Raw genomic sequence first — 57,671 nt, 5'->3', positions numbered from 1 at the left:
GGTTGATAGCCTGATAAACCGCGTCGACCGGGCCGTTGCCGTTAGCGGCTTCGGCTTTGATCTCCTCGCCGCAGGCCAGTTTCACAGACGCGGTCGCCATGGCGCTGGAGCCGGACTGCACGCTGAAGTATTCCAGACGGAAATGCTCCGGCTCTTCCTGCTGTTTATTGATAAAGGCCAGCGCTTCCAGATCGTAATCAAATACCTGGCCTTTTTTGTCCGCCAGCTTCAGGAAGGCGTCGTACAGGTCGTCCAGGTTGTAGTCGTTTTCGTGGTAGCCCATCTCTTCCATACGGTGCTTAACGGCAGCACGGCCGGAGCGGGAGGTCAGGTTCAGCTGCACCTGATTCAGGCCGATGGATTCCGGCGTCATGATCTCGTAGTTTTCACGGTTTTTCAGGACGCCGTCCTGATGGATGCCGGAAGAGTGCGCAAAGGCGCCGGAGCCGACCACCGCTTTGTTCGCCGGGATCGGCATGTTGCAGATCTGGCTGACGGTCTGGCTGGTGCGCCAGATCTCCTGGTGGTTAATGCGGGTGTGGACGTTCATCAGGTTCTGGCGCAGCTTGATGGCCATGATGACCTCTTCCAGAGCACAATTGCCCGCGCGTTCGCCGATGCCGTTTAACGTGCCTTCCACCTGACGCGCGCCCGCCTGCACGGCGGCCAGGGCATTGCCGACGGCCATGCCCAGATCGTCATGGGTATGAACGGAGATAATCGCTTTGTCGATGTTTGGTACGCGCTCATACAGGCCGCTGATGATGTTGCTGAATTCGAAGGGCAGGGTGTAGCCGACGGTATCCGGAATATTAATAGTAGTGGCGCCTGCGTTGATGGCGGCTTCCACGACGCGCGCCAGGTCCGCAATCGGGGTGCGGCCCGCGTCTTCGCAGGAGAATTCAACGTCGTCGGTATAGTTGCGGGCGCGTTTTACCATATAGACGGCGCGCTCAATCACTTCATCCAGCGTACTGCGCAGTTTGGTGGCGATGTGCATCGGTGAAGTGGCGATAAAGGTGTGAATACGAAACGCCTCGGCGATTTTCAGGGATTCGGCGGCCACGTCGATATCTTTTTCCACGCACCGGGCCAGCGCGCAGACGCGGCTGTTTTTGACCTGGCGGGCGATAGTTTGCACCGATTCGAAATCGCCCGGCGAAGAGACCGGAAAACCGACTTCCATGACATCGACACCCATGCGCTCAAGCGCCAGCGCGATTTGCAGTTTTTCCTTTACGCTCAGGCTCGCCTGGAGCGCCTGCTCACCGTCACGCAATGTGGTATCAAAAATAATGACTTGCTGGCTCATGGTTGGTGTCCTTATTTGTCCTGGGGCGCCTTGCGTGAGCATAAAAAAACCCGCGCAGCGGCGCGGGTTTTCGTATTTCTGATGACCTGACTCAAGCGTTATCGCCGTACGTCGCGCACCAGTCTACCGCGCACTGAAGATGCGTTTAGTAGTAGTAGACCAGTAAAACGAACGATGCGAATCATGACTCACGTCCCGAATAAATGCGTTAAGAGACTTTTAGTGGTACTTGATAGCACAGGCCATGTCAACCCCCTGTCCGGAATTCTACAGTTATCTCGCTGGCGCCCCGCCAGATGCGGATTTAGTGGATTATGCTAAGTAAACGGTATTATATAAAACATCTGTATAAGTTAAGCGCAGCGTAAGTATTGATATCGTAAAGGGGCGCATTTTTGGTGCCTTTTTAGCAATTTTATTGCGTTAAATTATTCGTCATATCAATTAATTGAGATCCCGTTGGGTTCCGTGAGCGTTTTTGAGACGTCATATTTCAAAATATACGGTCTCAATTGTGAAAAAAGTGAAGCGTTTACGAAAACTTAATTGATAATTCATAAAGTGAATTATTGTTTATTCGTCTTTTTTATGATTTGATCACGCTGTAAGAAAAGTGGCGTGATAATAAAAGTCCAAAAGTATCAGGAGATTTATTTTATTGTCCATTAATGATCTTTTATTTCTTAATAGTTACGTTTTATGAATTTTTAAACCTCCTCTTTTGCCTGAGATTGCTACAAGATAAACGGAATGTTCTGGGTAATGCATGCAAAGGGAATAATGTATCAGTGGAGTAAATTATGTCTGGTGATCATATTGAACACTCACCCGCACCTGAAGGGCTGAAACCTCAATTACGCACGGTCGATCTGAATTTATTGACGGTTTTTGATGCGGTAATGCAGGAACAAAATATTACCCGCGCCGCGCATATGCTGGGGATGTCTCAGCCCGCCGTCAGTAACGCAGTGGCGCGCCTTAAAGTGATGTTTAATGACGAATTATTTGTACGCTACGGGCGCGGCATTCAGCCCACGGTCCGGGCCTGTCAGCTGTTCGGGTCGATTCGTCAGGCGCTTCAGTTGGTGCAAAATGAATTGCCGGGCTCAGGATTCGAGCCGCTCAGTAGCGAAAGGCTGTTTAATCTCTGCGTGTGCAGTCCGCTGGATAATCTGCTGACGTCGATTATTTACAACAGCGTAATGAATATCGCACCCAATATACATTTAGTATTTAAATCATCGCTAAATCAGAATATCGAACATCAGCTGCGCTACCAGGAGACGGAATTCGTCATTGGTTATGACGAATTCCGCCGCCCCGAGTTTACCTGCGTTCCCCTATTTAAAGATGAAATGGTGCTGGTGAGCAGCAAGAGCCATCCGCGTAAAGATAACCTGTTACGCGAAAGTGAAGTTTTTAAAGAACAACATGCCGTGGTGGCGTTAGATCGTTTTAGTTCTTTCAGCCTGCCGTGGTATGACACCGCGGAAAAACAATCCGCCATCGCTTATCAGGGAATGGCGATGACCAGCGTATTAAATGTCGTGTCTCGCACGAATCTGATTACTATTGCTCCGCGCTGGCTCGCGCAGGATTATGAGCAAGCGCTGCAACTGCAAATCATGCCGTTGCCGTTTAAATTAAACAGCCGCACCTGTTATCTCTCCTGGCATGAAGCAGCCGGGCGCGATAAGGGCCATCAGTGGATGGAGGAGCTGTTATCGAACGTCTGTCGGCGTTAATGGCGAGAAAAAAACAGCGGGTGGCGTTAGCCGCCCGTTTTTCTGTTTATTCACCCTTTTCTGATATTTTATTCTGTTGTCATCCCCAGCCTTCCGGCACATCGCGTTACCTTCCGATTTTTTGATTTATCACTGTCAGAAATGGGCGATGCGAAATTAACGGTCATAAGCGCCGCTTATATTCAGCATATCTCTCCGTTTAATCGCTTTTCTACAGCGCCGCGCGACAATTTAGCGCGCCCGACGGCTGCCGATTGCTAATTGCCTGCCTCATTTTCAGCGGTTATGTTAGGGAGAACCTATAACGATAATTAACGACAGGACATCACACCTGTACCAGTGACCGTGCGGAAAATGACTTCTGCCGTCAGTCCGTAAACAAAAGCCTGGAGGCAAACCATGGAGATGTTGTCTGGAGCCGAGATGGTCGTCCGATCGCTTATCGATCAGGGCGTAAAGCAAGTATTCGGTTACCCCGGTGGCGCGGTGCTCGATATTTATGACGCGCTACATACCGTTGGCGGGATTGATCATGTGCTGGTGCGCCATGAACAAGCCGCAGTGCATATGGCAGATGGTCTGGCGCGCGCGACCGGCGAGGTGGGCGTGGTGCTGGTGACCTCAGGCCCTGGCGCGACCAACGCGATTACCGGTATTGCTACTGCCTACATGGACTCCATTCCGCTTGTGGTGCTGTCAGGCCAGGTGGCGACCTCGCTGATTGGTTATGACGCTTTCCAGGAGTGCGACATGGTGGGGATCTCCCGCCCGGTGGTGAAGCACAGTTTCCTGGTGAAGCAAACCGAAGATATCCCGACGGTACTGAAGAAGGCGTTCTGGCTTGCCGCCAGCGGTAGACCGGGCCCGGTAGTAGTCGATTTGCCGAAAGATATTCTCAACCCGGCGAAAAAACTGCCGTATGTCTGGCCGGAAACCGTCAGCATGCGCTCCTATAACCCGACGACGCAGGGGCATAAAGGGCAGATCAAACGCGCCCTGCAAACCCTGATTGCCGCGAAAAAGCCGGTTATGTATGTCGGCGGCGGCGCGATTACCGCGGCCTGTGAGAACGAACTGCGCGCGGTGGCGGAAAAGCTCAACGTGCCGGTGGTCTCTTCATTAATGGGACTGGGCGCGTTTCCGGGTACGCACCGACAGGCGCTGGGGATGCTCGGGATGCACGGCACCTTCGAAGCGAACATGACGATGCACAATGCGGATGTCATTTTCGCGGTTGGCGTGCGCTTTGACGATCGCACCACCAACAATCTTGCGAAGTACTGCCCGAACGCCACCGTGCTGCATATCGATATCGATCCGACGTCGATTTCCAAAACCGTGGCGGCGGATGTGCCGATTGTGGGAGACGCGCGGCAGGTGCTGAACCAGATGCTGGAGTTGCTGGGCCAGGAAGAGAGCCAGCAGCCGCTGGACGATATTCGCGACTGGTGGCAGCACATTGAGCAGTGGCGCGCCCGTCAGTGCCTCAATTATGACCGCGAAAGCGGCAGCATTAAACCGCAGGCGGCCATCGAAACGATCTATCGCCTGACCAACGGCGATGCCTATGTCACCTCCGACGTGGGCCAGCATCAGATGTTCGCGGCGCTGCATTATACCTTTGATAAACCGCGCCGCTGGATAAACTCCGGCGGGCTCGGCACGATGGGCTTCGGCCTGCCAGCGGCGCTGGGCGTGAAGCTCGCGCTACCGGAAGAAACCGTCGTGTGCGTGACCGGCGACGGCAGTATCCAGATGAATATTCAGGAGCTTTCCACCGCGCTGCAATATGAATTGCCGGTGCTGGTGCTTAACCTCAACAACCGATACCTGGGCATGGTGAAGCAGTGGCAGGATATGATCTATTCCGGCCGCCACTCGCAGTCCTATATGGAATCGCTGCCGGATTTTGTCAAACTGGCGGAGGCTTACGGGCACATCGGGATTTCCATCACTCGCCCGGAAGAGCTGGAAAGCAAACTCAGCGAGGCGCTGGAGCATGTGCGCAATAACCGGCTGGTGTTTGTCGATGTCACCGTGGACGGGACCGAGCACGTTTATCCGATGCAGGTTCGCGGCGGTGGAATGGATGAAATGTGGTTAAGCAAAACGGAGAGAACCTGATTATGCGCCGGATATTATCAGTATTGCTGGAAAACGAATCGGGCTCGTTGTCTCGTGTGATTGGGCTCTTCGCGCAGCGCGGCTATAACATTGAAAGCCTGACCGTGGCGCCGACCGACGATCCGACGCTCTCCAGGATGACCATCCAGACGGTCGGCGACGAAAAAGTCCTTGAGCAGATCGAAAAGCAACTGCATAAGCTGGTGGACGTACTGCGCGTCAGCGAGCTGGGGCAGGGCGCGCATGTCGAACGTGAAATCATGCTGGTGAAAATCCAGGCAAGCGGCTACGGACGTGAAGAGGTCAAACGCAGCGCGGAGATTTTCCGCGGTCAGATTATCGACGTCACGCCCTCGCTCTATACCGTGCAACTGGCGGGCACCAGCGAAAAGCTCGACGCGTTTCTCGCGAGCATCCGCGACGTGGCGAAAATCGTTGAAGTGGCGCGCTCCGGCGTGGTGGGCCTCTCGCGCGGCGAAAAGATCATGCGTTAACGGTATCACCTTCTTGTTATGCATCCGCCCGGCGCCTGCCGGGCTTTTTTTTGCAGCGGGCGCGACAGGCGCGCGCAAAAGCAGTTGCTCAGGGTACTATTCTGCGCTTAGATGTTAAGGATTTTAACTTATAACCCTTGAAAGGTTATGGAGTAACACTCTTGTTAAGGGGCAAACGTGAAACTGGATGAAATCGCGCGGCTGGCTGGCGTGTCGCGCACCACGGCGAGCTATGTCATTAATGGAAAAGCCCGGCAGTACCGTGTGAGTGATAAAACCGTTGAGAAAGTGATGGCGGTGGTGCGTGAACATAACTACCACCCGAACGCCGTCGCCGCTGGCCTGCGCGCGGGAAGAACGCGCTCCATTGGCCTTGTGATCCCCGATCTTGAAAACACCAGCTATACCCGCATCGCTAATTATCTTGAGCGCCAGGCGCGTCAGCGCGGATACCAGCTCCTCATCGCGTGTTCCGAAGATCAGCCGGATAACGAAATGCGCTGCATTGAGCATCTGCTTCAGCGCCAGGTCGATGCCATCATTGTTTCCACCTCTTTACCGCCTGAACACCCGTTTTATCAGCGCTGGGCGAATGACGCGTTTCCGATTGTCGCACTGGACCGCGCATTAGATCGCGAACATTTCACCAGCGTCGTCGGCGCCGATCAGGATGACGCAGAGATGCTGGCAAGCGAGCTGCGCACGTTCCCGGCCGAAACCGTACTTTATCTTGGCGCGCTGCCGGAGCTTTCAGTCAGTTTCTTGCGCGAGCAGGGCTTTCGCACCGCGTGGAAAGACGACCCGCGTGAAGTGCACTTCCTTTATGCCAACAGCTACGAGCGTGAAGCCGCCGCCGCGCTGTTCGAAAAATGGCTGGAAACGCACCCGATGCCGCAGGCGTTGTTCACCACGTCTTTCGCCTTGTTACAGGGCGTGATGGACGTGACGCTTAAGCGCGAAGGCCGTCTGCCGTCGGAACTCGCTATCGCCACGTTCGGCGACAACGAACTGCTCGATTTCCTGCAATGTCCGGTACTGGCTGTGGCGCAGCGTCATCGCGATGTCGCGGAGCGCGTGCTCGAACTGGTGCTGGCAAGCCTTGATGAGCCGCGCAAACCGCGGCCTGGCCTTACCCGCATCCGCCGTAATCTCTACCGTCGCGGCAGCTTAAGCCGCCGCTAACGCTCAGAGAAAAATGAGAAAAAGGCAGCTTTGGCTGCCTTTTTTGTGGATTCGGATAATTCCGGCGCATTTTTACACATTCTGACACTCGTTCTTCTCACTGCGGAGAAACGATGCGGCGTACCGTATTAGTGGTAACCAATCATTTCTTGTGTGTTAATTTGTAACCATCACAATCTCTGAATTGGCTGGCAGAAGGGTTTTATTTTCAGTCGGTTCCCGAACGGCGGAGAAAAGCGCGCTAAACCATAGCTGACGCTGTTAACTCCAGGGCTTTTACCTTAAAATGCCGCTCGCGTCGCAAACTCAACACTTAGTCCTCTTCACCGATCGTATTAAGTGGTTTTTAACGGTCCTGTGTGTATTCGTCATTTTTCTTACAAATATTCATAGCGTTAATTTTGCCTCGTCAGGATGGCAGGGATTTTATTTGCCGCTTTCTCTTTGTCAGCGCCGAATCTTTTGTTGAAGGCTGCCCCGGTGCTGGCTTGACAAGCTTTTCCTCCGCTCCGTAAACTCCGGTGGGTGGGAATTTGTGGGATAAAGTGGTGAAAAAGGGCAGAGCTCAGTGAGGCTTTAATGTTTCGTGGCGCAACGTTGGTGAATCTCGACAGCAAAGGGCGGTTATCCGTTCCGACGCGCTATCGCGATTTACTGAACGACGCCTCGTCCGGCCAGATGGTTTGCACCATCGATATTCACCATCCCTGCCTGTTGCTTTATACCCTGCCCGAATGGGTAATTATCGAACAAAAATTGTCGCGTCTGTCGAGCATGAACCCCGCAGAACGGCGAGTGCAGCGCCTGCTGCTGGGCCATGCCAGCGAATGCCAGATGGACAGCGCGGGCCGTCTTTTATTAGCACCCGTTTTACGGCAACACGCCGGATTGACCAAACAAGTGATGCTGGTCGGGCAGTTCAATAAGTTTGAGCTGTGGGACGAAGTGACCTGGCATCAACAGGTCAGGGAAGACATCGACGCTGAGCAGTCATCTTCTGAAGTGTTGTCGGAGCGGCTGCAGGATTTGTCTTTATAAAATATGATGGAAAATTATAAACATACGACGGTGCTCCTGGACGAGGCCGTCAACGGCCTGAATATACGTCCGGACGGCATTTACATTGACGGCACCTTTGGCCGCGGCGGACACTCGCGCCTTATCCTTTCACAGCTGGGCGAACAAGGCCGATTACTGGCGATCGATCGCGATCCGCAGGCGATTGCGGCGGCCGCTGCCATTGACGATCCGCGATTCTCCATCATCCATGGTCCTTTCTCGGCGCTGGGCGATTATGTCCGCGAACGCGAGCTACAGGGCAAGATCGACGGCATTCTTCTCGATCTCGGCGTTTCCTCGCCGCAGCTTGACGATCCCGAGCGCGGCTTTTCCTTTATGCGCGACGGCCCGCTGGATATGCGCATGGATCCCACCCGTGGACAATCTGCCGCCGAATGGCTGCGCAACGCGGAAGAAGCAGATATCGCCTGGGTGCTGAAAACCTTCGGCGAAGAGCGCTTCGCTAAGCGTATCGCGCGCGCCATTGTCGAGCGCAACCGCGAACTGCCCATGACCCGCACCAAAGAACTGGCGGAGGTCGTGGCCGCCGCGACGCCCATCAAAGATAAGTTCAAACACCCGGCTACCCGTACCTTCCAGGCGGTACGCATCTGGGTGAACAGCGAACTCGAAGAGATTGAGCAGGCGCTGAAAGGCGCGGTAGACGTGCTGGCGCCGGGCGGGCGCCTTTCGGTTATCAGCTTCCACTCGCTGGAAGACCGTCTGGTGAAACGCTTTATGCGTGAGCAAAGCCGCGGTCCGCAGGTGCCGGCAGGGTTGCCGATGACTGAAGCGCAGCTCCAGAAACTCGGCGGTCGCGACCTTCGCGCGCTGGGCAAACTGATGCCGGGTGAGGCCGAAGTGGCGGAGAACCCGCGCGCGCGCAGCTCTGTGTTACGTATCGCCGAGAGGACGGGCGCATGATAAGCCGGGTGACAGAGACCCTCAGCAAAGTAACCGGATCGCTTAGCAGCACGGAACGCCATGCGCTGCCTGCTGTGATCGGCGGCGATCTTCTGCGCTACGGGAAACTGCCGCTCTGTTTGTTTATCGCCATTATCGTGACCGCGATCTTTGTGGTCACCACCGCGCACCACACTCGCCTGCTCACCGCGCAGCGCGAGCAGCTGGTGCTGGAACGCGATGCGCTGGATATCGAATGGCGCAACCTGATCCTGGAAGAAAACGCGCTCGGCGATCACAGCCGGGTTGAACGGGTCGCAACGGAAAAGCTGCAAATGCAGCATGTCGATCCCTCGCAGGAAAATATTGTGGTGCAGAAATAAGGACTGACCAGGCGAATGAAAGCAGCAGCAAAGACGCTTAAACCAAAACGTCAGGAAGAACAGGCCAACTTTATCAGTTGGCGTTTTGCGTTGCTCTGCGGCTGCATTTTGCTGGCTCTGGCGTTTCTGCTGGCGCGCGTCGCCTGGTTGCAGATTATCGACCCGGACATGCTGGTGCGTCAGGGCGATATGCGCTCGCTGCGCGTGCAGGAAGTCTCCACCGCGCGCGGCATGATAACCGACCGTTCCGGCCGACCGCTCGCGGTCAGCGTGCCGGTAAAAGCGATCTGGGCCGATCCGAAAGAGCTGCACGACGCGGGCGGCATCACGCTCGATAACCGCTGGAAAGCGCTCTCCGACGCGCTGAAAATCCCGCTCGATCAGCTCGCCGCGCGCGTCAACGCCAACCCGAAAGGCCGCTTTATCTATCTCGCGCGTCAGGTCAACCCTGATATCGGCGATTACATCAAAAAGCTCAAGCTCCCTGGCATCCATCTGCGTGAAGAGTCGCGCCGTTACTATCCTTCCGGCGCAGTGACCGCTCACCTCATCGGCTTTACCAACGTCGACAGCCAGGGGATCGAGGGCGTCGAAAAAAGCTTTGATAAATGGCTCACCGGCCAGCCTGGCGAGCGTATCGTGCGTAAAGACCGCTATGGGCGCGTCATTGAGGATATCTCCTCGACCGACAGCCAGGCGGCGCACAACCTGGCGCTCAGCATTGACGAACGTCTCCAGGCGCTGGTCTACCGCGAACTTAATAACGCCGTGGCGTTTAACAAAGCGGAATCCGGCAGCGCCGTGCTGGTAGATGTGAACACCGGCGAAGTGCTGGCGATGGCCAACAGCCCCTCTTATAACCCGAACAACATCACCGGTACGCCGAAAGATGTGATGCGTAACCGCACCATTACCGACGTCTTCGAACCTGGCTCTACCGTTAAGCCGATGGTGGTGATGACGGCGCTGCAGCGTGGCGTGGTGCAGGAAAATACGGTGCTTAACACCGTGCCATACCGGATTAACGGTCACGAAATTAAAGACGTCGCTCGCTACAGCGAGCTGACGCTCACCGGGGTATTACAGAAGTCGAGTAACGTCGGGGTTTCTAAACTGGCGTTAGCGATGCCCTCCTCAGCGTTAGTAGATACTTACTCACGTTTTGGACTCGGGAAGTCGACCAATCTGGGGCTGGTCGGAGAACGCAGTGGCTTATATCCGCAAAAACAACGGTGGTCTGACATAGAGAGGGCCACCTTCTCATTCGGCTACGGGCTAATGGTAACCCCGTTACAGTTAGCGCGAGTCTACGCGACCATCGGCAGCTACGGCGTCTACCGCCCGCTGTCGATAACCAAGGTCGATCCGCCCGTGCCGGGCGAGCGCATTTTCCCGGAATCTATCGTGCGCACCGTGGTGCATATGATGGAAAGCGTGGCGCTGCCTGGCGGCGGCGGCGTGAAGGCGGCCATCAAGGGCTATCGCATTGCGATTAAAACCGGTACGGCGAAAAAGGTCGGGCCGGACGGGCGATACATTAACAAATACATTGCTTACACCGCAGGCGTTGCACCTGCCAGCAATCCGCGTTTCGCGCTGGTGGTGGTGATTAACGATCCGCAGGCGGGCAAATACTACGGCGGCGCCGTTTCCGCGCCGGTCTTCGGTGCCATTATGGGCGGCGTGCTGCGCACCATGAACATCGAGCCGGATGCGCTGACAACGGGCGAAAAAAGTGAATTCGTAATTAATCGAGAAGAGGGAACAGGTGGCAGATCGTAATTTGCGCGACCTTCTCGCTCCGTGGGTAGCTGGTCTGCCTGCGCGAGCTCTGCGGGAGATGACCCTGGACAGCCGCGTTGCGGCGGCGGGGGATCTCTTTGTGGCGGTGGTCGGTCATCAGGCGGACGGGCGTCGGTATATCCCGCAGGCGATAGCGCAAGGTGTAGCTGCCATCGTCGCCGAAGCCAAAGGCGAGGCGACGGACGGCGAAGTCCGTGAAATCCACGGCGTGCCGGTTATCTATTTAAGCCAGCTCAACGAGCGTCTCTCGGCGCTGGCGGGGCGTTTTTATGATGAGCCATCCGATCGTCTGCGCCTGATTGGCGTGACGGGCACCAACGGTAAAACCACCACCACGCAGCTTATCGCGCAGTGGTGTCAGCGGCTTGGCGAAACCAGCGCCGTGATGGGCACCGTGGGCAACGGGCTGCTGGGTAAAGTGAGTCCGACGGAAAACACCACCGGCTCTGCGGTGGACGTTCAGCATGTGCTGTCAGGGCTCGCCGCACAGGGCGCGACCGTGGCCGCGATGGAAGTCTCTTCCCACGGTCTGGTGCAGCATCGCGTGGCGGCGTTGAAATTCGCCGCCACGGTATTTACCAATTTAAGCCGCGATCATCTCGACTATCACGGCGACATGGAACATTACGAAGCGGCGAAATGGCTGCTGTTTTCCGCGCACCATTACGGGCAGGCGGTGATCAACGCCGATGATGAAGTCGGCCGCCGGTGGCTGGCGAAGCTGCCGGATGCCGTCGCGGTGTCCATGGAAAACAATATCAATCCAGATTGTCACGGCCGCTGGTTACGCGCGGATGCGGTGGAATATCACGACCGCGGCGCCACGCTGCGCTTCAGCTCCTCCTGGGGCGATGGCGAAATTGAAAGCCGCCTGATGGGCGCGTTTAACGTCAGCAACCTGTTGCTGGCGCTCGGCACGCTGCTGGCGCTCGATTACCCGCTCGCCGCGCTGCTCGAAAGCGCGCCGCGCCTCCAGCCGGTCAATGGCCGCATGGAAGTGTTCAGCGCGCCGGGCAAACCGACTGTGGTGGTCGATTACGCCCACACGCCGGATGCGCTCGAAAAAGCGTTGCAGGCCGCGCGTCTGCACTGTGCGGGCAAGCTCTGGTGCGTATTCGGCTGCGGCGGCGATCGCGATAAAGGCAAACGTCCTCTGATGGGCGCGATTGCCGAGCAATTCGCCGATGTCGTGGTGGTCACTGATGACAACCCGCGCACCGAAGATCCGAGGGCGATCATCGCCGATATCCTGACCGGTATGCTCGATGCGGGCCGCGCGCGCGTCGTTGAAGGCCGCGCCGAAGCCGTGACCAACGCCATTATGCAGGCGGCGGAAAACGACGTCGTACTGCTGGCGGGCAAAGGCCACGAGGATTACCAGATTGTCGGCACCCGCCGTCTTGATTATTCCGATCGCGTCACCGCGGCGCGTCTGCTGGGAGCAGTGGCATGATTCACGTATCTCTGAGCCAGCTTGCCGTTATTCTGAAAGGCGAGCTGCATGGCGCCGATACCGATATCGACGCGGTAACGACCGACACCCGCAAACTGACGCCCGGCTGCCTGTTTGTGGCGCTGAAAGGCGAGCGTTTCGACGCGCATGATTTTGCAGACCAGGCGCAGGCTGGCGGCGCAGGCGCGCTGCTGGTAAGCCGCAAGCTGGATATTGACCTGCCGCAACTGGTGGTGGCCGACACGCGCCTGGCGTTTGGCGAACTGGCGGCGTGGGTCAGACAGCAGGTACCCGCGCGCGTGGTCGCGCTGACGGGGTCTTCCGGTAAAACCTCGGTGAAAGAGATGACCGCCGCCATTCTCGGCGAGTGCGGCAACACGCTCTACACCGCAGGCAACCTGAATAATGACATCGGCGTACCGATGACGCTGCTGCGTCTCACGCCGGAACATCAGTACGCGGTGATTGAGCTTGGCGCCAATCATCAGGGCGAAATCGCCTGGACCGTGAGCCTGACTCGCCCGGAAGCCGCGCTGGTCAACAACCTGGCGGCGGCGCATCTTGAAGGTTTCGGCTCGCTCGCGGGCGTGGCTAAAGCCAAAGGCGAAATCTTCTCTGGCCTGCCGGCAAATGGCATCGCGATTCTGAACGCCGATAACAACGACTGGCTGAACTGGCAGAGCGTGATTGGCGACCGCAAGGTCTGGCGCTTCTCGCCAAACCTTGCCACCAGCGACTTCAGCGCCACCAATATTCACATCACCAGTCACGGTACCGAATTTACGCTGCGTACGCCGGTGGGCGATGTGGACGTTTTGCTGCCGCTGCCAGGGCGCCATAACGTCGCCAACGCGCTCGCCGCGTCGGCATTGGCGATGGCCGTCGGCGCGCCGCTTCAGGCCATTAAAGCTGGGCTTGCGAAGCTGAAAGCGGTGCCGGGGCGTCTGTTCCCGGTGCATCTTGCCGAAAACCAACTGCTGCTGGATGACAGCTACAACGCCAATGTCGGCTCCATGACCGCTGCCGCGCAGGTGCTCTCTGAAATGCCGGGATATCGTGTGATGGTGGTTGGCGACATGGCGGAGCTCGGCGATGAAGCCGAAGCGTGCCATCAGCAGGTGGGCGAAGCGGCGAAAGCCGCAGGCATCGATAAAGTCCTGAGCGTCGGCACGCTCAGCGAAGGCATCAGCCGCGCCAGCGGCGTGGGCGAACATTTCCGCGATAAGCAGGCCGTGATTGCACGCCTGAAGACGCTTATCAACGAGCATTCCATCATTACCCTTTTAGTGAAAGGTTCACGTAGTGCTGCCATGGAAGAGGTGGTGCGCGCATTACAGGAGAACAGGACATGTTAGTGTGGCTGGCCGAGCATCTGGTCAAATATTATTCCGGCTTTAACGTCTTTTCCTATCTGACGTTTCGCGCCATCGTCAGCCTGCTGACCGCGCTGTTTATCTCGTTATGGATGGGGCCGCGCCTGATCGCGCATTTACAGAAACTCTCCTTCGGGCAGGTTGTGCGTAACGACGGTCCGGAGTCGCACTTCAGCAAACGCGGCACGCCAACCATGGGCGGCATCATGATCCTCACCTCTATCGTGGTGTCGGTGCTGCTGTGGGCTTATCCGTCCAACCCGTATGTCTGGTGCGTGCTGTTTGTGCTCGTCGGTTACGGCGCGGTGGGTTTTGTCGACGATTACCGCAAGGTGGTGCGTAAAGATACCAAAGGCCTGATTGCCCGCTGGAAATATTTCTGGATGTCAGTGATAGCCCTGACGGTGGCGTTTGCGCTCTACATTACCGGCAAGGGAACGCCTGCGACCGAACTGGTGGTACCGTTCTTTAAAGATGTCATGCCGCAACTCGGCATTTTCTATGTGCTGCTCGCCTATTTCGTGATTGTCGGCACCGGCAACGCGGTGAACCTGACCGACGGTCTGGACGGCCTTGCCATTATGCCCACCGTGCTGGTAGCAGGCGGTTTCGCGCTGGTGGCGTGGGCGACGGGTAACATGAATTTCGCAAGCTATCTGCATATCCCGTATCTGCGCCACGCGGGCGAACTGGTGATTGTCTGCACCGCGATTGTCGGCGCGGGTCTGGGCTTTTTGTGGTTCAACACCTATCCGGCGCAGGTTTTCATGGGCGATGTCGGCTCGCTGGCGTTAGGCGGCGCGCTCGGCATTATCGCCGTGCTGCTGCGTCAGGAATTCCTGCTGGTGATTATGGGCGGCGTTTTCGTCGTGGAAACCCTGTCGGTCATCCTGCAGGTCGGCTCCTTTAAGCTGCGCGGACAGCGCATTTTCCGCATGGCGCCTATTCATCACCATTATGAACTGAAAGGCTGGCCGGAACCGCGCGTGATCGTGCGCTTCTGGGTGATTTCGCTGATGCTGGTGCTGATTGGCCTGGCTACGCTTAAGGTACGTTAAACATGGCAGATTATCAGGGTAAAAAAGTCGTCATCATTGGGCTTGGGTTAACCGGCCTTTCCTGCGTGGACTTTTTCCTGGCGCGCGGCGTGACGCCGCGTGTGATGGATACCCGAATCTCCCCGCCGGGGCTGGATAAGCTGCCGGAAGAGGTGGAGCGCCATCTCGGCTCGCTCAACGAAACCTGGCTGATGAACGCCGATCTGATCGTCGCAAGCCCCGGGATCGCCCTCGCGCATCCGGCGCTGAGCGTGGCGGCGGAGGCGGGCGTTGAGATCGTCGGCGATATCGAGCTGTTCTGTCGCGAAGCGCAGGCGCCAATCGTCGCCATTACCGGATCGAACGGTAAAAGCACCGTGACGACGCTGGTGGGCGAAATGGCGAAAGCGGCGGGCGTTAATGTGGGCGTAGGCGGCAATATCGGCCTGCCCGCGCTGATGCTGCTGGAAGAGGGGCGCGAACTCTATGTGCTTGAGCTTTCAAGCTTCCAGCTCGAAACCACGTTTAGTCTGAAGGCCGCCGCTGCGACTATCCTTAACGTCACCGAAGATCATATGGATCGCTATCCGCTCGGGTTGCAGCAGTATCGTGCGGCGAAGTTACGGATTTATGAAAATGCGACGGTGTGCGTGGTCAATGCCGATGACGCGCTGACCATGCCGGTACGCGGCGCCGACGAGCGCTGCGTGAGCTTCGGCATTGATGTCGGGGATTATCACCTCAACCGCCAGCAGGGCGAAATCTGGCTGCGCGTGCGGGGCGAGAAGGTCCTCAACGTCAAAGAGATGAAGCTGGTCGGTCAGCATAACTACACCAACGCCCTGGCGGCGCTGGCGCTGGCGGATGCCGCAGGCCTGCCGCGCGCCAGCAGCCTGAAAGCGCTGACGACGTTTGGCGGGCTGGCGCACCGTTTCCAGCTTGCTTATGAGCATAACGGCGTACGCTGGATTAACGATTCCAAAGCCACCAACGTCGGCAGCACCGAGGCGGCGCTTAACGGTCTTCATCTCGACGGCACGCTGCATTTGCTGCTGGGCGGCGACGGTAAATCCGCCGATTTCTCGCCGCTCGCGCATTATCTGACGGGCGATCGCGTGCGTCTCTATTGCTTTGGCCGGGACGGCGACGCGCTGGCGGCGCTGCGCCCCGAAGTGGCTGAGCGTATGGAAACCATGGAAGAAGCGATGAAAGTCATTGCCGGACGCGTGACGCCTGGCGATATGGTGCTGCTTTCGCCTGCCTGCGCCAGTCTCGATCAGTTTAAAAACTTCGAACAGCGCGGCGACGTCTTTACGCGACTTGCGAAGGAGCTTGGCTGATGCGCTTATCGCTCCCACGCCTTCGCCTGCCGCGCCTGCCCGGTATGGGCATTCTCGCCTGGCTTTTCCGGGCGGTTCGCGGCTGGGTGATGGGCTCGCGCGAGAAAGACACCACCAGTCTGGTGATGTACGACCGCACACTGCTCTGGCTGACGCTGGGGCTTGCGGCGATTGGTTTTATCATGGTGACGTCGGCGTCAATGCCGGTAGGTCAGCGTCTGGCAAACGATCCTTTCCTGTTCGCCAAGCGTGACGGTATTTATCTGCTGCTGGCGTTTGGCCTGGCGCTGATTACGCTGCGCCTGCCGATGGAATTCTGGCAGCGCCACAGCGCAGCGATGCTTATCGCCTCGATTGTGATGCTGCTGATCGTGCTGGTGGTGGGCAGTTCGGTCAACGGCGCGTCGCGCTGGATTGCGCTCGGCCCGCTGCGTATTCAGCCAGCCGAATTCTCCAAGCTGTCGCTCTTTTGTTATCTGTCGAACTACCTGGTGCGTAAGGTCGATGAAGTGCGCAACAACCTGCGCGGCTTCTTAAAACCGATGGGCGTGATCCTGGTGATGGCGGTGCTGCTGCTGGCGCAGCCTGACCTCGGTACGGTGGTGGTGCTGTTTGTGACGACCCTTGCGATGCTCTTTCTCGCAGGCGCCAAGCTCTGGCAGTTCATCGCGATTATCGGCATGGGTATTTCGGCGGTCGTGCTGTTGATCCTCGCCGAGCCTTACCGTATTCGCCGTGTGACGTCGTTCTGGAACCCGTGGGAAGATCCGTTCGGCAGCGGCTACCAGCTTACCCAGTCGTTGATGGCGTTTGGTCGCGGCGAATTGTGGGGTCAGGGGCTCGGGAATTCGGTGCAGAAACTGGAGTATTTACCCGAAGCGCATACCGACTTCATCTTCTCCATTATTGGGGAAGAACTGGGATATATCGGTGTGGTACTGGCGCTTTTGATGGTATTCTTCGTGGCTTTTCGCGCCATGTCGATAGGGCGTCGCGCGCTGGAAACCGATCAGCGCTTCGCGGGTTTTCTGGCCTGTTCTATCGGCGTCTGGTTTAGTTTTCAGGCGCTGGTTAACGTCGGCGCGGCGGCGGGTATGCTGCCGACCAAAGGCCTGACGTTGCCGCTTATCAGTTACGGCGGTTCGAGCCTGCTGATTATGTCGACGGCGATTATGTTTTTGTTGCGCATAGATTATGAAACGCGTCTGGAAAAAGCCCAGGCGTTTACACGAGGTTCACGATGAGTGGTCAACCAAAGCGGCTGATGGTGATGGCGGGCGGAACGGGCGGACACGTCTTTCCTGGCCTTGCCGTTGCGCACCATCTGATGGCGCAGGGATGGCAGGTTCGCTGGCTGGGGACCGCCGATCGCATGGAAGCAGACCTGGTGCCGAAAAACGGCATTGAGATCGATTTTATTCGTATCTCTGGCCTGCGTGGTAAAGGCCTGAAAGCACTGGCGCTGGCGCCGGTGCGTATTTTTAATGCCTGGCGTCAGGCGCGGGCGATCATGAAGCGCTTTAAGCCCGATGTCGTGCTGGGCATGGGCGGCTATGTATCCGGCCCTGGCGGGCTGGCGGCGTGGTCGCTGGGTATTCCGGTCGTGCTGCATGAGCAAAACGGCATCGCGGGGCTGACCAACAAGTGGCTGGCGAAAATCGCAAGCCGCGTGATGCAGGCGTTTCCCGGCGCATTCCCGAACGCGGAAGTGGTGGGCAACCCGGTACGCACCGATGTGCTGGCGCTGCCGTTGCCGCAAGCGCGGCTGACGGGGCGTGAAGGGCCGGTGCGCGTGCTGGTCGTCGGCGGCTCGCAGGGCGCGCGCGTACTGAACCAGACGATGCCGCAGGTGGCGGCGCGTCTGGGCGATGCTGTCACTGTCTGGCATCAGAGCGGTAAAGGCGCGCTGGCGGATGTTCAGCAGGCGTACGCCGCCGCGGGGCAGCCGCAGCATAAAGTCACCGAATTTATCGACGACATGGCGGCAGCCTACGCGTGGGCGGATGTGGTGGTATGCCGCTCCGGCGCGCTGACGGTAAGTGAAATCGCCGCCGCCGGTTTACCGGCGCTGTTTGTGCCGTTCCAGCATAAAGACAGGCAGCAATACTGGAATGCGCTGCCGCTTGAGAAAGCGGGGGCGGCGAAGATTCTGGAGCAGCCGCAGTTTACCGTTGAGGCGGTGAGCGAGACGCTGAAGGGATGGGATCGCGCTACGTTGCTCGATATGGCTGAGCGCGCGCGCGCGGCCGCCATTCCCGACGCGACCGAAAGGGTCGCAGATGAAGTACGCGCGGTCGCCCGCGCGTAACGATTGCGGATCATGTTTGTTCCGCGTGATTGATGATGTTATGGCGTTTGCCAAAGGCTTTTAAAGAATGAATACACAACAACTGGCGAAACTGCGTTCTATCGTGCCCGAGATGCGTCGCGTCCGGCATATTCACTTCGTTGGCATCGGCGGCGCCGGTATGGGCGGCATTGCGGAAGTGCTGGCGAACGAAGGCTACCAGATCAGCGGGTCCGATCTGGCGCCGAACGCTGTCACGCAGCAGTTGACGGCGCTGGGCGCCACTATTTATTTCAATCACCGTCCGGAAAACGTCCTGGACGCGAGCGTGGTCGTCGTATCCAGCGCGATTTCTGCGGATAACCCGGAGATCGTCGCGGCCCATGAGGCCCGTATTCCCGTTATCCGCCGCGCCGAGATGCTGGCGGAGCTGATGCGTTTTCGTCACGGCATCGCCGTGGCAGGTACGCATGGCAAAACGACGACGACCGCGATGGTGTCGAGCATTTATGCCGAAGCGGGTCTCGATCCGACGTTCGTTAACGGCGGCCTGGTGAAAGCGGCGGGTACGCACGCGCGCCTTGGCAACAGCCGTTACCTGATTGCCGAAGCGGACGAAAGCGACGCCTCGTTCCTGCATTTGCAGCCGATGGTCGCGATTGTGACCAATATCGAAGCCGACCACATGGACACGTACCATGGCGACTTTGAGAACCTGAAACAGACATTTATTAACTTCCTGCACAACCTGCCGTTTTACGGTCGCGCGGTGATGTGTGTGGACGATCCGGTGATCCGCGAGCTGCTGCCGCGCGTCGGGCGTCAAATTACCACTTATGGTTTCAGCGAAGATGCCGATGTACGTGTGGAAAATTATCGCCAGACCGGCGCGCAGGGGCATTTCACTCTGGTGCGTCAGGACAAGCCGGAACTGCGCGTGACGCTGAACGCGCCGGGCCGCCATAACGCGCTGAACGCGGCGGCGGCGGTCTCTGTAGCGACGGAAGAGGGAATTGAAGACGAGGCTATCCTGCGCGCGCTGGAGAGCTTCCAGGGTACCGGGCGTCGTTTTGATTTCCTGGGCGAGTTTCCGCTGGCAAACGTCAACGGCAAATCCGGCACGGCGATGCTGGTGGACGATTACGGCCATCACCCGACCGAAGTGGATGCAACCGTGCGCGCTGCCCGCGCAGGCTGGCCGGAGAAAAATCTGGTCATGATTTTCCAGCCGCACCGCTATACCCGTACGCGCGATCTGTATGACGATTTCGCCAACGTGTTGTCGCAGGTCGATGTGCTGCTGATGCTGGATGTCTATCCGGCGGGTGAAGCGCCGATCCCGGGCGCTGACAGCCGCTCGCTGTGCCGCACTATCCGCGCGCGCGGCAAAGTTGACCCGATTCTGGTCTCCGATCCGGCGCAGGTCGCCGCGATGCTGGCGCCGGTACTGTCGGGCAATGATTTGATTCTGGTTCAGGGCGCGGGCAATATCGGTAAAATCGCGCGCCAGCTGGCGGAAGCGAAGCTGCAACCAGAGGAGAACGCGCATGGCTGAGAAAATCGCCGTACTGCTGGGCGGTAGCTCGGCGGAACGTGAGGTCTCCCTGCAATCCGGCAGCGCGGTACTCGCGGGCCTGAAGCAGGCGGGTGTTGACGCATATGCCGTCGATCCGCGCGACGTGTGCGTGACAACCCTGAAAGAAGAAGGGTTCGATAAAGTCTTTATCGCGCTGCATGGTCGCGGCGGCGAAGATGGCACGCTGCAAGGCACGCTGGAGTATCTCGGTCTGCCTTATACCGGCAGCGGCGTAATGGCTTCGGCTATCACCATGGATAAATTGCGCACCAAACTGCTCTGGCAGGGCGCAGGGTTGCCTGTGGCGCCCTGGGTGGCGCTGGAGCGTCACGACATCCGTGGCGGCCTTAGCGAGGCGCTGAGCGCGCGTATCGCGGCGTTAGGTCTGCCGGTTATCGTGAAGCCGAGCCGCGAAGGGTCAAGCGTGGGCATGTCGAAAGTCGACAGCGCGCAGGCGTTACTGCCCGCGCTCGAACTGGCGTTTGAACACGACAGCGAAGTGCTGGTGGAAAAATGGCTGAGCGGCCCGGAGTTTACCGTCGCCATCCTTGGCGATGACATTCTGCCCTCGATTCGCATTCAGCCTGCTGGCGTGTTTTATGACTACGAGGCGAAGTATCTCTCGGACGAGACGCAATATTTCTGTCCGGCCGGTATTGATGCCGGGCGCGAGCAGGCGTTACAGGCGCTGGTACTGGAAGCCTGGCGTGTGCTGGGCTGCCGGGGCTGGGGCCGCGTGGACGTGATGCAGGATAGCGACGGCGAGTTTTACCTGCTTGAGGTGAACACGGCGCCTGGCATGACCAGCCATAGTCTGGTGCCGATGGCGGCGCGTCAGGCGGGTATGAGCTTCTCGCAACTGGTGGTGCGTATTCTGGAGCTGGCGAACTGATATGTCGCAGGCTGCGCTGAACACGAAAAATCGTCCTGAAGAAAATACGGTTTCGCGCCGTAATAATGGGACCCGCCTTGCAGGCATCGTCTTTCTGCTGGCGGTCGTGTTAACCGTGATATTCGGCGGCTGGATGGTGCTGGGGTGGATGGAAGACGCCCAGCGCCTGCCGCTGTCAAAGCTGGTGGTAACGGGCGAGCGCCATTACACCCGCAACGATGATATTCGTCAGTCTATCCTGGCGCTGGGTGCCCCGGGCACGTTTATGACCCAGGACGTGAATATCATTCAGAATCAGATAGAACGTTTGCCCTGGATCAAGCAGGCAAGCGTAAGAAAGCAATGGCCGGACGAATTGAAGATTCATCTGGTTGAATATGTGCCGATAGCACGCTGGAATGACCAGCACATGATCGACACCGACGGTACGGCCTTCAGCGTGCCGTCCGATCGCGCCAGTAAGCAGGTATTGCCGTTACTGTACGGCCCGGAAGGCAGCGAGAACGAAGTGCTGCAAGGTTACCGCTCCATGGGGCAGGTGCTGGCGAAAGATAAATTTACACTGAAGGAAGCGGCGATGACCGCACGTCGCTCCTGGCAGGTGACGTTGAGCAATAATATTAAGCTCAATCTCGGTCGGGATGACACAATGAAACGCCTGGAACGCTTTGTGGAGCTCTACCCGGTTCTGCAACAGCAAGCGCAAACTGACAATAAGCGGATAAGCTATGTCGATTTACGCTATGACTCCGGCGCGGCGGTCGGCTGGGAGCCGGCCCCCACTGAGGAAATTAATCAGCAACAGAATCAGGCACAGGCAGAGCAACAATGATTAAGGCGACGGACAGAAAACTGGTAGTTGGACTGGAGATTGGCACTGCGAAGGTCGCCGCTTTGGTAGGGGAAGTTCTGCCCGACGGTATGATCAATATCATTGGTGTGGGAAGCTGTCCGTCCCGCGGGATGGATAAAGGCGGCGTTAACGATCTGGAATCGGTGGTGAAGTGCGTTCAGCGCGCGATAGACCAGGCCGAGCTGATGGCGGATTGCCAGATCTCTTCCGTCTACCTGGCGCTTTCCGGCAAGCACATTAGCTGCCAGAACGAAATCGGCATGGTGCCGATCTCCGAAGAGGAAGTGACGCAGGAAGATGTTGAAAATGTTGTCCATACCGCAAAATCAGTACGCGTACGCGATGAACATCGCGTATTGCATGTGATTCCTCAGGAATACGCTATTGATTACCAGGAAGGAATTAAAAACCCGGTGGGGTTATCCGGCGTTCGCATGCAGGCAAAAGTGCATTTAATCACCTGCCACAATGACATGGCGAAAAACATCGTCAAGGCAGTGGAACGTTGCGGCCTGAAAGTTGACCAACTTATTTTCGCGGGCCTGGCCTCCAGCTACTCCGTATTGACGGAAGATGAGCGTGAACTGGGCGTCTGCGTGGTAGATATCGGCGGTGGTACAATGGATATCGCGGTCTATACCGGCGGTGCGTTGCGTCACACTAAAGTGATTCCGTATGCCGGTAATGTGGTGACCAGCGATATCGCTTATGCCTTCGGCACGCCGCCGAGCGATGCCGAGGCGATTAAAGTGCGCCACGGCTGCGCGCTGGGGTCGCTGGTCGGTAAAGACGAGAGTGTTGAAGTGCCGAGCGTGGGCGGTCGTCCGCCGCGCAGCCTCCAGCGTCAGACGCTGGCGGAAGTGATTGAGCCGCGTTATACCGAGCTGCTTAATCTGGTAAACGAAGAAATTTTGCAGTTGCAGGAGCAGCTTCGCCAGCAGGGCGTGAAACATCATCTTGCGGCGGGGATTGTATTAACGGGCGGCGCGGCGCAAATTGAAGGTCTGGCGGCGTGCGCGCAGCGGGTGTTCCATACGCAGGTGCGTATTGGACAGCCCTTAAATATTACTGGCCTTACCGATTACGCCCAGGAGCCCTATTACTCCACGGCGGTGGGTTTACTGCATTATGGTAAAGAATCGCATCTCAGCGGTGAGGCGGAAGTGGAAAAACGAACTTCAGTCGGCTCGTGGATCAAACGGATCAACAGCTGGCTGCGAAAAGAGTTTTAATTTTTTTCAGAGACCGGACAAAATTAGCGGTCTCAGGCGAAAGGCACAAAACGGAGAGACATTATGTTTGAACCTATGGAACTGACCAACGACGCGGTGATTAAAGTCATCGGCGTCGGTGGCGGCGGCGGTAATGCCGTAGAGCACATGGTGCGCGAGCGCATCGAAGGTGTTGAGTTCTTCGCAGTCAACACCGATGCCCAGGCGCTGCGTAAAACCGCAGTCGGCCAGACTATCCAGATTGGTAGCGGCATCACTAAAGGTTTGGGCGCGGGCGCCAACCCGGAAGTCGGTCGCAACGCTGCGGAAGAAGACCGCGAAGCGCTGCGCGCCGCATTAGATGGCGCTGATATGGTGTTTATCGCAGCCGGCATGGGCGGCGGCACAGGCACCGGCGCTGCGCCGGTTGTCGCTGAAGTGGCGAAAGACCTCGGCATTCTGACCGTGGCTGTCGTGACCAAGCCGTTTAACTTTGAAGGCAAAAAGCGTATGGCTTTTGCCGAACAGGGTATTGCCGAGCTCTCCCGTCATGTCGACTCCCTGATTACCATTCCTAACGACAAGCTGCTGAAAGTGCTGGGTCGTGGGATCTCTCTGCTGGACGCGTTCGGCGCGGCCAACGACGTGCTGAAAGGGGCGGTGCAGGGTATCGCCGAGCTGATTACGCGTCCGGGTCTGATGAACGTCGACTTTGCAGATGTGCGTACCGTGATGTCTGAAATGGGTTACGCCATGATGGGCTCGGGTGTCGCAAGCGGCGAAGACCGGGCAGAAGAAGCGGCCGAAATGGCTATCTCCAGCCCGCTGCTGGAAGATATCGATCTGTCCGGCGCGCGCGGCGTTCTGGTCAACATCACGGCGGGCTTCGACCTGCGTCTTGATGAGTTCGAAACCGTGGGTAACACCATCCGTGCCTTCGCATCGGATAACGCCACCGTGGTTATCGGTACGTCTCTCGACCCGGATATGAACGACGAACTGCGCGTAACGGTTGTTGCGACCGGTATCGGCATGGATAAGCGTCCTGAAATCACCCTGGTGACCAACAAACAGACGCAGCAGCCTGCAATGGATCGTTATCAGCAGCACGGTATGGCCCCGCTGACCCAGGAGCAGAAACCAGCTTCTAAAGTGGTTAACGACCCGACGCCGCAGACGGCGAAAGAGCCAGATTATCTGGATATCCCGGCGTTTCTGCGTAAGCAGGCTGATTAAGAATAAGCCGGAAGTTGGGCAGATGCGCTCTTTGTGCTAAAATGCCCCACCGGTTGTGATGTACACTATCGGTAAGGTGAATTATTTGGCGAGATTATACGATGATCAAACAAAGGACTCTTAAACGTATCGTTCAGGCGACTGGCGTCGGTTTACATACCGGCAAAAAAGTCACCCTGACGCTGCGCCCTGCGCCGGCAAATACCGGGGTCATCTATCGTCGCACCGACTTGAATCCTCCGGTAGATTTCCCGGCCGATGCCAAATCTGTGCGTGATACCATGCTCTGTACTTGCCTGGTCAATGAGCATGATGTGCGGATTTCTACCGTCGAGCACCTGAACGCCGCGCTGGCGGGTCTTGGTATCGACAACATCATCGTTGAAGTGGACGCGCCTGAAATCCCGATTATGGATGGCAGCGCAGCGCCGTTCGTGTACCTGCTGGTTGATGCAGGTATCGATGAGCTGAACGTAGCGAAGAAATTCGTGCGCATCAAAGAAACCGTGCGTGTAGAAGATGGCGATAAGTGGGCGGAATTTAAACCGTATAACGGTTTTTCGCTGGACTTCACTATCGACTTCAACCACCCGGCCATTGATGCGAGCAATCAGCGCTACTGCATGAATTTCTCTGCAGATGCGTTTATGCGCCAGATCAGTCGTGCCCGTACTTTCGGTTTCATGCGTGATATTGAATATCTGCAGTCCCGCGGTTTGTGCCTGGGCGGCAGCTTCGATTGTGCCATCGTTGTTGACGATTATCGCGTACTGAACGAAGACGGTCTGCGTTTTGAAGATGAATTCGTTCGTCACAAAATGCTGGATGCGATTGGTGACCTGTTCATGTGTGGCCACAACATTATCGGCGCGTTTACCGCCTATAAATCGGGTCATGCGTTGAACAACAAATTGCTGCAGGCGGTTCTTGCGAAACAAGAAGCCTGGGAATATGTCACCTATGAAGACGATGCTGAACTGCCTCTGGCTTTCAAAGCGCCTTCGCTGGTGCTGGCGTAACCGCATAGTTTGACTAAAGACGACTGGTAGACCAGGTACTCTCTCCGGCCTGTGTTCACCAGTCGTTTTTTTATTGCTTTCAGACCGCCATTTTTCTCTTCGCCTTTTATCCTGCTTTACCATCTCCCTGCTGATGATTAACTGCTGGTTTCTTGTGCGGATTGCGTAAGGTATCGCAGCGATACTGCTGCCGCCTCGCGGGAATGATGGTAATATTTATGCCCTTATTAACAGATAACATAACGCGGGCGCAGGCCAGCGTTATCCGGTGGGTTACAGTGCCTGGTATATTCACGCGTTGGCGACAGTTAGGAAGACGCTATTTCTGGCCGCATCTCCTTTTGGGGATGGTCGCGGCCAGTCTTGGCCTGCCTGCGCTCAATAATAACGCTGAACCCGCCGCGCCTGCTGAGGCCAGCACCAGCCATACTGGTACGTTGCGCAGTTTCGACTCACTGGCGCTCATCGGTGAAACCTCACGCCGTTCTGCGGCGTTCGGTGTGGATTACTGGCAGCAGCACGCTATTCGTACCGTTATCCGTCATCTCTCTTTCGCCATGGCGCCGCAGGCGCTACCAATGGCGATGGAAGAAAGCCTGCCGTTGAATGCGCAGCATCTCGCGCTGCTGGATACGCTCAGCGCGATGCTGACGCAGGATTTGCAGCCTGCCGCTACGCAGGTGCGGCCCGCACCGCGTTTGCTTCCTCATCTTTCCTTTACGGTTTCCACCTGGATTCGCCAGGTTCAGGGTATCCGCGCCGGTCCTCGTCTCCTCGCCTGAGTATTATCGTTTTTATTTATTTCATTTTTGCCTGTGCGAGGCTTCAGAGAATTTATTATGTTAATCAAAATGTTAACCAAGGTATTTGGTAGCCGTAACGATCGTACCTTACGTCGTATGCGTAAGGCCGTGACGCTTATTAACGGCATGGAACCGGCGCTGGAAAAGCTTTCCGATGAAGAGCTGAAAGCAAAAACCGCAGAATTCCGCGCGCGCCTGGAAAAAGGCGAAACGCTGGAAAGTCTGCTGCCGGAAGCCTTCGCGGTAGTGCGTGAAGCGAGCAAACGTGTCTTTGGCATGCGCCACTTTGACGTACAGCTGCTTGGCGGTATGGTGCTTAACGATCGCTGCATCGCAGAGATGCGTACTGGTGAAGGTAAAACACTGACGGCGACGCTGCCTGCCTACCTGAACGCGCTGACCGGCAAAGGCGTTCACGTGGTAACCGTCAACGACTATCTGGCGCAGCGTGACGCCGAAAACAACCGTCCGCTGTTTGAATTCTTAGGCATGAGCGTTGCTGTGAACATGTCTGGCATGCCTGCCCCGGCCAAACGCGAAGCTTACGCCGCGGATATCACCTACGGCACCAACAACGAATATGGTTTTGACTACCTGCGCGACAACATGGCCTTCAGCCCGGAAGAGCGCGTACAGCGTAAGCTTCACTATGCGCTGGTGGATGAGGTCGACTCCATTCTTATCGATGAAGCGCGTACGCCGCTGATTATCTCCGGCCCGGCCGAAGACAGCTCCGAGCTTTACAAGAAAGTGAACAAAATCATCCCGTATCTGGTGCGTCAGGAGAAAGAAGACTCCGATACATTCCAGGGTGAAGGCCACTTCTCGGTAGATGAAAAAGCACGTCAGGTTAACCTGACCGAGCGCGGCCTGGTGCTGGTTGAAGAGCTGCTGGTGAAAGAAGGCATCATGGACGAAGGCGAATCGCTCTACTCGCCGGGCAATATCATGCTGATGCATCACGTCACCGCCGCGCTGCGCGCGCACGTACTCTTTACCCGCGACGTTGACTACATCGTTAAAGATGGCGAAGTTATTATCGTCGATGAGCACACCGGCCGTACCATGCAGGGGCGTCGCTGGTCTGATGGTCTGCATCAGGCTGTAGAAGCCAAAGAAGGCGTTGAAATCCAGAATGAAAACCAGACGCTGGCTTCCATCACCTTCCAGAACTATTTCCGTCTGTATGAAAAACTGGCGGGGATGACAGGTACTGCGGATACCGAAGCGTTTGAATTCAGCTCAATCTATAAACTGGATACCGTCGTAGTTCCGACCAACCGTCCGATGATTCGTAAAGATCTGCCGGATCTGGTCTATATGACCGAAGCTGAGAAGATCGATGCGATCATCGAAGATATTAAAGACCGTACTGCGAAAGGTCAGCCGGTTCTGGTAGGGACTATCTCCATCGAGAAATCCGAAGTGATTTCTGAGGCGCTGACCAAAGCAGGCATCGAACACAACGTCCTGAACGCCAAATTCCATGCCCGCGAAGCAGATATCGTCGCGCAGGCGGGTTATCCGGGCGCAGTCACCATCGCAACTAACATGGCAGGCCGTGGTACCGACATCATGCTGGGCGGTAGCTGGCAGGCGGAAATCGCCGAGCTGGAAGCGCCGGGCGAAGAGCAGATTGCGCAGATCAAAGCCGACTGGCAGAAACGCCACGACGCGGTGCTGGCCTCCGGCGGTCTGCATATCATCGGTACCGAGCGTCACGAATCGCGTCGTATCGATAACCAGTTGCGCGGCCGTTCCGGTCGTCAGGGCGATCCGGGTTCTTCCCGTTTCTATCTCTCCATGGAAGATGCGCTGATGCGTATTTTCGCCTCGGATCGCGTTGCCAACATGATGCGTAAACTGGGCATGAAGCCTGGCGAAGCGATTGAACACCCATGGGTGACTAAAGCGATTGCTAACGCGCAGCGCAAAGTAGAAAGCCGCAACTTCGACATTCGTAAACAACTGCTGGAATACGATGACGTTGCCAACGATCAGCGCCGTGCTATCTACACCCAGCGTAACGAACTGCTGGATGTGGCTGACATCAGCGACACCATCAACAGCATCCGCGAAGACGTTTTCAAAGCAACCATCGATGCCCATATCCCGCCGCAGTCGCTGGAAGAGATGTGGGATATTCCGGGTCTGGAAGAGCGCCTGAAAAACGACTTCGATCTGGAGCTGCCTATTGCGCAATGGCTCGATAAAGAGCCGGACCTGCATGAAGAAACGCTGCGTGAGCGTATTCTTGAAAGCGCGAAAGAAGTTTACGCCCGTAAAGAAGACGTCGTGGGCGCTGAGATGATGCGTCACTTCGAAAAAGGCGTGATGCTTCAGACGCTCGATTCTCTGTGGAAAGAGCACCTGGCGGCGATGGATTACCTGCGCCAGGGGATTCACCTGCGTGGCTATGCGCAGAAAGATCCGAAGCAGGAATATAAGCGTGAATCGTTCGCCATGTTTGCGGCTATGCTGGAATCGCTGAAATATGAAGTCATCAGCACCATCAGCAAAGTGCAGGTGCGTATGCCGGAAGAAGTGGAAGCGATGGAGCAGCAGCGCCGTGAAGAGGCGGAGCGCCTGGCGCAGATGCAGCAGCTTAGTCATCAGGACGACGAAACCGCCGCAGCCGCAGCACTGGCTGAGCAGACCGGCGAACGTAAAGTCGGCCGCAACGATCCATGCCCGTGCGGCTCCGGTAAAAAGTATAAGCAGTGCCACGGCCGCTTAAGCTAACCGGCTGTTAACCGACATAAAAGGCGCAGATATCTGCGCCTTTTTTACAGGAAGAAAAGCATGAAAAAATTACAAATTGCGGTGGGTATCGTGCGTAACGCAAAGGGCGAAATCTTTATTACGCAGCGCGCCGCCGATGCGCACATGGCGAATAAATGGGAATTCCCTGGCGGTAAGATTGAAGCGGGCGAAACGCCTGAAGCGGCGCTTCGCCGCGAGCTTCAGGAAGAGACCGGGATTACAGTAACTTCCGCCGCCCTGTTTGAAACGCTGGACTATGAATTCCCGGATCGCCACGTCAGCCTGTGGTTTTACCTGGTCGAAAGCTGGGAAGGGGAGCCGTGGGGGAAAGAAGGGCAGCCGGGACACTGGGTGCATCAGCAGGCTCTGGACGCGCAGGCGTTTCCGCCTGCCAACGAGCCCGTGATTACTAAGCTTCGCGCGCAGCCTTAAGGCTGATTGTCTTCCTCGCTCCAGCCGTCAGTGTCGGAGCGATCGCCGCTGCTGGGAATACGTTTCTCTTCAGCGGCCCACTCTCCCAGATCGATAAGCCGGCAGCGGTTTGAACAGAACGGACGAAACGGGCTTTGCTCACCCCAGATAACTTCTTTGCCGCAGGTCGGGCAGTTAACGATGGTTACGTCTGACATCATAATTCCTTAGCAACAGGCCAGTTCAAAATCGAAACGTTCCGGTACGCGCCCGTGCTCGCTGTCGAGCGGCATAAAACGGATCGCGAAACGGCTCTTATGGCCGGAAATCTGTGGGTAAAGCGCTTCTTCAAGCGGGAGTTGCAGGCGCAGAAGATCGGCATCATCGCCGTTATCCTGATAAAACCCGTTCAGGCTGGTTTGTTTGCGAAACGGCGCTGACTGGCGGATAAGATCCAGGATCATATCCAGCGTGTACGTCAGGGGTTGCAGCGTGGCAAGCCAGCAGTTTACCTGAACGTCACGCTCTTCCTGTGGTGAGCAGAGCCAGACGTGCAGCAGCGGTAAATCGAAGCTGCAACAACCGCCGGGGATACTCAGGCGCTGACGCACCAGGGCGATAAGGCGATCTTCACGCAATGTCTGCCCGAGGCGAGGCGCAGCCATCAACATGCTGCTGCGCGCTTTCAGTTCGTGGCGCAGCGACTCAATGCGTTCGTTATCCACCCCCGGCACTTCTGCCCAGCTTTGCAGCTTGCGCTGCTGGCGTTCAAGCTCTTTCAGGAGTTCAGTGCGGGTATCGCCGCGCTCAAAGACATCCAGCAAATCGCCCACGTTGCGAAAGAAGTGCAGCGCAGAGGCATGATCGCTGACAGGCAGCAGCGCTTTCATTTGCTGGATGAGAAATTCGATACGCAGCCAGGTGCGCATTTTTTCATTCAGGGGATGTTCAAAAAGAACGTGAGTCTGCATTACTTATTTTCCTGTGGTACGGCCTGCGCCGCCAGTTGCAGATAGCGTTGATGCAGATGTGCCACATCCAGAGCTATCGTATCCGGCGAGCCGTTATTATCTATGACGTCATCAGCAACCGCTAACCGGGCCTCGCGTGATGCCTGCGCGTTGAGGATAAGCTCTGCATGCTCCCGGGAAACCCCATCGCGCTGCATGGTGCGCTGTATCTGCGTTTCTGGCGTGACATCCACCACCAGCACGCGGTTAGCTTTACTGTGTAATTGGTTCTCAAGCAGCAGCGGAACGACCCAAAGCACATAGGCTGACGCGGCGCGCGTCATTTCCGCTTGTGTCTGCTGATGAATAAGCGGGTGCAGGAGCCCGTTCAGCCAGGCTTTTTCCTGCGGGCTCGAAAAGATGATTTCGCGCAGCGCACGACGATTGAGTGTGCCGTCGGGGAGACAAATGGTCGGCCCAAAATGCCCGATAATGGCGTTCAGTCCGGGCGTGCCAGGCTCGACGACCTGACGAGCGATGATATCGGCATCGACAACGGTAACGCCGAGATGGGCGAAGGCGTCGGCGACTGTACTTTTGCCGCTTCCGATACCGCCCGTCAGTGCTACCGTATAAACCATAAAGCCATCATCCCGAATTGTTGGAATAAACTAAACAGCATGAAAATATTTATTTTTCAGTCTGTTAAAAGAAGCGATAAACACCGCCAACGGGCTCGTTTATCGACCTCGCGCGCAAGGTAAATTTATAGGATTGTAGCGTAAAAAAGAGCGCTTTCGCAGTCTTGCGGCGCCATTATTAGTGCGTATGATAACGTCACTGGAGTTGGCAGTTGTCCCGCCGCACACGTTACGCGCTCATCGCCATTAACCCAGGAATCGCAAATGCGTATTGAAGAAGATTTGAAGTTAGGTTTTAAAGACGTTCTTATCCGCCCGAAACGCTCTACCCTCAAAAGCCGCTCTGATGTTGAACTTGAGCGTCAGTTCACCTTTAAACATTCCCGCGTTCAATGGTCTGGTGTTCCGATCATCGCAGCCAATATGGATACCGTTGGTACTTTCGCAATGGCGCAGTCGCTGGCGGCGTTCGATATCCTGACGGCGGTGCATAAACATTACAGCGTGCAGGACTGGGCCGGGTTTATCCAGTCCGTGTCGGCAGATGTGCTGAAGCATATCATGGTGTCGACCGGTACTTCCGATGCCGATTTTGAAAAAACCAAAGAAATCCTCGCGCTTTCTCCGTCCTTACAATTTATCTGTATCGATGTTGCGAACGGCTACTCAGAGCATTTCGTTCAGTTCGTCGCGAAAGCGCGTGCCGCCTGGCCTGATAAAGCGATCATCGCAGGCAATGTCGTTACCGGCGAAATGTGCGAAGAACTGATCCTGGCGGGCGCCGATATCGTTAAAGTCGGTATTGGGCCGGGATCTGTCTGCACCACACGCGTAAAAACCGGTGTGGGCTATCCGCAGCTTTCTGCTGTTATCGAATGTGCGGATGCCGCACACGGTCTCGGTGGTCAGATAATCAGCGACGGCGGCTGCACCGTACCGGGCGACGTGGCGAAAGCCTTCGGCGGCGGCGCGGACTTCGTTATGTTAGGCGGTATGCTGGCAGGCCATGACGAAAGCGGCGGCACTGTGGTTGAGCAGAACGGCGAAAAATTCATGCTCTTCTACGGTATGAGTTCCGAATCTGCGATGAACCGCCACGTCGGCGGCGTAGCGCAATACCGTGCCGCAGAAGGCAAAACGGTGAAACTACCGCTGCGCGGCCCAGTGGAAGACACGGCGCGCGATATCATGGGCGGCCTGCGTTCTGCCTGTACCTATGTCGGGGCCTCCCGTCTGAAAGAGCTGACCAAGCGCACCACGTTTATTCGCGTGCAGGAGCAGGAAAACCGGGTGTTTAACAGCCTCTGAACCGGTAAATATGATGCTGGCGCTTCTTTGCGCCAGCATTAATTCATTCCACTCATCGCATCCCCAAGCCGAAATATCGGCAAATACATCGCAACCACCAGCGTGCCGACAATCAACCCTATGACCATCATCATAAGCGGCTCCAGCGTGGCGGCCAGCGTCTGGGCGCGTTCAGATGTTTGAGCAAGATGCCACCCGGCAAGTTTCTCCAGCATCAGATCCAGCGAGCCGGTTTCTTCTCCTGTACGAACTAACTGAATACACAGCGCGGTAAATACCGTTTCCTGCTCCAGCGCTCTCCATAACGGCAATCCGCTGGCGATACCTTCTTTAACGCGCCTGACAGCCTGGCGCCATAAGGGTGATGCCAGCGTCTCTTCCACGCTACTAAGGCTCTGAAGTAAAGGAATACCGGCACCCTGCATGAGTGAGAGCACCGTATAGATCTGGCTTAGCAACTGACCGCGAATCAGCGGGCCAAACAGCGGCAGTTTCAGAAGCCATGCAGCCTCCCGCAGCTGCCATTGTGGCTTTCGCCGAAGCCTGATAATGAGTAAAGGCGCTATGAGTAACACGCCGAGCCACCATACCGCGTACTGCATCAAACCTTCAGAGAGCGCAATAACGGCGCGTGTCACCAGCGGCAGCGGCGTATTAAAAGAACGATAGATAGCCGTAAACTGCGGCAAGACAAAGCAGGTCATACCCAGCGTCAGCAGCAGCGCGACGGTAAAAATAAAGGCCGGGTAGCGCAGCGCTTTGATGACCTGCTTACGTAATTTTTGCTGATCCTCCTGCTGTTGCGCCAGTTGCTGGCAGCACATATCGAGCTTCCCGGTCAGTTCGCCGGTACGCATGAGCGAGATATAGAGTGGAGGAAAAATGTCCGGCCACTGGCGTAACGTTTCTGAGAAGGCGACGCCGCGGCCGAGCTGTTTCGCAAGCTGCGCAAACAGCGCGCGCCACTGGGCGACGGGATGCTGGCTCGAAAGCATCGCCAGACCCTGCGTCAGGCTGACGCCCGCCTGTAGCAGCGCTGCCAGCTGGCGGACTGCCAGGATTTTATGCTCGCTGCGCCAGTGGCGCTTGTTTACGCTGGCGCGCTTGAGTATCAGCGGATGAACCTCGTCATCCAGCAACTGCAACGATGCGCTTATTTTATCTGACGCCCAGATCATGCCATCACAACTTGCGCCCTCTTTATCAACGCCGCGCCAGCGCCATAACACGTTATCCATGTGGCGCACCCGAAACGCGATAAAGCTCTTCGGGCGTGGTAAGCCCTGCCTCTACGGCCTGTAGCCCGTGTTCAAAAAGTGTGGTTATGCCCTGAGCCCGCGCTTGCGATGCTATCTCCGCAGGCGGGGCGCCGCTGGCAATCGTCTGGCGCAGCGCCGCGTTAATGCTGAGCAGCTCAAAAAGCGCGATGCGTCCGTAATAACCGCCATAGCAGCGTTCGCACCCGCAGGCCTTGTAAGGATGGATCGGGCGCGGCCAGAGCGAGGCCGGGAGCGTTACTGGCTCCTGGGAAAAGACCCGGCAGTAAGGGCAAAGCTTTCTGACCAGCCGCTGTGCGACAACCAGCTCCAGCGCAGACGCCAGCATCCAGCGCGGCAATCCCATCTGTTCGAGTCGCACCAGGGTTTCCGTCGTGGAGTTGGTGTGAAGCGTTGAGAGCACCAGATGCCCCGTCTGCGCAGCTTTTACCGCGATTTCCGCGGTTTCGAGATCGCGGATTTCACCAATCATGATAACGTCCGGATCCTGTCTTAACAGCGCTCGCAGCACGGCCTGAAAGGTCAGGCCAGCTTTCGGCAGCACCGGCGTCTGGTTAAGGCCCGTGACAGGAATTTCAACAGGATCTTCCACGCTGCAAATATTCACCTGTGGATCGTTAAGCGCGCTGAGCGCGGTGTACAGCGTGACGGTTTTACCACTCCCGGTGGGGCCAGTAACCAGAATCAGCCCCTGCGGGCGCTGCAACGCCTGACAAAACAGGGTTTGCTGCGCCTGCGATAAGCCCAGCGCCTGCACTTCAAGCGGCTGCTCCGTTTGCTGTAACAGACGCAACACCACTTTTTCACCGCAGCGGCAAAGCAGGGTAGAGATGCGAAAAGAGACCGTCCGGCCCGCAAGCTCAATGCTGAACTGCCCGTCCTGCGGGAGCCTGCGCTCCGCGATATCAAGGTTGCCTAACACCTTAAGGCGCGCGGTCAGCGCGCTGGCAAGCCTCGCTGGCAGCGGCGGCAGGGCGTGTAAAACGCCATCAATACGAAACCTTATCTGGTAGTGCGCTTCCGCCGGTTCAAAATGGATATCGGATGCGCGCCGCTGTAGCGCCTGTTGCAACGTCTTATCAATCAGCTCAACCACAGAGGCGCTCTCATCCTGAGCCGCCGGGCGTAGTGGGTCGGACGTAAGCTGCCGCTCTTTTTCCAGCCGTTCGGCGCTCCAGCATTCAATATCAATATGCCGGTGCGTGGAAAACCGTAGCGCATCCATGAGCTCATTACTGGGCTCGCCCGCCACGGCGATATGCACCGTGGCGTCGTCGATATTCAGAACCAGCGCGTTATAGCGCTGGCATAACGTATGTAAGTAATCGAGTGACATCACGCTACCTCCGCTTAAGGTAGCGAACTGCGAAAGACATCTTCGCAGGCCTGCTGCAATGCGGTGTCGCTGGTGGCGCAGGTTCGCTTCCAGCCTTCCATGCCGTTAGCGCTGTTCCACTGGGGCGTCAGCGTGACCGACAAACCGTTGAGGCTGTCCTGGCCAGTGACGCTTATTACGCCTTGCGCAACGGTCATTTCGCTTACATAGCGGGTCGTTTTTGGCGCCGGAATGCCATTCGTGCCTGCATCGCAGCTGCCAAGCCCGCCGCGATCGATAACGCAAAGCTCAATGGCGGTGCGGTAAGGAATTACCGTTTGCAGCATGTCCGTCAGCGCCGCTTTGCGCAGATAATTCTGGTATGCCGGTACGCCAATGGCGCTAAGAATGGCGATGATGCCTATCACCACCATCAGTTCAATCAGCGTGAAGCCGCTTTGTTTGTTCATGTTTCCTCCTTGGTTGGGTGACGCCACTCTGTCAGGCCCCAAAAAGAGTCTCCAGACGAACAAACCAATTCAGGAATCTGTATTCAGATGAAATTCACGTCGTTGCACGAAACCGCAACGCGGTTGCGTAACGTCTCGCAAATCCTTTAATAAACAAGAGGGTGCTCTAAAAAAAGCAGGACAACACTGAGAGAAAACACGAAGATAACGGCAGGGAGAGGGCAGGCGAAAACCTGCCCAATGGTGAATTAGCGAAAACGCATGGAGAGGTCGAGCGCGCGAATATGTTTAGTCAATGCCCCGACGGAGATGAAGTCCACGCCGGTTTGCGCGAATTCGCGCAGCGTCTCCAGCGTGACGTTGCCGGAAACCTCCAGCCGTGCCTGGCCTGCGGTACGTTTTACCGCTTCACGCATTTGATCGACAGTAAAGTTGTCCAGCATGATGATATCGGCCCCGGCTTTCAGCGCGGCGTCGAGTTCTTCAAGCGATTCCACTTCGACTTCAACCGGCACGTCGGGATGCAGCCAGAACGCTTTTTCCACCGCCAGGCGCACCGAGCCAGAAGCGATGATATGGTTTTCTTTGATCAGAAACGCATCGGACAGCCCCAGACGATGGTTAGCGCCGCCGCCGCACAGTACCGCGTATTTCAGCGCGCTGCGCAGCCCAGGTACGGTTTTACGGGTGTCGAGCAGTTGCGTGTGGGTGCCTTCCAGCAGCGCCACATAACGGCGAACTTCGGTAGCCACGCCGGAAAGCGTTTGCACGAAATTCAGCGCGGTGCGCTCGCCGGTCAGCAGGACGCGGGAGCGGCCTTCGAGCTCAAAAAGCGGCTGATCCGGCTGTACGTCGTCACCATCTTTCACGTGCCACGTCACGTTGACATCGCCGCCAAGCTGGATAAAAACCTCATCAACCCAGCGTTTGCCGCAGAACACGCCCGCTTCGCGCGTGATAACTACCGCGTGCGAACGACTGTCTGGCGGTAACAACTGCGCGGTAATATCGCGGCTGGCATCGGTCTCGCCGCCGAGATCTTCACGCAGGGCCTGAGCGACGGTTAAGGGGATATCCAGGGTGATTCGTTCCAGTAGCACGTCACGTCGATGGTCCGGATTGTAACGGCGAGGTGGCATGATATAACTCCAGATTGGTGGCTAATCAAAAGAATGAAACATGCTACTCTGAAGCGAGTTTGAGTACCACAGAAAGGAGAATTGCACATGCAGGTGAAAGATGGCTGGCTGGTGGATGCCCGGCATGCGCCCTCGCCGCATCACGACTGCCGGCCAGAGGATGAAGCGCCTTCGTTGCTGGTAGTGCATAACATCAGCCTGCCGCCAGGGGTGTTTGGCGGTCCCTGGATTGACGCGCTGTTCGCCGGTACGCTCGATCCGCAGGCGCACCCTTATTTCGCCGACATTGCCCACCTGCGTGTTTCGGCGCATTGCCTGATTCGTCGTGACGGCGAAATTGTGCAGTATGTGCCTTTTGATAAACGCGCCTGGCACGCTGGCGTATCCTGCTACCAGGGACGCGAGCGCTGCAACGACTTTTCCATCGGTATTGAGCTTGAAGGAACGGATACGCAACCTTACACCGACGCGCAGTACCGGCAACTGACCGCGGTGACGCGCACGCTGATGGGCCTTTATCCGGCGATGAAAAACCATATGACCGGACACAGCGATATCGCGCCTGAACGTAAAACCGATCCCGGTCCGGCTTTTGACTGGCCGCGCTTTCGCGCGCTGGTGAACGAGCCGTCCGATAAGGAGATGAGATGACGCTTTTTACCCTGCTGCTGGTACTTATCGCCGAACGGCTTTTCAAACTGGGCGAACACTGGCAACTGGATCATCGCCTTGAGCCGCTCTTTCGCCGCGTCCGCCACTTCTCGCTGTTCTTTACGCTTGGCATGGCGGTGCTGGCGATGCTGATTGTTTTCCTGTGCCTGAACGCCCTGGAAGGCTGGTTCTTTAACGTGCCGCTGCTGATTTTCTGGATTGTCATCGGCGTGCTGTGTATCGGCGCAGGTGGCGTGCGCAGGCACTACCACGCTTATCTTAAAGCGGCGAGCCAGAATGACAGCCACGCGCGCGAAAACATGGCTTATGAACTGACCCTTATCCACGGCGTACCGCCGGGCTGCGATGAGCGGGAGTACCTGCGTGAGCTGCAAAATGGCCTGTTGTGGATTAACTACCGTTTTTATCTGGCGCCCATGTTCTGGTTTGTGGTGGGCGGTATGTGGGGTCCGGTTACGCTGACGGGATACGCCTTCTTACGCGCCTGGCAGAGCTGGGTTGCCCGCCACCACACGCCGCATCAGCGTTTGCTTTCGGGCATTGACGCCGTGTTGCACGTGCTGGACTGGGTGCCGGTGCGTCTGGCGGGCGTGGTGTATGCGCTGGTGGGGCATGGGGAAAAAGCGTTGCCCGCGTGGTTTGCCTCGCTGCTCGATCGCTACACCTCGCAATATCAGGTGCTGACCGGCCTTGCGCAGTTTGCGCTGGCGCGTGAACCGCATGTTGATAAGGTGGAAACGCCGAAGGCGGCGGTGTCGATGGCGAAGAAAGCGACGCTGGTGATTGTGGTGGTGGTCGCGCTGTTAACGATTTACGGCACGCTCATGTGAGCGTGCCGCTGACCGTGTCTCAGGAGTGATCGGCGGGCGGAACGCCAAACTGCGGCATACCGTCGTCATCCCAGGTAACCAGCTTCACGCGGGTATGGCGGTTCGGGTCCCAGAGCGGATCGCCTTCGATTTCCGTGTAGTTACGCGCATGGTACACCAGCACGTCCTGACCATCCGGCGTCGTGGTGAAGCTGTTGTGTCCCGGACCGTACTGTCGGTTTTCATAGCTGGTGGTGAAAACAGGTTGCGGCGATTTATGCCAGTTACGCGGGTCGCGCATATCCGCAGCCTGATCTACCCAGAGCAGCCCCATGCAGTAGTTTTCATCGGTCGCGCTTGCGGAATAAGCCACAAACAGACGCTCGCCATGTTTCACCACCGCCGGGCCTTCATTCACTAAAAAGCCGCGGCACTCCCACTCCAGCTCCGGTTTGCTTAGCATCACCGGCTCGCCTTTCAGCGTCCACGGGTTTTCCATCTCGCACAGGTACAAATTGGAGTTACCCGGAATATCCGGCGCTTTCTGCGCCCACAGATACCAGAGTTTGCCCTGATGTTCGAAGGTAGTGGCGTCCAGCGAGAAGGTATCGTAAGGCGTCTGGATCTGGCCTTTCTCTTCCCAGGTGCCGGTCAGCGGATCGCTGTCCGTACACTCCAGCACGTACATCCGGTGCTGAAACATGTTGTCTTTCAGTTCGCGCGTTGGAGCGGCGGCGAAGTAGATATACCATTTGCCGTTGATGTGATGCAGCTCCGGCGCCCAGATAAGCTCGCTCATCGGCCCGGTTTGCGGCTTATGCCAGACCACGACCGGTTGCGCCTGGCGTAACGACTCAATAGACGGCGCGCGGCGAATTTCCAGACGGTCATACTCCGGCACTGAGGCGATAAAGTAGTACTGGCCCTGATGGCGCAGAATAAACGGGTCGGCGCGCTGTTCAATCAGCGGGTTTGGCCAGGGAGAAGTATTCATCATCGCTCCTTAAGGTTTTACTTCCACAGGTTTGGTCTGCGGGTATTCAGACAGCTCGCGGTAGTTTTCGCGGCGTTTTTCCAGGTCGCTCTGAATACGCGCCATCAGTTCACGATCCACTTTCAGCATACGCACAACGCCTGCGGTAATGAGATACCCGACGCCCGGGATCACGGTAAACAGCATGACGATGCCGTTAAGCGCGCTGGCGCTCTGGGCTTTGGCGCCCGAGTCGTAGCCATACCAGGAGAGCAGAAAGCCCACCAGCGCACCGGCGATAGCCAGCCCCAGCTTCAGGAAAAAGAGGTTGCCGGAGAAGCTGATGCCGGTGATGCGCTTGCCGGTTTTCCATTCGCCGTAATCATCCACGTCCGCCATCAGCGACCAGTGCAGCGGCGACGGGATCTGATGCAGCACGTTAAGCAGGAAGTACATCACCACAATCAGTACGGTGGCGTGTGGATCCAGGAAATAGAACCCGCTGGAGAAAATCGCCAGCACGATGTTGGTCCAGAAAAACACTTTCAGTTTGCACCAGCGGTCGGTCAGCACTTTGGCGAGCGTACTGCCAATCATCATGCCGATTACGCCAAGGCTGATAAACATCGTGGCGAAGCTGGTGCTCTGCTGCATGACCCAGGTGACGTAATACATGGTCGCCGCCATGCGGATAAAGCCAGGGCAGACGTTGCAGATGGTCAGCAGCAGAATGCGCACCCACTGGTCGTTTTTCCAGACATCTTTCAGATCGGCTTTTAAATCGTCGTTGGTCGGAACCGCCGGGCGGATACGCTCGCGCACCGTAGCAAAGCTGAACAGGAACATGCACATGCCAATCAACGCCAGAATAGTCATGGCGATTTGATAGCCTTTGGCTTTGTCGCCGCCGCCGAAGTAATCCACCATCGGCAGGAGCGTCAGGGAGAGCAGCAGCGTGGCGATGCCCACCATCACGAAGCGATAAGACTGACAAGCGACGCGCTCTTTCGGGTCATTGGTGATGACGCTGCCAAGCGAGCAGTAGGGGATGTTAATAGCCGTGTAAGTGATGGAGAGCAGGAAGTAGGTGACAAAAGCATAGACAACCTTGCTGCTGTAGCTCCAGTCCGGCGTGGTAAACATCAGCACGCTGAATAATGCGTAGGGGAACGCTATCCACAGCAGCCATGGACGAAAACGCCCGAAGCGGCTGCGAGTGCGATCGGCGAGGGCGCCCATTATCGGGTCGGTCACCGCGTCGATAACGCGAATAGACAGAAGCAATACGCCGACCAGCGCCGGGGCCAGACCAAAAATATCGGTATAGAAGTAATTAACAAACAACATGATGGCGCCAAAGATAATATTGCATCCGGCGTCACCCATTCCGTAGCCGATTTTTTCTTTGACAGAGAGTCTGCTGTTTTCCATTGACACATCTCCGTTGAATAATATGGACAGAAGTATCATTCGACATAAGAAAAACTGCGCAGCAGTAATAAGTCACAGAGATGGATAATCGTGTTGTGCGGAAGAATTTGTGAGGAAGGTAACACCCCTCACCCGGTCGGGTGAGGGTTTTATGGCTTAGCGGGCGTGCGCCGCTTTCGCTTTTTTCTCTTTAATGAAGTAACCGATAGCCAGGATAACCAGCCATACCGGGATCAGCCATACGGAAATCGCCATGCCCGGGGTCATCAGCATGATGATCAGCACCGCAGCCATAAACAACAGACACAGCCAGTTGCCGGCGGGGTAGAGCAGGGCCGGGAAGCGCGGCGTGACGCCTTGTTGCTGTTTGGCGCGGCGAAAACGCATATGCGCAAGGCTAATCATCGCCCAGTTGATGACCAGCGCAGAGACCACCAGCGCCATCAGCAGGCCGAAAGCTTCCTGCGGCGCCAGGTAGTTAATCAGCACGCACAGCGCGGTAAAAGCGGCGGAGACCAGAATGGTGTTCACCGGCACGCCGCGTTTGTCGACTTTCTGCAGCGCCTTCGGGGCATTGCCTTGTCTGGCGAGGCCGAACAGCATACGGCTGTTGCAGTAAACGCAGCTGTTATAGACGGAGAGCGCCGCGGTCAGCACCACGATGTTGAGCGCGTTCGCGACCAGCGAGTCGCCCAGCTCATGGAAAATCAGGACAAACGGGCTGGTATCGGCAGTAATGCGCGTCCACGGCAGCAGAGAAAGCAGCACCGCCAGCGACCCCACATAGAAGATCAGAATACGGTAGATAACCTGATTGGTGGCTTTCGGAATGCTTTTTTCCGGTTCGTCGGCTTCCGCCGCCGTGATACCGACCAGCTCCAGGCCGCCGAAAGAGAACATGATAATCGCCATCATCATGACCAGCCCGGAGACGCCGTGCGGCAGGAAGCCGCCGTGGTCCCACAGGTTACGGACTGAGGCCTGCGGGCCTGCGGTATCGCTAAAGAGCAGCCAGGCGCCGAACAGGATCATCGCGACGACCGCGATGACTTTAATAATGGCGAACCAGAATTCCATCTCGCCGAACACTTTTACGTTAGTCAGGTTGATGGCGTTGATAACCACAAAGAAGACGGCGGCAGAGGCCCAGGTCGGGATTTCCGGCCACCAGAACTGGATGTATTTACCGACCGCGGTCAGTTCCGCCATCGCCACCAGGACATAGAGCACCCAGTAGTTCCAGCCGGATGCAAAGCCCGCGAATCCGCCCCAGTATTTATAGGCAAAATGGCTAAATGAGCCTGCGACCGGTTCTTCCACGACCATTTCGCCGAGCTGGCGCATGATCAGAAAGGCGATAAACCCTGCAATGGCGTAGCCGAGAATGATCCCCGGCCCTGCCGACTGGATCACGGAGGCGCTGCCGAGAAACAGGCCCGTACCGATAGCACCACCCAGCGCGATAAGCTGAATATGGCGGTTTTTGAGGCCGCGCTTCAGCGTGTCGCCGTGCTGTTGACCTTCCATCATAAAACCTCGTTTGTGGTTATTTTAATCCGCAGCGTGGCGCTGCTGTAATGTTGTTATGTCGCTGTGTGTAGTCTTTTCTTTACAGCCAATAAGGATGAATTTTGTAGTAACGACTACCGCAGCGCCAAGAATAGTGATAAGCGCCGCCAAATGCACCTGCTTTCTCAGGGGCCACCAGCGGAGTGAATAAAAAGAAACCATTTGTAAATCGCTGCGGTTATTCCTTGGGAGGAGGTGTTCATTCATTTTAAGCGTAAATTTTGAATGAATATTCATATTTTACTCTAATGAATCGGTTCAGTTTGCGCACCCTTACGTTTCATTAGCGTTAAAACTACCGCTTTTGAGGTAACGGGTTCATTTGTGCGGAGTTACATTTCTGAAACGTTATTTCTTTAACCTTGTTAAAATATGCGGGCTTTCCTGATTTCAATCAAAACCAGGATGGACAGAAGGTGAATACTTTGTTACTTTACCAACACGAACGTTAAATTGGTCATACCAATTGACTCCGGGCGAATGGCAGAGACAGGGAATATGGCCTACAGCAAAATCCGCCAACCAAAACTTTCCGATGTGATTGAGCAGCAACTGGAGTTTTTGATCCTCGAAGGGACTCTGCGTCCCGGCGAAAAACTGCCTCCTGAGCGCGAGCTGGCTAAACAGTTCGACGTTTCCCGACCCTCCCTGCGAGAGGCGATTCAGCGTCTCGAAGCGAAGGGCCTGCTGCTTCGTCGCCAGGGCGGCGGTACTTTTGTTCAGAGTACGCTCTGGCAAAGCTTCAGCGACCCGCTGGTAGAACTCCTCTCTGACCACCCCGAATCCCAGTTTGATCTTCTTGAGACGCGTCATGCGCTGGAAGGTATCGCTGCCTATTACGCAGCGCTGCGCAGCACCGACGAAGACAGAGCGCGTATAAGCGAATGTCATCAGGCTATAGAACGTGCTCAGGAGTCCGGCGATCTGGACGCGGAATCAAACGCGGTGGTGCAGTATCAGATAGCGGTAACGGAAGCCGCCCATAATGTAGTGCTGCTTCATCTGCTACGCTGCATGGAGCCGATGCTGGCGCAAAACGTCCGTCAGAACTTCGAACTGCTTTATGCGCGACGTGAAATGCTGCCGCTGGTCAGCGGCCATCGTACCCGTATTTACGAGGCGATTATGGCGCGGGAGCCGGAGCAGGCGCGGGAAGCGTCGCATCGCCACCTGGCGTTCATTGAAGAAATTTTGCTGGACCGCAGCCGTGAGCAGAGCCGTCGAGACCGCTCGCTGCGCCGTCTGGAGCAACGTAAGAATTAATATTTTTCCGGTTTTCGCCGGAAGATTTGTACCAAAAGCGCCATTCAAGCGCGGCAACTAAACCCAGAACCTGTCTTATTGCGCTTTGTTAAGTGCCCGTAGTTCAGGTTGCATCGCGGCGGCAAGCGTGAAGCCCTTTGAAAAAGGGGGCGCACAGTCGCCAAAGACGCAGCCGGACGCTGTAAGAGCATAGAGTGCAATGGGACAGGTTCCAGATAAATCAACGTATTAGATAGATGATAAGGAATACCCCCATGTCAGAACGTTTACAAAATGACGTGGATCCGATCGAAACTCGCGACTGGCTACAGGCGATCGAATCGGTAATCCGTGAAGAAGGTGTTGAGCGTGCTCAGTATCTGATCGATCAGCTGCTTTCCGAAGCTCGTAAAGGCGGCGTGAACGTAGCGGCGGGCAGTGCCGCCCGTCAGTACATCAATACCATCCCCGTTGAAGAAGAGCCGGAATACCCGGGTAATCTGGAACTGGAGCGCCGTATTCGTTCTGCTATCCGCTGGAACGCTATTATGACCGTGCTGCGTGCGTCCAAAAAAGACCTCGAGCTCGGCGGCCACATGGCGTCCTTCCAGTCTTCCGCGACCGTCTACGAAGTGTGCTTTAACCACTTCTTCCGTGCGCGCAACGACAAAGACGGCGGCGACCTGGTGTACTTCCAGGGCCACATCTCTCCGGGCGTTTACGCGCGTGCTTTCGTTGAAGGCCGCCTGACCGAAGAGCAGATGAACAACTTCCGTCAGGAAGTTCACGGCAACGGTCTGTCCTCTTACCCGCACCCGAAACTGATGCCGGAATTCTGGCAGTTCCCGACCGTATCGATGGGCCTTGGCCCGATCGGCGCTATCTACCAGGCGAAGTTCCTGAAATATCTGGAACACCGCGGCCTGAAAGATACCTCTGAGCAGACCGTTTACGCCTTCCTCGGCGACGGTGAGATGGATGAGCCGGAATCTAAAGGCGCCATCACCATCGCGACCCGCGAAAAACTGGACAACCTGGTCTTCGTCATCAACTGCAACCTGCAGCGTCTGGATGGCCCGGTCACCGGTAACGGCAAAATCATCAACGAACTGGAAGGCATCTTCGAAGGCGCCGGCTGGAACGTTATCAAGGTCATGTGGGGTTCCCGTTGGGACGAGCTGCTGCGTAAAGACACCAGCGGTAAACTGATCCAGCTGATGAACGAAACCGTTGACGGCGACTATCAGACCTTCAAATCCAAAAACGGCGCCTACGTGCGTGAGCACTTCTTCGGTAAATACCCGGAGACCGCCGCGCTGGTTGCAGACTGGTCTGACGATGAGATTTGGGCCCTGAACCGTGGCGGCCACGATCCGAAGAAAGTCTACGCCGCATTCAAAAAAGCCCAGGAAACCAAAGGCAAAGCGACCGTTATCCTTGCTCATACCATTAAAGGTTACGGCATGGGCGACACCGCCGAAGGTAAGAACATCGCTCACCAGGTGAAGAAAATGAACATGGACGGCGTTCGCTACGTCCGTGATCGCTTCAGCGTGCCGGTGGCCGACGAAGATCTGGAAAAACTGCCGTACATCACCTTCCCGGAAGGCTCTGAAGAGCACAAGTACCTGCACGAACGCCGTCAGGCGCTGCACGGTTACCTGCCGTCTCGTCAGCCGAACTTCTCCGAGAAGCTGGAGCTGCCGGCGCTGGAAGATTTCCGCTCCCTGCTGGATGAGCAGAGCAAAGAGATCTCCACCACCATCGCTTTCGTACGTGCCCTGAACGTAATGTTGAAGAACCCGTCTATTAAAGACCGTCTGGTTCCTATTATCGCGGACGAAGCCCGTACCTTCGGTATGGAAGGTCTGTTCCGTCAGATCGGTATCTACAGCCCGAACGGCCAGCAGTACACCCCGCAGGACCGTGAGCAGGTGGCGTACTACAAAGAAGACGAGAAAGGCCAGATTCTGCAGGAAGGGATCAACGAGCTGGGCGCAGGCGCTTCCTGGCTGGCGGCGGCGACCTCTTACAGCACCAACAACCTGCCGATGATCCCGTTCTACATCTATTACTCCATGTTCGGGTTCCAGCGTATCGGCGACCTGTGCTGGGCAGCGGGTGACCAGCAGGCGCGCGGCTTCCTGATCGGCGGTACCTCCGGCCGTACCACGCTTAACGGCGAAGGTCTGCAGCACGAAGATGGTCACAGCCACATTCAGTCGCTGACTATCCCGAACTGCATCTCCTACGATCCGGCTTACGCTTACGAAGTCGCTGTCATCATGCATGACGGTCTGCAGCGTATGTACGGCGAAGCGCAGGAAAACGTGTACTACTACATCACCACGCTGAACGAAAACTACCACATGCCGGCCATGCCGGAAGGCGCCGAGGAAGGTATCCGTAAAGGTATCTACAAACTCGACACCCTCGAAGGTAGCAAAGGTAAAGTTCAGCTGCTGGGCTCCGGCTCCATCCTGCGTCACGTCCGTGAAGCGGCAGAGATTCTGGCGAAAGAGTACGGCGTGGGCTCTGATGTCTACAGCGTAACCTCCTTCACCGAACTGGCTCGCGACGGCCAGGACTGCGAGCGCTGGAACATGCTGCACCCGCTGGAAACCCCGCGCGTACCGTACATCGCTCAGGTGATGAACGACGCACCGGCGGTGGCTTCCACCGACTATATGAAACTGTTCGCCGAGCAGGTTCGTACTTATGTACCGGCTGATGATTATCGCGTACTGGGCACCGACGGCTTTGGCCGCTCTGACAGCCGCGAAAACCTGCGCCACCACTTCGAAGTTGATGCTTCCTACGTGGTTGTTGCAGCGCTGGGCGAACTGGCTAAACGTGGTGAAATCGATAAGAAAGTGGTGGCTGACGCCATCGCTAAATTCAATATCGATGCAGATAAAGTCAACCCGCGTCTGGCATAAGAGGTAAAGAAAGAATGGCTATCGAAATCAATGTACCGGACATCGGGGCGGACGAAGTTGAAGTCACCGAGATCCTGGTCAAAGTGGGCGACAAGGTTGAAGCTGAACAGTCGCTGATCACCGTAGAAGGCGATAAAGCCTCTATGGAAGTCCCGTCTCCGCAGGCGGGCGTGGTCAAAGAGATCAAAGTGTCCGTGGGCGACAAAGTCGAAACCGGCAAACTGATCATGATTTTCGATTCCGCCGACGGTGCAGCAGACGCTGCACCTGCCAAGGCAGAAGAGAAGAAAGAAGCGGCACCGGCGCAGTCTGCTGCCCCGGCTGCAGCGGCAGCAAAAGACGTTAACGTACCGGACATCGGCGGCGACGAAGTTGAAGTCACCGAGATCCTGGTGAAAGTCGGCGATAAAGTTGAAGCTGAGCAGTCTCTTATCACCGTAGAAGGCGACAAAGCCTCTATGGAAGTTCCGGCGCCGTTCGCGGGTACCGTGAAAGAGATCAAAATCAATACCGGCGACAAAGTGTCTACCGGTTCCCTGATCATGGTCTTCGAAGTGGCGGGCGCAGCGCCAGCGGCTGAAGCCAAACCGCAGGTCACCGAGCAGGCGGCGTCCGCTCCGGCGGCAGCGGCAGGCGCGAAAGACGTCAACGTGCCGGATATCGGCGGCGATGAAGTCGAAGTGACCGAAGTGCTGGTGAAAGTGGGCGACAAAGTCACCGCTGAACAGTCTCTGATAACCGTAGAAGGCGACAAAGCCTCTATGGAAGTCCCGGCGCCGTTCGCGGGCACCGTGAAAGAGCTGAAAGTCAACGTGGGCGATAAAGTCTCCACCGGCTCTCTGATCATGGTCTTCGAAGTGGAAGGCGCAGCGCCTGCGGCGGCTCCGGCTGCGAAACAGGAAGCGGCGGCTCCGGCTCCGGCGGCGAAAGCTGACAAACCGGCTGCGGCTCCGGCGAAAGCCGAAGGCAAATCTGAATTTGCTGAGAACGACGCTTACGTCCACGCGACGCCGCTGATCCGCCGCCTGGCGCGCGAATTCGGCGTGAACCTCGCGAAAGTGAAAGGCACCGGTCGTAAAGGCCGTATCCTGCGCGAAGACGTTCAGGCTTATGTGAAAGACGCGGTGAAACGCGCTGAGTCGGCACCTGCCGCCGCATCCGGTGGTGGTCTGCCAGGCATGCTGCCGTGGCCGAAAGTGGACTTCAGCAAGTTTGGCGAAGTGGAAGAAGTTGAGCTGGGCCGCATCCAGAAAATCTCTGGCGCGAACCTGAGCCGTAACTGGGTGATGATCCCGCACGTTACGCACTTCGACAAAACCGATATCACCGATCTGGAAGCGTTCCGTAAGCAGCAGAACGCCGAAGCTGAGAAGCGCAAGCTGGACGTGAAATTCACCCCGGTTGTCTTCATCATGAAAGCCGTTGCGGCTGCCCTTGAGCAGATGCCACGCTTCAACAGCTCGCTGTCTGAAGACGGGCAGCGCCTGACGCTGAAGAAATACATCAACATCGGCGTTGCCGTTGATACGCCGAATGGTCTGGTGGTTCCGGTCTTCAAAGACGTGAACAAGAAGAGCATTACCGAGCTGTCTCGCGAGCTGACCGTTATCTCCAAAAAAGCGCGCGATGGCAAACTGACCGCTGGCGAAATGCAGGGCGGTTGCTTCACCATCTCCAGCATCGGCGGCCTGGGCACCACCCACTTCGCGCCGATCGTGAACGCGCCGGAAGTGGCTATCCTGGGCGTCTCCAAGTCTGCGATGGAGCCGGTGTGGAATGGTAAAGAGTTCGTGCCGCGCCTGATGCTGCCGATCTCCCTGTCCTTCGACCACCGCGTGATCGACGGTGCTGATGGTGCGCGTTTCATCACCATCATCAACAACACCCTGTCGGACATTCGCCGCCTGGTGATGTAAGCGAAAAAGCCGGCCTGACGGCCGGCTTTTTTCTGGTAATTCCGCCTGACTGTGCGAAATTATTGGATGCCAAAAGGATTCGTCTGCCGTTTGTTGTTTCAAAATTGTTAACAGTTTTGTAAAATGCGAGCGGATAGAACGTCCCGGTGGATGATGGGCGTTAAAACTTAAGCGTCAGACCCGCCGGAAAATTACAAAGAGGTCATGATGAGTACTGAAATCAAAACTCAGGTCGTGGTACTTGGGGCAGGCCCGGCAGGTTACTCTGCAGCCTTCCGTTGCGCTGACTTAGGTCTGGAAACCGTAATCGTCGAGCGTTACAGCACCCTGGGCGGTGTTTGCCTGAACGTAGGCTGTATCCCTTCTAAAGCGCTGCTGCACGTAGCTAAAGTTATCGAAGAAGCCAAAGCGCTGGCCGAGCACGGCATCGTTTTCGGCGAGCCGAAAACCGACATCGATAAAATCCGCACCTGGAAAGAAAAAGTCATCAATCAGCTGACCGGCGGTCTGTCTGGTATGGCCAAAGGCCGTAAAGTGAAAGTGGTGAACGGCCTGGGTAAATTCACCGGCGCGAACACCCTGGAAGTGGAAGGCGAGAACGGCAAAACCGTGATCAACTTCGACAACGCTATCATCGCGGCGGGTTCCCGTCCGATTCAGCTGCCGTTTATTCCGCACGAAGATCCGCGCGTATGGGATTCCACCGATGCGCTGGAACTGAAAGAAGTACCGAAACGCATGCTGGTTATGGGTGGCGGTATCATCGGTCTGGAGATGGGTACCGTTTACCACGCGCTGGGTTCAGAGATCGACGTGGTTGAAATGTTCGACCAGGTTATCCCGGCTGCCGACAAAGACGTTGTGAAAGTCTTCACCAAACGTATCAGCAAGAAATTCAACCTGATGCTGGAAACCAAAGTAACTGCCGTTGAAGCGAAAGAAGACGGTATTTACGTTTCCATGGAAGGCAAAAAAGCGCCTGCGGAAGCGCAGCGTTACGACGCGGTGCTGGTCGCTATCGGCCGTGTGCCGAACGGCAAAAATCTGGATGCAGGCAAAGCGGGCGTGGAAGTGGACGACCGTGGCTTCATCCGTGTTGACAAACAAATGCGCACCAACGTGCCGCACATCTACGCTATCGGCGATATCGTCGGTCAGCCGATGCTGGCGCACAAAGGTGTTCACGAAGGTCACGTTGCCGCTGAAGTTATCGCGGGCATGAAGCACTACTTCGACCCGAAAGTGATCCCGTCTATCGCTTACACCGAGCCGGAAGTGGCATGGGTGGGTCTGACCGAGAAAGAAGCGAAAGAGAAAGGCATCAGCTACGAAACCGCCACCTTCCCGTGGGCGGCGTCTGGCCGTGCTATCGCTTCCGATTGCGCAGACGGTATGACCAAACTGATTTTCGACAAAGAAACCCACCGTGTTATCGGCGGCGCGATTGTCGGCACCAACGGCGGCGAGCTGCTGGGTGAAATCGGTCTGGCTATCGAAATGGGTTGTGACGCTGAAGATATCGCGCTCACCATCCACGCGCACCCGACCCTGCACGAGTCTGTAGGTCTGGCGGCAGAAGTGTTCGAAGGCAGCATCACCGACCTGCCGAACCCGAAAGCGAAGAAAAAGTAAGTTTCTCTCGCTAAATAAAAACGCCTCTTCGGAGGCGTTTTTTTATGCCTGTTATTCAGCGGCGACTTTCTGCCAGCCGTCATCCGGATCAAACGCGGCGAGCGCCTGCGCCGTTTGCGACGATGACTGACCAGAATCTTTCTGATAAACGGTGTCATCCTGGGTCACGATAAAGCTCATTACCCCGGTCTCGCCGTAACGGACGGGCCACGCGATCATCGTAAAGCCGTTATCGTGAGCCGGTAAAAGACGAAAACGGTAACCGTGATAGCCGGCATCTGCGGTCTGCGGGCTGAACGCCGGGCCGAGCGGGCTTGGCGCCTCGCCAGGTTTTACCGGCCAGTAGAGCCCATCTTTTTGCCCCTCGCTGCTGATGATTTTCTGTGCGTAGCGCTGATTCAGGGCGTAATAACTCTGCTGTGCGTCAACACCCGCGTGCAGCGCCTCAATCGCGGCGAGTTCGTTGCGCCCTATTGTACGGGTGGCGATTTCATCCGCGGCGCCCTGCATATCGAACTGCCAGCCCTGCGCGCTTTTCACGATGGGGATCGGCAACTGCCAGCTTTGCGCGCCTACTTGCAGGTGCGCGGTATCGCCATGCTGTACCACATGATGGCTGACGTTCCAGTCACGCAGGAAGCGGTCAACCGCTTCAGGATCGGCCCCTTCGGGCGGCAATATCTGACGCCAGTCATTGCCGAGAAGATCACTGAGTGCGGTCTCGTTCTGCGTATCGATAGCCTGCGTCAGGGCATCGGCGGCCTGTTCCGGCGTGGCGAATTGCGCCAGCGCGAGGGCGTATGTTGAGGTTAAACCGAACGCCAGCGCGGCGAGGAATGTGAGTTTCACCTTTTTCTCCTTAGTGATGGCGTTCAGCGTGATGACGGACAGGATGCTGCGCCTTTAACGGCGTGTCCGAATGAGGGGGAGCTGCCCGTTGGCGGCTCTGTAAACCGCGTTGCTGCTGCGCCTGCCAGGTGGCGGAGCGGCTGTCGTTACCGCTGAGCGCGCTGGCGCGCGTAACGTGATAAGCCGCATTTCGTGGAGCCTGGTGAGCCTGGCGTTCCCGCGCGTTATGCGTACGGTTTGCCTGCCGCTGTACCGCGGGCTTACTGGTATCGTAACCGCGGTAATTGCTGCGCTGCGCACGCGCCTGTAGTGGCTGGCGGCCTGGCTGATGCGAAGCATTCGGCGCGGCGCGATGCCCTGTCGATTGCTGAAACCGTGCGGCTGCGGCCTGACGCTGCGACGCCCGGCTGGCGGGCGCCTGAGTCGCGCTCAGTCCCGTGGCGCTGGCAGGAGAGTGATACTGCGCGGCGACGCGGTTATCGGCATAGCGATACGCCGGGTTATGGCGCCAGGGTATCGTGTTCCCCGGCCGGTTTTCTCCCGTGATTTTATTGAAATTATTCACATTAATGTTGATGTTATCGCCGTTGTGCGAATAGCCGCCGTCATGATGATCGTGGTGGTGGTAATCATCGTCATGATGATGATGATCGTCATCATCCCAGTCGATGGCGCTGAACAGCGCATAGGTCGTGGCGACGCCGAGACTGTATCCCAGACCTTTAACAACACTGCTGCTGAACTGCTCGCCAGGCGTTGGGGGCAAATAAACGGGCGGATAAGCGGCATTTGGCCAGGCGCCGTAAACCGTGGCCGGGTTATAGGCGGGGACGTAAACCACGTCAGGGGTGGCGGGTTCGATTTCAATAATCGTTGAGCTGGGCGGTGCGGCGGTCGTTTGCTCTGCCGGAGCGGGCGGCGCGGTTTTGGTCAGTGTCGTCACCTTCTGCTGCGGCGAGGAGGTCAGCGCGCCTGTCTGTTGGGCCAGCGCGCGCAGGCGCTGTACCGAGGCCATGACATCATCGGGCTGCGCCAGAAAGGCGTCACCCAGGCTTTGTATCCACGGTGGGTTTTGCCCCAGCAGCGACATCAGTTGCGGGAAAGCGACCAGTGATTTCACGCTGGCGTCCCACGGTTGTCCGGCCACCGCCTGGATGGCGGCGTCGCCCTGCAGTGTGGGATGGTCCTGCGACCACTGCGCGGCCTGCACCAGGTTCGTGGGATAGGTGGCCGCCATCAATATTTGGGAGAGCAGCGCGTCAGGGTAGAGCGCGACGGGCGCCACCCATTGATCGATTTGCGCGGCTGAAAACGTCGGGGCGGCTGGCGTAGCAGGCGCAGCCTGTGTTGCCGCGGGTTGCGCGGCAACAGGCATTTGGGCAGGGGCGGCGGGAGCCTGACTTTTCACAAACAGGACGCCTGAGGCGGCAAACAGCCCGGCGCTGCACAGTAGCGCGAGCAGGTGTGGCTTTAAAGGCAACTTCATAAATGACTCCGGGGCTAACGGTGCCTTACGGCGTGGTGTTGCCGCGAGTATTATCTACTCGTGTTTTCCTTTTTTAACGTTAATGGGGAAAGGGAGCGCGTAGTCCGGAATAAGAATGCGAGTATTTATTACACGATTATAACCGATAACGGAGCGCAGGGCGGGGAGATGTAAAAGACCGCCCTTGCGGGCGTCAGCAGCTTAATTGCCCAGATTCACCACCAGCAGCACCGTGATGTCGGAAATATTCCAGCCACCGTGCGATGCCGCCAGCAGCGAACCCAGCGCAACGATGAGCGCAAAAAGCCAACGCATCTCCATTGCGAGTAGTCCCGAAGGCGCTACGTTGATCCTCTCTTCACCGGGAAAGGCAGAACCAGGCAAGTGTGTTATACCTGCCACGTAGGTTGTTGGAACTGCTTCCGGGCCCGGTGACTGGCTGCTACACCAGCGAAGCAGGCCAGGCGCTACTGTAGCGGGCCAGAGAGGAGGGCGGAAGGCGTTTTCTGGGCTTGCAGCAAGTTACATGTAAATTCTGAAAGCGGTACGCAAAACGTACAAGTGGGCTTGCGGGTCTGCCTTTCTGATGTCACTATTCGCCCTGTGTTATACCTGCCATACAAACTGTACAACGGTCCCTGCTACCACCCGCGTACAACAAAGAAACCGCCACACGGCGGTTTTTTTGTGCCCCAAAACACACTTCTGAAACGCCTTCTGCGCAGCTTAACGATTCAGCAAATATTTAATGTTGCTTTTTTGTAAACAGATTAACACCCCATCAAATTCCTGCTATTCTCCCCGTCGCGGATCCGGGCATTTACCCTACAAACTGCTGTCTCACAGGAGCGTGAAGAGAGAAGCCTGGCTCCCACTATGACAATGAGAGCGAGGAGAACCGTCGTGCTAGAAGAATACCGTAAGCACGTAGCTGAGCGTGCCGCCGAGGGGATTGTAGCCAAACCCTTAGATGCAACCCAAATGGCCGCACTCGTCGAGCTGCTGAAGAACCCGCCTGCGGGTGAAGAAGAGTTTCTGTTAGACCTGCTGACCAACCGCGTACCCCCGGGCGTTGACGAAGCCGCCTATGTAAAAGCAGGTTTCCTTGCCGCTGTCGCCAAAGGCGAAGCCACCTCCCCGCTGGTAACCCCTGAAAAAGCCGTTGAACTCTTAGGCACCATGCAGGGCGGTTACAACATCCATCCGCTGATCGAAGCGCTGGATAACGACACGCTGGCGCCGATTGCCGCCAAAGCGCTGTCCCATACGCTGCTGATGTTCGATAACTTCTACGATGTGGAAGAGAAGGCGAAAGCGGGCAACGCTTACGCGAAGCAGATCATGCAGTCCTGGGCTGACGCCGAATGGTTCCTGTCTCGTCCCGCGCTGGCAGACAAAATCACCGTCACCGTGTTTAAAGTGACCGGCGAAACCAACACCGACGATCTCTCTCCGGCGCCGGATGCCTGGTCGCGCCCGGATATCCCGCTGCACGCTCTGGCGATGCTGAAAAACGCCCGTGAAGGCATTGAGCCGGATCAGCCTGGCGTGGTCGGCCCGATCAAACAGATCGAAGCGCTGAACCAGAAAGGCTTCCCGCTGGCCTACGTCGGCGATGTCGTCGGCACCGGCTCATCCCGTAAATCCGCCACCAACTCCGTGCTGTGGTTTATGGGCGATGACATCCCGTACGTGCCGAACAAACGCGGCGGCGGCGTGGTGCTGGGCGGCAAAATCGCGCCAATTTTCTTCAACACCATGGAAGATGCGGGCGCGCTGCCTATCGAAGTGGACGTCTCTTTGCTGAACATGGGCGATGTGATTGACATCTATCCGTTCAAAGGCGAAGTGCGTAACCACGAAACTGGCGAGCTGCTGGCGAATTTTGAACTCAAAACCGACGTACTGATCGACGAAGTACGCGCGGGCGGTCGTATTCCGCTGATTATCGGCCGTGGCCTGACCACCAAAGCGCGTGAAGCGCTGGGCCTGCCGCACAGCGACGTGTTCCGTCACGCGAAAGATGTGGCTGAAAGCAACCGCGGTTACTCGCTGGCGCAGAAGATGGTCGGTCGCGCCTGCGGCGTCGCCGGTGTCCGTCCGGGCGCGTATTGCGAGCCGAAAATGACCTCCGTAGGCTCACAGGACACCACCGGGCCGATGACCCGTGATGAACTGAAAGACCTGGCGTGCCTCGGCTTCTCCGCCGATCTCGTGATGCAGTCCTTCTGCCACACGGCGGCGTATCCGAAGCCGGTTGACGTTACCACGCACCACACCCTGCCGGACTTCATCATGAACCGCGGCGGCGTGTCGCTGCGTCCTGGCGACGGCGTCATTCACTCCTGGCTGAACCGTATGCTTCTGCCGGATACCGTCGGCACCGGCGGCGATTCCCACACCCGTTTCCCGATCGGGATTTCGTTCCCGGCGGGCTCTGGCCTGGTGGCGTTCGCTGCCGCGACCGGCGTAATGCCGCTCGATATGCCGGAATCCGTTCTGGTGCGCTTTAAAGGCCAGATGCAGCCGGGCATTACGCTTCGCGATCTGGTGCATGCTATCCCGTACTACGCGATTCAGCAGGGCCTGCTGACCGTTGAGAAGAAAGGGAAGAAAAACATCTTCTCCGGTCGCATTCTGGAAATCGAAGGGCTGCCGGATCTGAAAGTGGAGCAGGCCTTTGAGCTGACCGACGCCTCTGCCGAGCGTTCTGCGGCGGGTTGTACCATCAAGCTCAACCAGGAGCCGATCATTGAGTATCTCAGCTCCAACATCGTGCTGCTGAAGTGGATGATTGCGGAAGGCTACGGCGATCGTCGTACGCTGGAGCGTCGTATCCAGGGCATGGAGAAGTGGCTGGCCGATCCGCAACTGCTGGAAGCCGATGCTGACGCCGAATACGCGGCGGTGATTGAGATCGATCTCAATGAGATTAAAGAGCCGATTCTCTGCGCGCCGAACGATCCGGACGACGCGCGTCTGCTCTCTGACGTCACTGGCGATAAGATTGACGAAGTGTTTATCGGCTCGTGCATGACTAACATCGGTCACTTCCGTGCGGCGGGTAAGCTGCTGGATACCCATAAAGGCCAGCTGCCGACCCGTCTGTGGGTGGCCCCGCCGACCCGTATGGACGCCGCGCAGCTCACCGAAGAGGGCTACTACAGCGTCTTCGGTAAGAGCGGCGCGCGTATCGAGATCCCGGGCTGCTCGCTGTGCATGGGTAACCAGGCGCGTGTGGCAGACGGCGCGACGGTGGTTTCCACCTCAACCCGTAACTTCCCGAACCGTCTCGGTACTGGGGCGAACGTCTATCTGGCGTCTGCCGAACTCGCCGCCGTCGCGGCGCTGATTGGTCGCCTGCCGACGCCGGAAGAGTATCAGCAGTTCATGTCCCAGGTCGATAAAACCGCGGTGGACACGTACCGTTATCTGAACTTCGACCAGCTGGATCAGTACACTGAGAAAGCGGACGGCGTGATTTTCCAGACGGCGGTATAACGCAAGCCTGCCCGGCGTGACTCGCGTCGGGACAGCCAGTAAAAAGGGAAGCCAGTGGCTTCCCTTTTTTATTGCGCTAAATGGCTCAGGATTCCGCTTTACCGTCGTAGCGCGGCAGATTCACGACCGGGTAGGTAAACTCGCCCTCCACCTGACAGCGTTCCGGTTTCTGCTTGCCGGCGTCAAACAGTACATAGCGCTCCTTTTCCGGGAAATAGATCAGATCGTCGCCGTTACGAAACGAAATGGTCTCATAAGGCGTGCCGTTGTCGGTTTTGCTCTTCTCAATGCCGGAGGCTATCTGGAAGTGGTCTTCCCACTTCATGGTCGAGAGATGATATTTAAAAAAGGAGACCAGCACGTTGCCGCGGTTAACGCATTCAAGGCGAACCGCTTCGCCGGCATACGCGTGGGAGAGCGGCAGCGCGGCGATCAGCAGCGCGCGGCGCAGAAGAGTAAAGTTCACAGGCAACCCCATTACAACAGCACTTAAGATAAACCAAGAGTAACACAGCGAATGCAACGGCTCGTCTACGACGGTGTTTTCAGTTTCGTCGGCGGCTGCGCTTTTCTTTCCGTTTCATGCTGCGATAATAACAAGAGATAAACAATGCAGCGGCCAGGCGACGCCGGGCCAGAGGAAAACACCATGGATTATGAATTCTTGCGCGACATCACCGGCGTGGTGAAAGTCCGCCTCTCAATGGGCCACGAAGCGCTCGGGCACTGGTTCAACGAAGAGGTGAAAGGCAATCTGGCGCTGCTGGATGAAGTCGAAGCGGCGGCGCGGGACGTAAAGGGCAGCGAGCGTCAGTGGCAGAAAACCGGCCATGAATACACGCTGTGGCTGGATGGCGAAGAAGTGATGGTGCGCGCCAATCAGCTGGAGTTTTCCGGCGACGAAATGGAAGAAGGGATGAGCTATTACGATGAAGAGAGCCTGTCGCTCTGCGGCGTTGAGGATTTCCTTCAGGTAGTGCAGGCGTACCGCGACTTTCTGGCGCAATACGGCTAACGCGGCGCCTCCGTGCGCCGCGCAGGGTTATACGGACGGAATATTGCGTCCGTAATAGATTTCACGCATCTCTTTCCAGAGCAGGTCAGTAATGATCTTGCGCTCTTCTTCGGTTAACTCTTCCGGCCGGGTATGGAACATGTAGTGCTTAAGGTCGAACTCTTTAAGCAGCATTTTGGTATGGAAGATGTTTTCCTGATAAACGTTCACGTCCATCATGTCATACAGCGATTTAATGTCGTCAGACATAAAGTTCTGTATTGAGTTAATCTCATGATCGATAAAGTGTTTCATGCCGTTCACGTCGCGGGTAAAGCCGCGCACGCGATAGTCGATGGTCACGATATCGGATTCAAGCTGGTGAATTAAATAATTCAGCGCCTTCAGAGGCGAAATCACACCGCAGGTCGACACTTCAATATCGGCGCGAAAGGTGCACAGGCCGCCTTCAGGGTGGCTTTCCGGGTAGGTGTGGACGCAAATATGGCTCTTGTCGAGGTGCGCGACCACCGTCTCCGGCAGCGGGCCGGGGTGCTCGGTTTTGTCGATAAGCTGCGGGTCGACGGGTTCTTCGCTCACCAGAATCGTGACGCTGGCGCCCTGGGGTTCATAGTCCTGACGTGCGATATTCAGAATGTTGGCGCCGATAATCGAGCAGGTTTCCGTCAGGATTTCCGTAAGACGGTTGGCGTTATAGAGTTCATCGATATACGCGATATAGCCATCGCGCTCTTCCGCCGTTTTGGCGTAGCAAATATCGTAAATACAAAAACTCAGGCTTTTGGTCAGGTTGTTAAAGCCATGCAGTTTCAGCTTTTTCAATTTTTATCACCTCCTTAGGATGCCTGAGACGCCAGGGCATCTTGCAAATATTGCGGCAGAGCGAAAGCTGCCGTATGAATGGCCGGATTGTAATAACGGCACTTCAGCCCCGCGGTGTGAAAGCGCGCCTGTAAGGTTTCGAGCGGGAGTTTGCGCAGGGCGTCGTTATCAGTCGCCCAGGCGAACGTCATAATGCCACCGTAGTAGGTGGGAATGGCCGCCTGATAAAAGCTCACATCGCCAAAGTAGTGGCTGAGCTTTTTATGACTGTCGATGGCTTCATCCTGCTGGAGAAAGCAGACGCCGTTCTGCGCGACGAAAATCCCGCCCGGATTCAGGCAGCGCTTGCACCCTTCATAGAACGCCGACGTGAACAGGCTCTCTCCCGGCCCGATGGGATCGGTGCAGTCGGAGATAATCACATCGAATTTCTGGGTCGTCTGGTTGACGAAATTC

Annotated in this window: 50 protein-coding genes (2 of these 50 only partly in view); 32 read left to right on the top strand and 18 right to left on the bottom strand. The window is 56.8% G+C overall.

What is annotated here, in order from left to right; genetic code table 11:
• Together leuA and leuL are read right to left on the bottom strand one after the other, a co-directional pair.
• Positions 1-1,312, bottom strand: partial view of a 2-isopropylmalate synthase gene (leuA, locus tag AB8W27_RS17250; protein ID WP_012815287.1) — the 5' portion only. The gene continues 260 nt to the left of window position 1, outside the view; the window shows 1,312 of its 1,572 coding nt (coding positions 1-1,312); its start codon is at positions 1,310-1,312; its stop codon lies beyond the left edge, outside the window.
• A gap of 98 nt (positions 1,313-1,410) precedes the next feature.
• Positions 1,411-1,497 carry a leu operon leader peptide gene (gene leuL / locus AB8W27_RS17245; protein ID WP_105538031.1) on the bottom strand — a complete coding sequence of 29 codons (87 nt, stop codon included), beginning with the start codon at positions 1,495-1,497 and terminating at the stop codon, positions 1,411-1,413.
• Between the two features lie 615 nt (positions 1,498-2,112).
• Here leuL and leuO point away from each other — a divergent pair.
• From leuO to mutT, 23 genes are all read left to right on the top strand, one after another.
• The gene (leuO, locus tag AB8W27_RS17240) at positions 2,113-3,057 is read left to right on the top strand and encodes a transcriptional regulator LeuO (protein ID WP_007767597.1); all 945 of its coding nucleotides are present in this window, start codon (positions 2,113-2,115) and stop codon (positions 3,055-3,057) included.
• A gap of 399 nt (positions 3,058-3,456) precedes the next feature.
• Entirely contained in the window at positions 3,457-5,181 is a 1,725-nt protein-coding gene (gene ilvI / locus AB8W27_RS17235; protein WP_012815290.1) for an acetolactate synthase 3 large subunit, read from the top strand.
• A 2-nt stretch (positions 5,182-5,183) separates the two neighbouring features.
• Entirely contained in the window at positions 5,184-5,675 is a 492-nt protein-coding gene (ilvN, locus tag AB8W27_RS17230; RefSeq protein WP_004386411.1) for an acetolactate synthase small subunit, read from the top strand.
• Between the two features lie 177 nt (positions 5,676-5,852).
• Positions 5,853-6,857: a catabolite repressor/activator gene (cra, locus tag AB8W27_RS17225; protein WP_004386410.1), complete on the top strand. Its 1,005-nt coding sequence runs from the start codon at positions 5,853-5,855 to the stop codon at positions 6,855-6,857.
• 579 nt (positions 6,858-7,436) lie between these two features.
• Positions 7,437-7,895, top strand: coding sequence for a division/cell wall cluster transcriptional repressor MraZ (gene mraZ, locus AB8W27_RS17220; protein ID WP_007783849.1), 459 nt, complete (start codon positions 7,437-7,439; stop codon positions 7,893-7,895).
• A 3-nt stretch (positions 7,896-7,898) separates the two neighbouring features.
• Positions 7,899-8,840 (top strand): 16S rRNA (cytosine(1402)-N(4))-methyltransferase RsmH, encoded by a 942-nt coding sequence (rsmH, locus tag AB8W27_RS17215; protein ID WP_012815291.1) that lies wholly within the window; start codon positions 7,899-7,901, stop codon positions 8,838-8,840.
• Positions 8,837-9,202: a cell division protein FtsL gene (gene ftsL / locus AB8W27_RS17210; RefSeq protein WP_007706714.1), complete on the top strand. Its 366-nt coding sequence runs from the start codon at positions 8,837-8,839 to the stop codon at positions 9,200-9,202. Before rsmH ends, ftsL begins: the two co-directional genes overlap by 4 nt.
• A 15-nt stretch (positions 9,203-9,217) precedes the next feature.
• Positions 9,218-10,984 carry a peptidoglycan glycosyltransferase FtsI gene (locus AB8W27_RS17205; protein ID WP_007767909.1) on the top strand — a complete coding sequence of 589 codons (1,767 nt, stop codon included), beginning with the start codon at positions 9,218-9,220 and terminating at the stop codon, positions 10,982-10,984.
• Positions 10,971-12,458: a UDP-N-acetylmuramoyl-L-alanyl-D-glutamate--2,6-diaminopimelate ligase gene (gene murE / locus AB8W27_RS17200; protein WP_041923190.1), complete on the top strand. Its 1,488-nt coding sequence runs from the start codon at positions 10,971-10,973 to the stop codon at positions 12,456-12,458. The genes AB8W27_RS17205 and murE overlap by 14 nt, the downstream gene beginning before the upstream one ends.
• The gene (murF, locus tag AB8W27_RS17195; RefSeq protein ID WP_012815294.1) at positions 12,455-13,813 is read left to right on the top strand and encodes a UDP-N-acetylmuramoyl-tripeptide--D-alanyl-D-alanine ligase; all 1,359 of its coding nucleotides are present in this window, start codon (positions 12,455-12,457) and stop codon (positions 13,811-13,813) included. Before murE ends, murF begins: the two co-directional genes overlap by 4 nt.
• Complete coding sequence (mraY, locus tag AB8W27_RS17190) at positions 13,807-14,889, top strand: phospho-N-acetylmuramoyl-pentapeptide-transferase (RefSeq protein ID WP_007706942.1); 1,083 nt, start codon at positions 13,807-13,809, stop codon at positions 14,887-14,889. Before murF ends, mraY begins: the two co-directional genes overlap by 7 nt.
• A 2-nt stretch (positions 14,890-14,891) precedes the next feature.
• A complete protein-coding gene (gene murD, locus AB8W27_RS17185) occupies positions 14,892-16,208 on the top strand; it encodes a UDP-N-acetylmuramoyl-L-alanine--D-glutamate ligase (RefSeq protein WP_012815295.1) in 1,317 nt (438 codons plus the stop codon).
• A complete protein-coding gene (gene ftsW / locus AB8W27_RS17180; RefSeq protein WP_007768071.1) occupies positions 16,208-17,452 on the top strand; it encodes a cell division protein FtsW in 1,245 nt (414 codons plus the stop codon). Before murD ends, ftsW begins: the two co-directional genes overlap by 1 nt.
• Positions 17,449-18,516 (top strand): undecaprenyldiphospho-muramoylpentapeptide beta-N-acetylglucosaminyltransferase, encoded by a 1,068-nt coding sequence (murG, locus tag AB8W27_RS17175; protein ID WP_012815297.1) that lies wholly within the window; start codon positions 17,449-17,451, stop codon positions 18,514-18,516. The genes ftsW and murG overlap by 4 nt, the downstream gene beginning before the upstream one ends.
• Before the next feature lie 67 nt (positions 18,517-18,583).
• Positions 18,584-20,050, top strand: coding sequence for a UDP-N-acetylmuramate--L-alanine ligase (gene murC, locus AB8W27_RS17170; RefSeq protein ID WP_012815298.1), 1,467 nt, complete (start codon positions 18,584-18,586; stop codon positions 20,048-20,050).
• On the top strand, positions 20,043-20,963 hold the full coding sequence (locus AB8W27_RS17165) for a D-alanine--D-alanine ligase (protein WP_041923191.1): 921 nt from the start codon (positions 20,043-20,045) through the stop codon (positions 20,961-20,963). Before murC ends, AB8W27_RS17165 begins: the two co-directional genes overlap by 8 nt.
• Before the next feature lies 1 nt (position 20,964).
• Positions 20,965-21,795 carry a cell division protein FtsQ gene (gene ftsQ, locus AB8W27_RS17160; protein WP_007707156.1) on the top strand — a complete coding sequence of 277 codons (831 nt, stop codon included), beginning with the start codon at positions 20,965-20,967 and terminating at the stop codon, positions 21,793-21,795.
• Positions 21,792-23,048, top strand: a complete 1,257-nt coding sequence (gene ftsA / locus AB8W27_RS17155; protein WP_004388394.1) for a cell division protein FtsA — start codon at positions 21,792-21,794, stop codon at positions 23,046-23,048. The genes ftsQ and ftsA overlap by 4 nt, the downstream gene beginning before the upstream one ends.
• Positions 23,049-23,111: 63 nt before the next feature.
• Positions 23,112-24,263, top strand: coding sequence for a cell division protein FtsZ (gene ftsZ, locus AB8W27_RS17150; RefSeq protein ID WP_004388393.1), 1,152 nt, complete (start codon positions 23,112-23,114; stop codon positions 24,261-24,263).
• A 101-nt stretch (positions 24,264-24,364) separates the two neighbouring features.
• A complete protein-coding gene (gene lpxC, locus AB8W27_RS17145) occupies positions 24,365-25,282 on the top strand; it encodes a UDP-3-O-acyl-N-acetylglucosamine deacetylase (RefSeq protein WP_012815300.1) in 918 nt (305 codons plus the stop codon).
• Between the two features lie 278 nt (positions 25,283-25,560).
• Complete coding sequence (gene secM, locus AB8W27_RS17140; protein WP_199778685.1) at positions 25,561-26,064, top strand: secA translation cis-regulator SecM; 504 nt, start codon at positions 25,561-25,563, stop codon at positions 26,062-26,064.
• 57 nt (positions 26,065-26,121) lie between these two features.
• A complete protein-coding gene (secA, locus tag AB8W27_RS17135) occupies positions 26,122-28,827 on the top strand; it encodes a preprotein translocase subunit SecA (protein WP_012815303.1) in 2,706 nt (901 codons plus the stop codon).
• Positions 28,828-28,887: 60 nt separating this feature from the next.
• On the top strand, positions 28,888-29,280 hold the full coding sequence (gene mutT / locus AB8W27_RS17130) for an 8-oxo-dGTP diphosphatase MutT (protein ID WP_012815304.1): 393 nt from the start codon (positions 28,888-28,890) through the stop codon (positions 29,278-29,280).
• Here mutT and yacG read toward each other — a convergent pair.
• The 3 genes from yacG to coaE are packed head-to-tail and all read right to left on the bottom strand — an operon-like array spanning position 29,277 to position 30,850.
• Positions 29,277-29,477 (bottom strand): DNA gyrase inhibitor YacG, encoded by a 201-nt coding sequence (gene yacG, locus AB8W27_RS17125; RefSeq protein ID WP_007768394.1) that lies wholly within the window; start codon positions 29,475-29,477, stop codon positions 29,277-29,279. The two genes, mutT and yacG, sit on opposite strands and share 4 nt — an antisense overlap.
• 9 nt (positions 29,478-29,486) lie before the next feature.
• Entirely contained in the window at positions 29,487-30,230 is a 744-nt protein-coding gene (zapD, locus tag AB8W27_RS17120; protein ID WP_012815305.1) for a cell division protein ZapD, read from the bottom strand.
• The gene (gene coaE, locus AB8W27_RS17115) at positions 30,230-30,850 is read right to left on the bottom strand and encodes a dephospho-CoA kinase (protein WP_012815306.1); all 621 of its coding nucleotides are present in this window, start codon (positions 30,848-30,850) and stop codon (positions 30,230-30,232) included. Before coaE ends, zapD begins: the two co-directional genes overlap by 1 nt.
• 264 nt (positions 30,851-31,114) lie before the next feature.
• Here coaE and AB8W27_RS17110 point away from each other — a divergent pair, with 264 nt between their 5' ends.
• Positions 31,115-32,158, top strand: coding sequence for a GMP reductase (locus AB8W27_RS17110; RefSeq protein ID WP_012815307.1), 1,044 nt, complete (start codon positions 31,115-31,117; stop codon positions 32,156-32,158).
• A gap of 38 nt (positions 32,159-32,196) precedes the next feature.
• Here AB8W27_RS17110 and hofC read toward each other — a convergent pair whose 3' ends face one another.
• The 4 genes from hofC to nadC all read right to left on the bottom strand — a co-directional run bounded on the left by hofC (position 32,197) and on the right by nadC (position 36,359).
• Complete coding sequence (hofC, locus tag AB8W27_RS17105) at positions 32,197-33,396, bottom strand: protein transport protein HofC (protein ID WP_041923192.1); 1,200 nt, start codon at positions 33,394-33,396, stop codon at positions 32,197-32,199.
• Positions 33,389-34,771, bottom strand: a complete 1,383-nt coding sequence (gene gspE / locus AB8W27_RS17100; protein WP_041923193.1) for a type II secretion system protein GspE — start codon at positions 34,769-34,771, stop codon at positions 33,389-33,391. The genes hofC and gspE overlap by 8 nt, the downstream gene beginning before the upstream one ends.
• Before the next feature lie 14 nt (positions 34,772-34,785).
• Positions 34,786-35,220: a prepilin peptidase-dependent pilin gene (ppdD, locus tag AB8W27_RS17095; RefSeq protein WP_012815310.1), complete on the bottom strand. Its 435-nt coding sequence runs from the start codon at positions 35,218-35,220 to the stop codon at positions 34,786-34,788.
• A gap of 248 nt (positions 35,221-35,468) precedes the next feature.
• Positions 35,469-36,359: a carboxylating nicotinate-nucleotide diphosphorylase gene (gene nadC / locus AB8W27_RS17090; protein WP_041923194.1), complete on the bottom strand. Its 891-nt coding sequence runs from the start codon at positions 36,357-36,359 to the stop codon at positions 35,469-35,471.
• 87 nt (positions 36,360-36,446) lie between these two features.
• On the opposite strand from nadC, the gene ampD reads away from it, so the two are divergent.
• Positions 36,447-37,010 (top strand): 1,6-anhydro-N-acetylmuramyl-L-alanine amidase AmpD, encoded by a 564-nt coding sequence (ampD, locus tag AB8W27_RS17085; protein ID WP_041923195.1) that lies wholly within the window; start codon positions 36,447-36,449, stop codon positions 37,008-37,010.
• Entirely contained in the window at positions 37,007-37,861 is an 855-nt protein-coding gene (ampE, locus tag AB8W27_RS17080; protein WP_007768417.1) for a beta-lactamase regulator AmpE, read from the top strand. Before ampD ends, ampE begins: the two co-directional genes overlap by 4 nt.
• 19 nt (positions 37,862-37,880) lie before the next feature.
• Here the strand turns inward: ampE and AB8W27_RS17075 are convergent, their stop codons facing one another.
• From AB8W27_RS17075 to AB8W27_RS17060, 4 genes are all read right to left on the bottom strand, one after another.
• Complete coding sequence (locus tag AB8W27_RS17075) at positions 37,881-38,834, bottom strand: family 43 glycosylhydrolase (protein ID WP_041923196.1); 954 nt, start codon at positions 38,832-38,834, stop codon at positions 37,881-37,883.
• 9 nt (positions 38,835-38,843) lie between these two features.
• Positions 38,844-40,244, bottom strand: a complete 1,401-nt coding sequence (locus tag AB8W27_RS17070; RefSeq protein ID WP_041923197.1) for a glycoside-pentoside-hexuronide (GPH):cation symporter — start codon at positions 40,242-40,244, stop codon at positions 38,844-38,846.
• A gap of 156 nt (positions 40,245-40,400) precedes the next feature.
• Complete coding sequence (gene aroP, locus AB8W27_RS17065; protein ID WP_012815315.1) at positions 40,401-41,771, bottom strand: aromatic amino acid transporter AroP; 1,371 nt, start codon at positions 41,769-41,771, stop codon at positions 40,401-40,403.
• Positions 41,772-41,795: 24 nt separating this feature from the next.
• Complete coding sequence (locus AB8W27_RS17060; RefSeq protein WP_282913955.1) at positions 41,796-42,050, bottom strand: hypothetical protein; 255 nt, start codon at positions 42,048-42,050, stop codon at positions 41,796-41,798.
• Between the two features lie 261 nt (positions 42,051-42,311).
• Between AB8W27_RS17060 and pdhR the strand changes: the two genes are divergently transcribed.
• The 4 genes from pdhR (at position 42,312) to lpdA (ending at position 49,542) form a co-directional block, all read left to right on the top strand.
• Positions 42,312-43,076, top strand: a complete 765-nt coding sequence (gene pdhR / locus AB8W27_RS17055; protein WP_007768422.1) for a pyruvate dehydrogenase complex transcriptional repressor PdhR — start codon at positions 42,312-42,314, stop codon at positions 43,074-43,076.
• Between the two features lie 254 nt (positions 43,077-43,330).
• Positions 43,331-45,994 carry a pyruvate dehydrogenase (acetyl-transferring), homodimeric type gene (aceE, locus tag AB8W27_RS17050; RefSeq protein WP_007768424.1) on the top strand — a complete coding sequence of 888 codons (2,664 nt, stop codon included), beginning with the start codon at positions 43,331-43,333 and terminating at the stop codon, positions 45,992-45,994.
• A gap of 14 nt (positions 45,995-46,008) precedes the next feature.
• Positions 46,009-47,910 carry a pyruvate dehydrogenase complex dihydrolipoyllysine-residue acetyltransferase gene (gene aceF, locus AB8W27_RS17045; RefSeq protein WP_012815318.1) on the top strand — a complete coding sequence of 634 codons (1,902 nt, stop codon included), beginning with the start codon at positions 46,009-46,011 and terminating at the stop codon, positions 47,908-47,910.
• A gap of 207 nt (positions 47,911-48,117) precedes the next feature.
• On the top strand, positions 48,118-49,542 hold the full coding sequence (gene lpdA / locus AB8W27_RS17040; protein WP_004388373.1) for a dihydrolipoyl dehydrogenase: 1,425 nt from the start codon (positions 48,118-48,120) through the stop codon (positions 49,540-49,542).
• Between the two features lie 51 nt (positions 49,543-49,593).
• Here lpdA and AB8W27_RS17035 read toward each other — a convergent pair whose 3' ends face one another.
• Positions 49,594-50,391 (bottom strand): DUF2950 family protein, encoded by a 798-nt coding sequence (locus AB8W27_RS17035; RefSeq protein ID WP_041923198.1) that lies wholly within the window; start codon positions 50,389-50,391, stop codon positions 49,594-49,596.
• 10 nt (positions 50,392-50,401) lie between these two features.
• On the bottom strand, positions 50,402-51,877 hold the full coding sequence (locus AB8W27_RS17030) for a DUF3300 domain-containing protein (protein WP_041923199.1): 1,476 nt from the start codon (positions 51,875-51,877) through the stop codon (positions 50,402-50,404).
• A 903-nt stretch (positions 51,878-52,780) separates the two neighbouring features.
• Between AB8W27_RS17030 and acnB the strand changes: the two genes are divergently transcribed.
• Positions 52,781-55,378 (top strand): bifunctional aconitate hydratase 2/2-methylisocitrate dehydratase, encoded by a 2,598-nt coding sequence (gene acnB, locus AB8W27_RS17025; RefSeq protein WP_161577603.1) that lies wholly within the window; start codon positions 52,781-52,783, stop codon positions 55,376-55,378.
• Positions 55,379-55,463: 85 nt separating this feature from the next.
• Here the strand turns inward: acnB and AB8W27_RS17020 are convergent, their stop codons facing one another.
• On the bottom strand, positions 55,464-55,844 hold the full coding sequence (locus tag AB8W27_RS17020; RefSeq protein WP_012815322.1) for a hypothetical protein: 381 nt from the start codon (positions 55,842-55,844) through the stop codon (positions 55,464-55,466).
• 183 nt (positions 55,845-56,027) lie between these two features.
• Between AB8W27_RS17020 and yacL the strand changes: the two genes are divergently transcribed.
• Positions 56,028-56,393 carry a protein YacL gene (yacL, locus tag AB8W27_RS17015; protein WP_007707680.1) on the top strand — a complete coding sequence of 122 codons (366 nt, stop codon included), beginning with the start codon at positions 56,028-56,030 and terminating at the stop codon, positions 56,391-56,393.
• Positions 56,394-56,420: 27 nt separating this feature from the next.
• Here yacL and speD read toward each other — a convergent pair whose 3' ends face one another.
• Both speD and speE read right to left on the bottom strand, forming a co-directional pair.
• Positions 56,421-57,215, bottom strand: coding sequence for an adenosylmethionine decarboxylase (gene speD / locus AB8W27_RS17010; RefSeq protein WP_012815323.1), 795 nt, complete (start codon positions 57,213-57,215; stop codon positions 56,421-56,423).
• 14 nt (positions 57,216-57,229) lie between these two features.
• Positions 57,230-57,671: the 3' portion of a polyamine aminopropyltransferase gene (speE, locus tag AB8W27_RS17005; RefSeq protein WP_032806177.1), read on the bottom strand. Its footprint extends 410 nt past the window's final position; only the last 442 of its 852 coding nucleotides appear in the window; its start codon lies off the right edge, out of view; it ends in the stop codon at positions 57,230-57,232.

The organism is Cronobacter turicensis, from assembly GCF_041222865.1.
GTDB lineage: Bacteria > Pseudomonadota > Gammaproteobacteria > Enterobacterales > Enterobacteriaceae > Cronobacter > Cronobacter turicensis.
The sequence above is the reverse complement of the archived record's forward strand: the minus strand, read 5'-3'. Positions and strand labels throughout refer to the sequence as shown.

Coding starts and splice junctions, on each gene's coding strand:
- leuL (WP_105538031.1), bottom strand. CDS start 1,497: ATGATTCGCATCGTTCGTTTTACTGGTCTACTACTACTAAACGCATCT.
- leuO (WP_007767597.1), top strand. CDS start 2,113: ATGTCTGGTGATCATATTGAACACTCACCCGCACCTGAAGGGCTGAAA.
- ilvI (WP_012815290.1), top strand. CDS start 3,457: ATGGAGATGTTGTCTGGAGCCGAGATGGTCGTCCGATCGCTTATCGAT.
- ilvN (WP_004386411.1), top strand. CDS start 5,184: ATGCGCCGGATATTATCAGTATTGCTGGAAAACGAATCGGGCTCGTTG.
- mraZ (WP_007783849.1), top strand. CDS start 7,437: ATGTTTCGTGGCGCAACGTTGGTGAATCTCGACAGCAAAGGGCGGTTA.
- rsmH (WP_012815291.1), top strand. CDS start 7,899: ATGATGGAAAATTATAAACATACGACGGTGCTCCTGGACGAGGCCGTC.
- ftsL (WP_007706714.1), top strand. CDS start 8,837: ATGATAAGCCGGGTGACAGAGACCCTCAGCAAAGTAACCGGATCGCTT.
- AB8W27_RS17205 (WP_007767909.1), top strand. CDS start 9,218: ATGAAAGCAGCAGCAAAGACGCTTAAACCAAAACGTCAGGAAGAACAG.
- murF (WP_012815294.1), top strand. CDS start 12,455: ATGATTCACGTATCTCTGAGCCAGCTTGCCGTTATTCTGAAAGGCGAG.
- mraY (WP_007706942.1), top strand. CDS start 13,807: ATGTTAGTGTGGCTGGCCGAGCATCTGGTCAAATATTATTCCGGCTTT.
- murD (WP_012815295.1), top strand. CDS start 14,892: ATGGCAGATTATCAGGGTAAAAAAGTCGTCATCATTGGGCTTGGGTTA.
- ftsW (WP_007768071.1), top strand. CDS start 16,208: ATGCGCTTATCGCTCCCACGCCTTCGCCTGCCGCGCCTGCCCGGTATG.
- murG (WP_012815297.1), top strand. CDS start 17,449: ATGAGTGGTCAACCAAAGCGGCTGATGGTGATGGCGGGCGGAACGGGC.
- murC (WP_012815298.1), top strand. CDS start 18,584: ATGAATACACAACAACTGGCGAAACTGCGTTCTATCGTGCCCGAGATG.
- AB8W27_RS17165 (WP_041923191.1), top strand. CDS start 20,043: ATGGCTGAGAAAATCGCCGTACTGCTGGGCGGTAGCTCGGCGGAACGT.
- ftsQ (WP_007707156.1), top strand. CDS start 20,965: ATGTCGCAGGCTGCGCTGAACACGAAAAATCGTCCTGAAGAAAATACG.
- ftsA (WP_004388394.1), top strand. CDS start 21,792: ATGATTAAGGCGACGGACAGAAAACTGGTAGTTGGACTGGAGATTGGC.
- ftsZ (WP_004388393.1), top strand. CDS start 23,112: ATGTTTGAACCTATGGAACTGACCAACGACGCGGTGATTAAAGTCATC.
- lpxC (WP_012815300.1), top strand. CDS start 24,365: ATGATCAAACAAAGGACTCTTAAACGTATCGTTCAGGCGACTGGCGTC.
- secA (WP_012815303.1), top strand. CDS start 26,122: ATGTTAATCAAAATGTTAACCAAGGTATTTGGTAGCCGTAACGATCGT.
- mutT (WP_012815304.1), top strand. CDS start 28,888: ATGAAAAAATTACAAATTGCGGTGGGTATCGTGCGTAACGCAAAGGGC.
- yacG (WP_007768394.1), bottom strand. CDS start 29,477: ATGTCAGACGTAACCATCGTTAACTGCCCGACCTGCGGCAAAGAAGTT.
- zapD (WP_012815305.1), bottom strand. CDS start 30,230: ATGCAGACTCACGTTCTTTTTGAACATCCCCTGAATGAAAAAATGCGC.
- coaE (WP_012815306.1), bottom strand. CDS start 30,850: ATGGTTTATACGGTAGCACTGACGGGCGGTATCGGAAGCGGCAAAAGT.
- AB8W27_RS17110 (WP_012815307.1), top strand. CDS start 31,115: ATGCGTATTGAAGAAGATTTGAAGTTAGGTTTTAAAGACGTTCTTATC.
- hofC (WP_041923192.1), bottom strand. CDS start 33,396: ATGGATAACGTGTTATGGCGCTGGCGCGGCGTTGATAAAGAGGGCGCA.
- gspE (WP_041923193.1), bottom strand. CDS start 34,771: ATGTCACTCGATTACTTACATACGTTATGCCAGCGCTATAACGCGCTG.
- ppdD (WP_012815310.1), bottom strand. CDS start 35,220: ATGAACAAACAAAGCGGCTTCACGCTGATTGAACTGATGGTGGTGATA.
- nadC (WP_041923194.1), bottom strand. CDS start 36,359: ATGCCACCTCGCCGTTACAATCCGGACCATCGACGTGACGTGCTACTG.
- ampD (WP_041923195.1), top strand. CDS start 36,447: ATGCAGGTGAAAGATGGCTGGCTGGTGGATGCCCGGCATGCGCCCTCG.
- ampE (WP_007768417.1), top strand. CDS start 37,007: ATGACGCTTTTTACCCTGCTGCTGGTACTTATCGCCGAACGGCTTTTC.
- AB8W27_RS17075 (WP_041923196.1), bottom strand. CDS start 38,834: ATGAATACTTCTCCCTGGCCAAACCCGCTGATTGAACAGCGCGCCGAC.
- AB8W27_RS17070 (WP_041923197.1), bottom strand. CDS start 40,244: ATGGAAAACAGCAGACTCTCTGTCAAAGAAAAAATCGGCTACGGAATG.
- aroP (WP_012815315.1), bottom strand. CDS start 41,771: ATGGAAGGTCAACAGCACGGCGACACGCTGAAGCGCGGCCTCAAAAAC.
- AB8W27_RS17060 (WP_282913955.1), bottom strand. CDS start 42,050: ATGAATATTCATTCAAAATTTACGCTTAAAATGAATGAACACCTCCTC.
- pdhR (WP_007768422.1), top strand. CDS start 42,312: ATGGCCTACAGCAAAATCCGCCAACCAAAACTTTCCGATGTGATTGAG.
- aceE (WP_007768424.1), top strand. CDS start 43,331: ATGTCAGAACGTTTACAAAATGACGTGGATCCGATCGAAACTCGCGAC.
- aceF (WP_012815318.1), top strand. CDS start 46,009: ATGGCTATCGAAATCAATGTACCGGACATCGGGGCGGACGAAGTTGAA.
- lpdA (WP_004388373.1), top strand. CDS start 48,118: ATGAGTACTGAAATCAAAACTCAGGTCGTGGTACTTGGGGCAGGCCCG.
- AB8W27_RS17030 (WP_041923199.1), bottom strand. CDS start 51,877: ATGAAGTTGCCTTTAAAGCCACACCTGCTCGCGCTACTGTGCAGCGCC.
- yacL (WP_007707680.1), top strand. CDS start 56,028: ATGGATTATGAATTCTTGCGCGACATCACCGGCGTGGTGAAAGTCCGC.